The 57,671-nt window shown below is 35.7% G+C and carries 54 protein-coding genes (1 of these 54 running past the window's edge); 37 read left to right on the forward strand and 17 right to left on the reverse strand.

Annotated features, from left to right (window positions below):
• The 3 genes from dacB to VIG73_RS13810 all read left to right on the forward strand — a co-directional run.
• Window positions 1-1,421 (forward strand): D-alanyl-D-alanine carboxypeptidase/D-alanyl-D-alanine endopeptidase (dacB, locus tag VIG73_RS13800; RefSeq protein WP_331643003.1); only part of this gene is annotated, 1,421 nt, incomplete at its 5' end.
• Between the two features lie 123 nt (window positions 1,422-1,544).
• Window positions 1,545-2,117 (forward strand): TetR/AcrR family transcriptional regulator, encoded by a 573-nt coding sequence (locus tag VIG73_RS13805; protein ID WP_331643005.1) that lies wholly within the window; start codon window positions 1,545-1,547, stop codon window positions 2,115-2,117.
• A gap of 146 nt (window positions 2,118-2,263) precedes the next feature.
• Window positions 2,264-4,855 (forward strand): YhgE/Pip domain-containing protein, encoded by a 2,592-nt coding sequence (locus tag VIG73_RS13810; RefSeq protein ID WP_331643007.1) that lies wholly within the window; start codon window positions 2,264-2,266, stop codon window positions 4,853-4,855.
• 45 nt (window positions 4,856-4,900) lie between these two features.
• Here the strand turns inward: VIG73_RS13810 and uraA are convergent, their stop codons facing one another.
• Window positions 4,901-6,196 (reverse strand): uracil permease, encoded by a 1,296-nt coding sequence (uraA, locus tag VIG73_RS13815; protein ID WP_331643010.1) that lies wholly within the window; start codon window positions 6,194-6,196, stop codon window positions 4,901-4,903.
• A 438-nt stretch (window positions 6,197-6,634) separates the two neighbouring features.
• On the opposite strand from uraA, the gene VIG73_RS13820 reads away from it, so the two are divergent.
• From VIG73_RS13820 to VIG73_RS13830, 3 genes are all read left to right on the forward strand, one after another.
• Entirely contained in the window at window positions 6,635-7,276 is a 642-nt protein-coding gene (locus VIG73_RS13820) for a hypothetical protein (RefSeq protein ID WP_331643012.1), read from the forward strand.
• A 215-nt stretch (window positions 7,277-7,491) separates the two neighbouring features.
• Window positions 7,492-8,700, forward strand: a complete 1,209-nt coding sequence (locus VIG73_RS13825) for an NAD(P)/FAD-dependent oxidoreductase (RefSeq protein WP_331643014.1) — start codon at window positions 7,492-7,494, stop codon at window positions 8,698-8,700.
• A 248-nt stretch (window positions 8,701-8,948) separates the two neighbouring features.
• Window positions 8,949-9,794: a VanW family protein gene (locus tag VIG73_RS13830; RefSeq protein ID WP_331643016.1), complete on the forward strand. Its 846-nt coding sequence runs from the start codon at window positions 8,949-8,951 to the stop codon at window positions 9,792-9,794.
• Between the two features lie 58 nt (window positions 9,795-9,852).
• On the opposite strand, the gene VIG73_RS13835 is transcribed toward VIG73_RS13830, so the two are convergent.
• Window positions 9,853-10,389, reverse strand: coding sequence for a YceI family protein (locus tag VIG73_RS13835; protein WP_331643018.1), 537 nt, complete (start codon window positions 10,387-10,389; stop codon window positions 9,853-9,855).
• A 167-nt stretch (window positions 10,390-10,556) separates the two neighbouring features.
• Between VIG73_RS13835 and VIG73_RS13840 the strand changes: the two genes are divergently transcribed.
• Window positions 10,557-12,347: a M3 family oligoendopeptidase gene (locus tag VIG73_RS13840; protein WP_331643020.1), complete on the forward strand. Its 1,791-nt coding sequence runs from the start codon at window positions 10,557-10,559 to the stop codon at window positions 12,345-12,347.
• Window positions 12,348-12,373: 26 nt separating this feature from the next.
• Here the strand turns inward: VIG73_RS13840 and spoVAE are convergent, their stop codons facing one another.
• The 4 genes from spoVAE to VIG73_RS13860 are packed head-to-tail and all read right to left on the reverse strand — an operon-like array spanning window position 12,374 to window position 14,676.
• The gene (spoVAE, locus tag VIG73_RS13845; protein WP_331643022.1) at window positions 12,374-12,724 is read right to left on the reverse strand and encodes a stage V sporulation protein AE; all 351 of its coding nucleotides are present in this window, start codon (window positions 12,722-12,724) and stop codon (window positions 12,374-12,376) included.
• Window positions 12,721-13,737, reverse strand: coding sequence for a stage V sporulation protein AD (spoVAD, locus tag VIG73_RS13850; protein WP_331643024.1), 1,017 nt, complete (start codon window positions 13,735-13,737; stop codon window positions 12,721-12,723). Before spoVAD ends, spoVAE begins: the two co-directional genes overlap by 4 nt.
• A 3-nt stretch (window positions 13,738-13,740) precedes the next feature.
• Window positions 13,741-14,211, reverse strand: a complete 471-nt coding sequence (gene spoVAC / locus VIG73_RS13855; RefSeq protein WP_331643026.1) for a stage V sporulation protein AC — start codon at window positions 14,209-14,211, stop codon at window positions 13,741-13,743.
• An 18-nt stretch (window positions 14,212-14,229) separates the two neighbouring features.
• Window positions 14,230-14,676, reverse strand: a complete 447-nt coding sequence (locus VIG73_RS13860) for a YhcN/YlaJ family sporulation lipoprotein (RefSeq protein ID WP_331643028.1) — start codon at window positions 14,674-14,676, stop codon at window positions 14,230-14,232.
• A 158-nt stretch (window positions 14,677-14,834) separates the two neighbouring features.
• Between VIG73_RS13860 and VIG73_RS13865 the strand changes: the two genes are divergently transcribed.
• The 3 genes from VIG73_RS13865 to VIG73_RS13875 all read left to right on the forward strand — a co-directional run bounded on the left by VIG73_RS13865 (window position 14,835) and on the right by VIG73_RS13875 (window position 18,689).
• Window positions 14,835-15,251 (forward strand): YwpF family protein, encoded by a 417-nt coding sequence (locus VIG73_RS13865; protein ID WP_331643030.1) that lies wholly within the window; start codon window positions 14,835-14,837, stop codon window positions 15,249-15,251.
• 110 nt (window positions 15,252-15,361) lie between these two features.
• Window positions 15,362-16,726: a TrkH family potassium uptake protein gene (locus tag VIG73_RS13870; RefSeq protein ID WP_331643032.1), complete on the forward strand. Its 1,365-nt coding sequence runs from the start codon at window positions 15,362-15,364 to the stop codon at window positions 16,724-16,726.
• Between the two features lie 16 nt (window positions 16,727-16,742).
• Window positions 16,743-18,689 carry an EAL domain-containing protein gene (locus VIG73_RS13875; protein ID WP_331643034.1) on the forward strand — a complete coding sequence of 649 codons (1,947 nt, stop codon included), beginning with the start codon at window positions 16,743-16,745 and terminating at the stop codon, window positions 18,687-18,689.
• Between the two features lie 237 nt (window positions 18,690-18,926).
• On the opposite strand, the gene lepB is transcribed toward VIG73_RS13875, so the two are convergent.
• Window positions 18,927-19,451: a signal peptidase I gene (lepB, locus tag VIG73_RS13880; RefSeq protein WP_331643036.1), complete on the reverse strand. Its 525-nt coding sequence runs from the start codon at window positions 19,449-19,451 to the stop codon at window positions 18,927-18,929.
• Window positions 19,452-19,658: 207 nt separating this feature from the next.
• Between lepB and VIG73_RS13885 the strand changes: the two genes are divergently transcribed.
• Together VIG73_RS13885 and VIG73_RS13890 are read left to right on the forward strand one after the other, a co-directional pair.
• Window positions 19,659-19,868, forward strand: a complete 210-nt coding sequence (locus VIG73_RS13885; RefSeq protein ID WP_331643038.1) for an aspartyl-phosphate phosphatase Spo0E family protein — start codon at window positions 19,659-19,661, stop codon at window positions 19,866-19,868.
• A 69-nt stretch (window positions 19,869-19,937) separates the two neighbouring features.
• The gene (locus tag VIG73_RS13890) at window positions 19,938-20,075 is read left to right on the forward strand and encodes an FbpB family small basic protein (protein ID WP_331643040.1); all 138 of its coding nucleotides are present in this window, start codon (window positions 19,938-19,940) and stop codon (window positions 20,073-20,075) included.
• A 56-nt stretch (window positions 20,076-20,131) separates the two neighbouring features.
• Here VIG73_RS13890 and VIG73_RS13895 read toward each other — a convergent pair whose 3' ends face one another.
• Window positions 20,132-21,016 (reverse strand): EamA family transporter, encoded by an 885-nt coding sequence (locus VIG73_RS13895; RefSeq protein ID WP_331643042.1) that lies wholly within the window; start codon window positions 21,014-21,016, stop codon window positions 20,132-20,134.
• A gap of 130 nt (window positions 21,017-21,146) precedes the next feature.
• Here VIG73_RS13895 and VIG73_RS13900 point away from each other — a divergent pair, with 130 nt between their 5' ends.
• Window positions 21,147-21,461, forward strand: a complete 315-nt coding sequence (locus tag VIG73_RS13900) for a hypothetical protein (protein ID WP_331643044.1) — start codon at window positions 21,147-21,149, stop codon at window positions 21,459-21,461.
• Between the two features lie 114 nt (window positions 21,462-21,575).
• Here the strand turns inward: VIG73_RS13900 and VIG73_RS13905 are convergent, their stop codons facing one another.
• Together VIG73_RS13905 and VIG73_RS13910 are read right to left on the reverse strand one after the other, a co-directional pair.
• A complete protein-coding gene (locus tag VIG73_RS13905; protein WP_331643046.1) occupies window positions 21,576-22,046 on the reverse strand; it encodes a YkyB family protein in 471 nt (156 codons plus the stop codon).
• Window positions 22,047-22,146: 100 nt separating this feature from the next.
• Window positions 22,147-23,001: a metallophosphoesterase gene (locus VIG73_RS13910; protein ID WP_331643048.1), complete on the reverse strand. Its 855-nt coding sequence runs from the start codon at window positions 22,999-23,001 to the stop codon at window positions 22,147-22,149.
• Window positions 23,002-23,260: 259 nt separating this feature from the next.
• Here VIG73_RS13910 and cbpB point away from each other — a divergent pair, with 259 nt between their 5' ends.
• The 7 genes from cbpB to VIG73_RS13945 all read left to right on the forward strand — a co-directional run bounded on the left by cbpB (window position 23,261) and on the right by VIG73_RS13945 (window position 31,380).
• Window positions 23,261-23,719 carry a cyclic-di-AMP-binding protein CbpB gene (gene cbpB / locus VIG73_RS13915; protein ID WP_331643050.1) on the forward strand — a complete coding sequence of 153 codons (459 nt, stop codon included), beginning with the start codon at window positions 23,261-23,263 and terminating at the stop codon, window positions 23,717-23,719.
• Window positions 23,720-24,023: 304 nt separating this feature from the next.
• On the forward strand, window positions 24,024-25,496 hold the full coding sequence (locus VIG73_RS13920; RefSeq protein WP_331643052.1) for an MDR family MFS transporter: 1,473 nt from the start codon (window positions 24,024-24,026) through the stop codon (window positions 25,494-25,496).
• Window positions 25,497-25,628: 132 nt separating this feature from the next.
• A complete protein-coding gene (locus tag VIG73_RS13925; protein WP_331643054.1) occupies window positions 25,629-26,171 on the forward strand; it encodes a peroxiredoxin in 543 nt (180 codons plus the stop codon).
• A 77-nt stretch (window positions 26,172-26,248) separates the two neighbouring features.
• The gene (locus VIG73_RS13930; protein WP_331643056.1) at window positions 26,249-26,698 is read left to right on the forward strand and encodes a TlpA disulfide reductase family protein; all 450 of its coding nucleotides are present in this window, start codon (window positions 26,249-26,251) and stop codon (window positions 26,696-26,698) included.
• A 321-nt stretch (window positions 26,699-27,019) separates the two neighbouring features.
• Window positions 27,020-28,771, forward strand: a complete 1,752-nt coding sequence (locus tag VIG73_RS13935; protein WP_331643058.1) for an ABC transporter ATP-binding protein — start codon at window positions 27,020-27,022, stop codon at window positions 28,769-28,771.
• 15 nt (window positions 28,772-28,786) lie between these two features.
• Window positions 28,787-30,610, forward strand: a complete 1,824-nt coding sequence (locus VIG73_RS13940) for an ABC transporter ATP-binding protein (RefSeq protein WP_331643061.1) — start codon at window positions 28,787-28,789, stop codon at window positions 30,608-30,610.
• A gap of 101 nt (window positions 30,611-30,711) precedes the next feature.
• The gene (locus VIG73_RS13945; protein WP_331643063.1) at window positions 30,712-31,380 is read left to right on the forward strand and encodes a TrkA family potassium uptake protein; all 669 of its coding nucleotides are present in this window, start codon (window positions 30,712-30,714) and stop codon (window positions 31,378-31,380) included.
• A gap of 34 nt (window positions 31,381-31,414) precedes the next feature.
• Here VIG73_RS13945 and rnjA read toward each other — a convergent pair whose 3' ends face one another.
• From rnjA to def, 3 genes are all read right to left on the reverse strand, one after another.
• On the reverse strand, window positions 31,415-33,082 hold the full coding sequence (rnjA, locus tag VIG73_RS13950) for a ribonuclease J1 (protein ID WP_331643065.1): 1,668 nt from the start codon (window positions 33,080-33,082) through the stop codon (window positions 31,415-31,417).
• A gap of 4 nt (window positions 33,083-33,086) precedes the next feature.
• Window positions 33,087-33,296 (reverse strand): DNA-directed RNA polymerase subunit epsilon, encoded by a 210-nt coding sequence (locus tag VIG73_RS13955; RefSeq protein WP_331643066.1) that lies wholly within the window; start codon window positions 33,294-33,296, stop codon window positions 33,087-33,089.
• A 612-nt stretch (window positions 33,297-33,908) separates the two neighbouring features.
• A complete protein-coding gene (def, locus tag VIG73_RS13960; RefSeq protein WP_331643068.1) occupies window positions 33,909-34,460 on the reverse strand; it encodes a peptide deformylase in 552 nt (183 codons plus the stop codon).
• A gap of 183 nt (window positions 34,461-34,643) precedes the next feature.
• Between def and VIG73_RS13965 the strand changes: the two genes are divergently transcribed.
• From VIG73_RS13965 to VIG73_RS14010, 10 genes are all read left to right on the forward strand, one after another.
• The gene (locus tag VIG73_RS13965) at window positions 34,644-35,300 is read left to right on the forward strand and encodes a YkyA family protein (protein WP_331643070.1); all 657 of its coding nucleotides are present in this window, start codon (window positions 34,644-34,646) and stop codon (window positions 35,298-35,300) included.
• A 749-nt stretch (window positions 35,301-36,049) separates the two neighbouring features.
• Window positions 36,050-37,093 (forward strand): pyruvate dehydrogenase (acetyl-transferring) E1 component subunit alpha, encoded by a 1,044-nt coding sequence (gene pdhA, locus VIG73_RS13970; protein WP_331643147.1) that lies wholly within the window; start codon window positions 36,050-36,052, stop codon window positions 37,091-37,093.
• 3 nt (window positions 37,094-37,096) lie between these two features.
• Window positions 37,097-38,074: an alpha-ketoacid dehydrogenase subunit beta gene (locus tag VIG73_RS13975; protein ID WP_331643073.1), complete on the forward strand. Its 978-nt coding sequence runs from the start codon at window positions 37,097-37,099 to the stop codon at window positions 38,072-38,074.
• 25 nt (window positions 38,075-38,099) lie between these two features.
• Window positions 38,100-39,374 carry a dihydrolipoamide acetyltransferase family protein gene (locus tag VIG73_RS13980; protein ID WP_331643075.1) on the forward strand — a complete coding sequence of 425 codons (1,275 nt, stop codon included), beginning with the start codon at window positions 38,100-38,102 and terminating at the stop codon, window positions 39,372-39,374.
• 4 nt (window positions 39,375-39,378) lie between these two features.
• Window positions 39,379-40,785, forward strand: a complete 1,407-nt coding sequence (lpdA, locus tag VIG73_RS13985) for a dihydrolipoyl dehydrogenase (RefSeq protein ID WP_331643077.1) — start codon at window positions 39,379-39,381, stop codon at window positions 40,783-40,785.
• Between the two features lie 894 nt (window positions 40,786-41,679).
• Complete coding sequence (locus tag VIG73_RS13990) at window positions 41,680-42,429, forward strand: AAA family ATPase (RefSeq protein WP_331643079.1); 750 nt, start codon at window positions 41,680-41,682, stop codon at window positions 42,427-42,429.
• 97 nt (window positions 42,430-42,526) lie between these two features.
• Window positions 42,527-43,351 carry a polysaccharide deacetylase family protein gene (locus VIG73_RS13995; protein WP_331643081.1) on the forward strand — a complete coding sequence of 275 codons (825 nt, stop codon included), beginning with the start codon at window positions 42,527-42,529 and terminating at the stop codon, window positions 43,349-43,351.
• Window positions 43,352-43,434: 83 nt separating this feature from the next.
• Window positions 43,435-43,566 carry a GapA-binding peptide SR1P gene (locus VIG73_RS14000; protein WP_414648420.1) on the forward strand — a complete coding sequence of 44 codons (132 nt, stop codon included), beginning with the start codon at window positions 43,435-43,437 and terminating at the stop codon, window positions 43,564-43,566.
• A gap of 228 nt (window positions 43,567-43,794) precedes the next feature.
• Window positions 43,795-43,992, forward strand: a complete 198-nt coding sequence (locus VIG73_RS14005) for a hypothetical protein (RefSeq protein WP_331643085.1) — start codon at window positions 43,795-43,797, stop codon at window positions 43,990-43,992.
• Window positions 43,993-44,104: 112 nt separating this feature from the next.
• Window positions 44,105-44,917, forward strand: a complete 813-nt coding sequence (locus VIG73_RS14010) for an inositol monophosphatase family protein (RefSeq protein ID WP_331643087.1) — start codon at window positions 44,105-44,107, stop codon at window positions 44,915-44,917.
• 10 nt (window positions 44,918-44,927) lie between these two features.
• Here VIG73_RS14010 and VIG73_RS14015 read toward each other — a convergent pair whose 3' ends face one another.
• A complete protein-coding gene (locus VIG73_RS14015; protein ID WP_331643089.1) occupies window positions 44,928-45,101 on the reverse strand; it encodes a hypothetical protein in 174 nt (57 codons plus the stop codon).
• A gap of 171 nt (window positions 45,102-45,272) precedes the next feature.
• Between VIG73_RS14015 and VIG73_RS14020 the strand changes: the two genes are divergently transcribed.
• Window positions 45,273-45,584 carry a YlaH-like family protein gene (locus VIG73_RS14020; RefSeq protein WP_331643091.1) on the forward strand — a complete coding sequence of 104 codons (312 nt, stop codon included), beginning with the start codon at window positions 45,273-45,275 and terminating at the stop codon, window positions 45,582-45,584.
• 38 nt (window positions 45,585-45,622) lie between these two features.
• Here the strand turns inward: VIG73_RS14020 and VIG73_RS14025 are convergent, their stop codons facing one another.
• Together VIG73_RS14025 and VIG73_RS14030 are read right to left on the reverse strand one after the other, a co-directional pair.
• Window positions 45,623-46,210 carry a YhcN/YlaJ family sporulation lipoprotein gene (locus VIG73_RS14025; RefSeq protein ID WP_331643093.1) on the reverse strand — a complete coding sequence of 196 codons (588 nt, stop codon included), beginning with the start codon at window positions 46,208-46,210 and terminating at the stop codon, window positions 45,623-45,625.
• Window positions 46,211-46,295: 85 nt separating this feature from the next.
• Window positions 46,296-46,790 carry a hypothetical protein gene (locus tag VIG73_RS14030; RefSeq protein ID WP_331643095.1) on the reverse strand — a complete coding sequence of 165 codons (495 nt, stop codon included), beginning with the start codon at window positions 46,788-46,790 and terminating at the stop codon, window positions 46,296-46,298.
• Window positions 46,791-47,015: 225 nt separating this feature from the next.
• On the opposite strand from VIG73_RS14030, the gene VIG73_RS14035 reads away from it, so the two are divergent.
• The 3 genes from VIG73_RS14035 to pyc all read left to right on the forward strand — a co-directional run bounded on the left by VIG73_RS14035 (window position 47,016) and on the right by pyc (window position 52,259).
• Window positions 47,016-47,297 (forward strand): YlaN family protein, encoded by a 282-nt coding sequence (locus tag VIG73_RS14035; RefSeq protein WP_331643149.1) that lies wholly within the window; start codon window positions 47,016-47,018, stop codon window positions 47,295-47,297.
• A gap of 340 nt (window positions 47,298-47,637) precedes the next feature.
• Complete coding sequence (locus VIG73_RS14040; RefSeq protein ID WP_331643097.1) at window positions 47,638-48,828, forward strand: FtsW/RodA/SpoVE family cell cycle protein; 1,191 nt, start codon at window positions 47,638-47,640, stop codon at window positions 48,826-48,828.
• A complete protein-coding gene (gene pyc, locus VIG73_RS14045; protein WP_331643100.1) occupies window positions 48,816-52,259 on the forward strand; it encodes a pyruvate carboxylase in 3,444 nt (1,147 codons plus the stop codon). The genes VIG73_RS14040 and pyc overlap by 13 nt, the downstream gene beginning before the upstream one ends.
• Before the next feature lie 36 nt (window positions 52,260-52,295).
• Here pyc and VIG73_RS14050 read toward each other — a convergent pair whose 3' ends face one another.
• Window positions 52,296-53,216 (reverse strand): heme A synthase, encoded by a 921-nt coding sequence (locus VIG73_RS14050; protein WP_331643102.1) that lies wholly within the window; start codon window positions 53,214-53,216, stop codon window positions 52,296-52,298.
• Between the two features lie 528 nt (window positions 53,217-53,744).
• Here VIG73_RS14050 and cyoE point away from each other — a divergent pair.
• The 3 genes in view from cyoE to ctaD are tightly spaced (at most 58 nt apart) and all read left to right on the forward strand, a layout consistent with a single transcriptional unit that may run on beyond the window.
• A complete protein-coding gene (gene cyoE, locus VIG73_RS14055) occupies window positions 53,745-54,677 on the forward strand; it encodes a heme o synthase (protein WP_414648419.1) in 933 nt (310 codons plus the stop codon).
• A gap of 58 nt (window positions 54,678-54,735) precedes the next feature.
• Complete coding sequence (coxB, locus tag VIG73_RS14060; protein WP_331643104.1) at window positions 54,736-55,791, forward strand: cytochrome c oxidase subunit II; 1,056 nt, start codon at window positions 54,736-54,738, stop codon at window positions 55,789-55,791.
• A gap of 36 nt (window positions 55,792-55,827) precedes the next feature.
• Window positions 55,828-57,671: the 5' portion of a cytochrome c oxidase subunit I gene (gene ctaD / locus VIG73_RS14065; RefSeq protein WP_331643106.1), read on the forward strand. The gene runs 28 nt beyond the window's last position; only the first 1,844 of its 1,872 coding nucleotides appear in the window; the start codon lies at window positions 55,828-55,830; its stop codon lies off the right edge, out of view.

Raw genomic sequence — 57,671 nt, forward strand, 5'->3', positions numbered from 1 at the left:
TATGGGTGATGAATAAGATTATTCACGTCAGTAAAAAAAAGATGGAAGCGTTATCTGAGGAATTGGAGCACTATCTACAAATAGAGAAAAAATTAACTGGCGGATTAGCAGGTATTAGTGTTGCCACAGGACAAACGGGAGAAATTCTCTATGAACATATGGGGGATATACGAATGCGTCCAGCTTCAAACATGAAACTATTAACGGCATCCGCCGCCCTAGAAGTACTCGGTGAAGAATATGTGTTTAGAACAAAGATGTTAACTGATGGTAAGATTAATGAAGACACCCTGGATGGAAATCTATATTTGCAAGGACAAGGAGATCCGACGATATTACCAACTGATCTTGAAATCTTTGTTAAACATTTGAGAGCAAAAGGAATTAATAAAATTGTTGGTGATTTGATAGCAGATGATACATGGTATGATGATATTCGATTATCGGAAGATATGATTTGGAGCGATGAACAATGGTATTACGGAGCACAGGTTTCAGCTTTAACCGTATCACCAACGTCGGATTATGATACAGGTACCGTGAAATTGACCGTTAAACCTGGAGAACACCTGGGTGATCGACCACATCTAACTCTCTATCCACTTACAAAATATGTAGAAATTAATAACAAGGCTGAAACGGTTGACTATGAAGTAGAAGAAGATGATTTAATTATCGAGCGGGTGCACGGTGGTAATAAGATTGTTATTAAAGGTAAAATATTTATCAATAGTGAACCTCGTAAAGAATGGATTGCAGTTTGGGAGCCTAGTTACTATCCATTAACATTGTTTCAAGAGGCATTACTTAAGCACGGTATGTCATGGACAGGCATAATGAAGCGATTAAAAACACCTGAAACTGCTATGTTACTTTATGAAAAACAATCACCGCCTTTAAAGGAATTACTTATTCCTTTTATGAAATTAAGTAATAATGGTTTAGGCGAGATGTTTGTAAAAGAAATGGGGAAAATGATTTATAATGAAGGAACATGGGAAAAAGGATTAGATGTGCTTAAGAAAGAAATACATTCATTAGGTGTAAACACTAATACATGTCTTATAAAAGATGGCTCTGGGATATCACATATAACAAGTATCCCAGCAAATGAACTTATTCAATTATTATTTGCTGTTCAGTCGAAATCATGGTATCCGGTTTTTTTAAATTCACTTCCTGTATCCGGTGAAAAAGAAAGAATGCTTGTTGGTACATTAAAAGATCGCAAGTTTCCTCTGAAAATCAAAGCAAAAACAGGTACTCTTGTTTCTGTTAGTACATTGTCGGGTTATTTACCGATTAATCAACATGTCTATTTATTTTCTATTCTATTAAATAATTTATTAGATGAGGAAGATGGGTTAGAGATTGAAGAAAACATTATTGCTATTTTAATTAAGCATCTTCAACATTGGTGAAATAAGAGCTTATTTCTTTTAAAAAAGCCTTGCATAGTGAAAACTAGTGTGTTATTATAATTTTGTATCTAATGACCAAAAAACCATTTTAGTCATTTTGTCAAAAGGGGCGGAAGTGTATCGTTGGATATTGATAGAAAACAGCTCATTATCGATGCAGCAACAAAATCATTTTCAGCATTTGGATATAAAGCAACAACAATGGATCAAGTTGCTCGCTTAGCTAATGTTGGAAAGGGAACTATTTACACATTTTATAGAAATAAAGAAGAACTCTTTCATGAAATTATATCATCATTGATCCAAGAAATGAAAGCAGCAGCTGAGGAAGTCATTGATGATCATGAGCCGTTCTTTATAAATGCCGATCGTGTCCTTTATACATTGCTAGAGTTTCGAACTGAACACCAGTTAATGATTAAATTGCTTCAAGAAGAAAAAGAAATCGGAACACCTGCAGTAGCTGAGGTCGTACAGAAGCTCGAAGATGCAATTGTTAATTACATGAAGGGAATCATTAATAGCGGCATAGAATCAGGGGAAATCAAAGAATGTGACCCAGAGTTAACTGCTTTTGTCATATTAAAGCTATACGTGGCACTCATCTTTGATTGGGAAAAGACGCGAAAGCCTTTAGAAAAAGAAGAAATTTCGCAGTTTTTCCAGCATTATTTAATGAATGGATTGTCTAAATGATAATCCGTCTATTTTTACAGTGAAGTGACCAATTGAACAAAGTGGTCATGCTGAATTTGTTGGTTTTATTGGGGGAAGCATATATTTTTTTCGATTAAAATGACTAAATGGCTATTTTGGTCAACTGGTAAAAGGGGTTTGGATATATGAAGAGATCTTTGTTTATCTCGGAATGGAAAAATGTTTTTAAAAGTAAAAAACTGCTCATATCAATAACAGCCGTGCTATTTGTACCATTGATGTATGCTGGTATGTTTTTATGGGCTTTTTGGGATCCGTATGATCACACTGCTGATTTGCCCATTGCTTTAATTAATGAAGACGAGGGAGCAGATTTTGAAGGTGAACATTTAGAAATAGGAAATGAACTCGTCGATAATCTAAATGAGCTTGAGGAATTGAATTTTGATATCGTCTCAAAAGAGCAAGGTTATCGTGATCTTAAAGAACAAAAATATTACATGCTCGTTGAAATTCCAGCAGATTTCTCTAAAAATGCGACAACCTTATTAGATGATGATCCAAAGAAACTGGAATTAAAATATATTCCGAATGAAAGTTTCAACTTCCTATCATCACAAATTGGTGAGTCGGCTGTAAAGGAAATTAAGAGTGAAATTGCAAATGAAGTATCAAAAACATATGCAGAAACGATGTTTGATAAATTAGATGACATTGCAGATGGTTTTTATAAAGCGAGCGATGGTAGTGGTGAGTTAGACGACGGAGCAATTAAGCTAAAAGATGGTTCTAAGGAACTAAAAGATAATCTTGTAAAGCTTGCTGAGAAGTCAATTGAATTTGAAGAAGGTGTTTTCACCGCGACAAATGGCTCTAAAGAATTGGTAAACGGTTCGAATGATCTAGCCAATGGGGTAGGACAATTGACGGACGCAAGTGGTCAGTTATTAAATGCATCGAAAGACGTTCAAGATGGTTCCCAAGCTCTAGCAAACGGTATGAACAAGGCATATAGCGGGGTAAATCAATTAGATAAAAATATCCCAGAGCTCATCTCGGGAACGAATAAAGTCCAACAAGGCTTAACACAATTCCAACAGCAATTGCCAAAACAAATGGCGGGGGAAATTGATAACAAAATTGCTTCAAGCCTAACAGAGATGAATAAAGGCTTGAAGCAATTGGAAGATGGGATTGTAGCAGGACTTGAAGATGAGTTTGCACCAAAATTGTCAGAAGAGATAGCTGGTGGAATTGAAAAAGAGTTAGTTCCTATGCAAGAGGCACTGGGACAATTACCGCAAACGATGTCAAAAGGAATCGCTAAGGAGATGACTCCTGAATTGATCAAACAGCAAGAAGATCAGGTCAAACAAATCTTTGCTGTGATGCAACAAGTTGGAGTTTCTCCAGAACATATAGGGGCTGTGAAACAAGCGTTAGACAGTAATCCTGTAGATTCGGAATCCATCGAAAACGAATTGCAACAAAAGATTGAAGCGGGTATAAAACAACAAATGCCATCAACTGGGCCAGTAAATATTAAAGATAAAATTCAGCCAGGTATTACTGCTGGTGTTGATGAAGTAGTAAAAAACATAAATGGCGGGTTTGATCAATATAAAGCTGGTGTCAATGAAGCGTTAGGTGGTGCCACGGGTCAAATTGAAGATACCATTGCTAAAGCGGTAAATCCTGTCTTTAATCAACTAAACGGTGGTTTAACAGCGATTAATGATGGTCAGCAACTTTTATCTGGTGGAGTCAATCAATTAGTAAAAGGAACGAAAGAACTAAAAGATGGCTCACAACAATTAGCTAATGGTCAACAACAATATGTATCGGGTATGGAGCAATTTACTGGTAAAATGTCAGAAGCTAATACCGGATCAAGCAAGCTCGCATCAGGTGCAAATGAATTATCTAATGGTATGAATCAATTATTAGATGGTTCTAAACAATTTAATGATGCTTCTCATAAATTAGCTGATGGTTCTGATAAATTATCTGACGGTACAACCAAGTTACAAGATGGAACAAAAGAATTACATGATAAACTAAGTGAGGCGGCAGATGAGGTTGGATCTGTTAAATCAAATGAATCCACATATGATATGATGGGGAATCCAGTTGAAATGGATAAGCAAGAAGTAAACCGTGTACCAAACTATGGTACAGGATTTGCACCGTATTTCATTTCATTAGGATTATTCGTTGGAGCTCTCCTCATTTCGATTGTCTTAAATCTTAATGACCCAGTTATTAAGCCGAAAAATGCTCTCACATTATTCTTAAGTAAATTTGGTATGTTGGCTGTAGTAGGTATTATACAGGCGCTCATTTTGGATGCGATCTTACTTTATGGTCTAGGACTTGAGGTTAAAAATACAGCATTATTTGTATTTGTAACAATCATTACAAGCCTTGTCTTTATGACATTAGTGCAACTCTTATCAACAACACTAGGAGATCCAGGGCGTTTCATTGCGATTGTTCTACTCATTTTGCAATTGACCACAAGCGCAGGAACATTCCCATTGGAGTTAATTCCTAAAGTATTGCACCCGATTAACTCTTTACTACCGATGACGTATAGTGTTCAGGCATTTAAAGCAGTTATTTCAAGCGGGGATTATAGCTTTATGTGGCAAAATGTAGGCATTCTGTTCATCTACATTGTTGTTGCGATGGCGTTGACTTTTACGTATTTCCTAGTCAAAGAAAGAAAACAGGAATATGTTAAAGGGGAACAAGTTAAAGCCGTATATAATGATTAAAATAAAGCGTTGTGGTTCATAAACCACAACGCTTTATTTATATATTTATTCATTCGATAACTTCAGTATGTCGAGAATTTTAAAGAATAAGCTCAAAGCAATGGCGACAATTGTTGCCAACCCCATCCCCGTTAATTCAACACCAGTTGATCCTAAATGAATTGAAGCCCCACTGATTCCGATAACAAGTACAACACATGTTAGTATGAGATTTTGCGCTTTATTATAATCAACTTTTGCTTCAACTAACATTCTAATTCCACTAGCAGCAATGATTCCAAAAAGAAGAATTGAAATACCGCCCATGACAGGTTGTGGAATTGATGAAATAAGTGCCGCTAATTTCCCAAAGAAAGATAGGAAAATCGCTAACACTGCTGCACCACCAATAACCCATGTTGAATAAACTCGTGTAATAGCTAAGACGCCAATGTTTTCACCGTATGTTGTATTCGGTGTTGAACCGAAAAAGCTAGAAATGATTGTTGATATTCCATTTCCCATAAACGACCGATCTAATCCCGGATCTTGTACTAAATCTTTTTTTACAATATTGCTTGTGACGAGTAGATGTCCGATGTGTTCCGGGATTAAGACAAGAGCAGCAGGTAAGATGATTAAAATACTCGACCAATCGATTTTCATCGTATAAAACTCTGGTAATGAGAATATGCTAGCTTCTCTTACTGCTGAAAAGTCAACCATTCCATAACCAAAGTGGGCAATTAGATATCCAGATATTATACCGATTAGTATCGGGATGATTTTTAGAAAACCACGTAATGTAACCCAGCTAATAATAGTTATAAGCAAAGTAAGTAACGCAACCACGGCATGATCAGAATCCATTGTCCAAGTCTCTGGATTAGTACCTGGTGGAGCAATCCAACCTGCCATATTAGCAGCAACAGGGACAAGTTCTAATCCAATCACCGCGACAATTGCTCCCATGGCAGCAGGTGGGAATAAAATATCAATCCATTTTGTTCCGGCTATCTTGATGAGAAGCCCAACGATAGTCAAGACAATACCTACAACAAGAAATCCACCCAGTGCGTAGCCATAACCTTCAATACCTGAATAATGCGCGAGGACAACGAAAACAGGTGATAAAAAAGCAAAGCTTGATCCTAAATACGCCGGGATCTTTCCTTTTGTGATAGCGAGATAAATTAGTGTCCCAATCCCGTTCATTAGTAGTACAGTAGCAGGATTAATACCAAATAATACAGGGACGAGAACGGTTGAGCCGAACATTGCAAATAAATGTTGTAAACTAAGCGGTATACTCTGTAATAGTGGTAGTCGTTCATCTACTTGAATTTCTTTGTAGTTTGTCATTGTTATTGACTCCTTTTTGATGAATTTGGTTCTTATGGTTACCACTTTTTTTCATAAAAAAAACCTCACCAATATGGCAAGGGAAATGTGTAGATGAATAATCAGACTCATCATATAAAGTAGAACATAATCTACTTTTCACCTTGCCAGTCTCACAGGACTGAATTAAAGGTAACCGTTTGAACTTCTTATACTATATCATAAAAGGTTTGAAATAGAAATGATTTTTATTCCTTGTGTGATAAAGCATCATAGAAGTATAATGTCATGTCATCCTAAAGAATGAAATCATTTCATCTGGTAAAAATAATAACCATCATTCATTTTGGGGCATTTAATATATCTGGAAATTTCATATTCCATTGGTAATTATTTGAAAATAGGAGATGATTTTGTATACAATAAAAAGAGTATTATTTACAAGGGGTTTATGAATAGATGAATAAAAAATTATTACTTATAAATGGACTCATTTTATCCGCGATTTTTCTCGTTATCGGCTTAGGCGTTTATAAAGCAGAAAATAAGAAGCTTCATTTTAATTCAAGCGTTAGTGCTATGAAGGAAATTGAAAAGGAAGACGATAAACCCGAATCACTAAAAATGCTCGAACGAGTTGTGAGTGATTTTTGGGAACCGGAAATCTTAGAAGTGCCATTTTCTGTAGAAGAATCTTCTCCAGAAACAGAAGAAGTAACAGAAATAGAGGAAGATGTTGAAGATATAGATGAACAAGAGGTTGAAGTTGTAGAAGAAACAATCGAACAAGAACAACGTCCCACTTATCAACAAAGCGAAACGCGAACATGGAACAGCCCACATGTAACAACACCAAGCAAGGCACAATCTGATAAAGAGACGCAAAAACAAACGCCACATGAAGAACAGAATAAGAGTGAAGAATCTAACAAAAAAACCACAGAGAAAAAAAGTCAAGAGGATAAAGAAAGTCCAAGTATAGATAAGGACAGTAATAAGGATGAAACAGAAATACCTTCTGACGAAGAACCAAATGACCCTAAAGAGAAAGATCCAGAAGAAGCGGATGAGCCAACAGATCCAGTAGATCCTAATGAATAAAATTCGCAGTCATTTATTAATCAATTGATTTAAACTCATAGTGCTGAAAACGAGAATATATTGTTTGTGAAAAAGTAAACAATTTCATTAGCGATTTTGAAAAAACTTTGATATTATAAAAGATAGGTTTTTAATGTGAAAATGATATTAATTATGATGTAGCGAGCAAGAACAAAAAACATGCTTTGCTTCATCAAAGGAAGGTGGATTTTTTCATGAGTAAGCCGAAAATAGTCATTTTAGGTGCCGGTTATGCTGGCATGATGACAACAAAAAGATTAACTCAAAAATTAAGTCCTGAAGAAGCTGAGATTGTTTTAGTAAACAAACATAATTATCATTATCAAACGACATGGTTACATGAGGTAGCCGCAGGTACAATCAATCACAACCAAGCTCGCACAATCATTAGTGATGTGATTAATCCAAATCGTGTTCGTTTGATTTATGACACGGTCGTGAAAGTAGATAAAGATAATCAAAAAGTCATCCTTGAAAACAGTGATCTTTCATTTGACTATCTCGTTATTGCGTTAGGCTTCGTTACAAACACATTCGGTATTAAAGGAATGGACGAGCATGCTATGTTCATCCAAGATATCGATTCATCACAAATGATCCGTGAACATATTGAATATCAATTCGTTAAGTATAAAAACAGTGAAGAAAAAAACACAGATGATTTAACGATTCTTGTAGGCGGAGCTGGATTTACTGGAATTGAATTTGTTGGTGAATTAGCTGAAAAGGTTCCACAACTTTGTAAGAAATATGATATAGATCGTCGCCATGTTCGTGTAATTAACGTTGAAGCAGCACCATCAATTTTGCCAATGTTTGATAAAGACTTGGTTGACTATGCGATCCATTCATTAGAACAACGTGGCGTCGAGTTCCGTCTCGGCACGAAAATTAACGAATGTACTGAAGAAGGATTTATTGTCGGGGAAGATAATGAGTTAATTAAGGCAGGAACGATCGTATGGACTGGTGGTGTCACAGGTAGCCCAGTTTTAGCAGAGTCTGGATTTGAAATTACACGTGGAAAAGTAACTGTCGATAGTGATTTACGTGCACCAGGTGAAGAAAATATTTTTGTCATTGGAGACTGTGCTTGGGTAATGGATGAGAAAGCTGGTCGTCCGTTCCCGCCAACTGCTCAGGCGGCAATGCAGCATGCTGAAACATGTGCTAACAACATCGTTTCTCTTATAAATAATTATCCATTAGAAAACTTTGTCTTTGATGACAAAGGAACAGTTGCTTCTTTAGGTGTAACAGATGGAATCGCTACAATACTAGGTGGTACGAAATTATCAGGTAAACCTGCAGCAACAATGAAAAAGGTAGTCGATAATCGTGCTTTATTCTTAATCGGTGGATTAAACATGTTCTTGAAAAAAGGAAAAATTCGCCCATTCTAATTAAAATATGATAAAGAAAAGGCCCAAAAAGGGAGGAATAAACATGAAAAGAGGAACTTTCTATTTATTGCTAGGTGTTGCAACCGTCGCTGGTTATATGTTCGTAAGTAGAAAAATAGAAGATACAAGAGATTTCCGCTAATCTCTACTAAATAAAATCCGTCTTGTTTAGGCAAGACGGATTTTTGTATGAAATGTTATGAGAGACAAATACTAAGCATAATGACGATATTTAAAGGATGAATGGGATGAAAAAAATCTTGCTATTTTTAATGTTATATTTATCCCTGCCACAGTATATTCAGGCACAAACGTTAATTGTGTCCGATGACAAAGGCTTAGTACTTGAAACACTCGTTTTTGATCAATTTGCACTTGATACGACAAGCGGTTTTTTTATTGATACATTTTTACTTGAACAAGTGACAAAACGTATTCAGGAACAGGTATATGAAGAAGCAAAAAATGCTTATTTTAATGAACAAAATGAGATAATGCCTGGAACTGCTGGTCAAAGGTTAGACACTGATTTATTTTTATTGAAATTCAAGGAGCATTTTTATACTAAGAAAGAAAATCAGCTGAAAGTACCACTAAAAGTCGTATATCCGAAAGTTGATGTCGAATTTTTAGCGGAAATTAGTGAAAAACAACTTGCTAGCTACACAACCTATTACAATGAAAGCAATAAAGAGCGATCCCATAATATTGTATTGGCAACAATGGCGATTAATAATCATGTCTTGTTTCCTGGTGAAGAATTTTCTTTCAATAAGATTGTGGGCGAAAGAACTAAAGACCGTGGCTATAAACAAGCACCGGTTATCGTAAGAGGTGAGTTATCTGAAGGTATTGGTGGGGGGATTTGTCAAGTCTCCTCAACTTTATTTAATGCGGTGAATTTAAAAGGTATTCAAATTATTGAGCGTTATTCACATAGTCGTGAAGTCCCATATGTACCACCAGGAAAAGATGCAACGGTTAGCTGGTGGGGACCAGATTTTGTTTTTAAAAATAATTATAAACAACCGATTCTTATTCGTGCCCGGGCTGCTAATGGACAAATGAGTATTCAAATCTATTCTCCAGCATAATAATCATGTAAATGAAAAGCAGGGTGTCTTTTTAAGACTCCCTGCTGTATTTGTTTTTTTATTCAGCTTGTTTATGTGCTTCTATTTCGATGTGAATTTTTACATCTTCCCCGACCATCACGCCGCCTGTTTCAAGCGCACTATTCCAAGTAAGTCCAAATTCTTTTCTGTTAATTGTTGTTGATCCACTAAAACCGGCAACTTCATTACCCCATGGGTCTTTTGTTTGACCTTCAAAAGTGATATCAAATGTGACTGGATTTGTTTGATCACGAATGGTCATATCACCAGTTACATCGTATTGGTTTTCACCTGTTTTTTTAATTGATGTTGCTGAGAAAGTCATTTTAGGGAAAGTGTTTGCATCAAAGAAATCTGGTGAACGTAAATGATCATCACGATCTTTATTACGTGTATCAATACTATTAATATCAATGGAGAATTCAATTTTTGCATCCGTTAAATCTTCTGGATTTGCTTCGATTGTTGCATCAAACTCATTAAATACTCCTTTAACACGTGAAATCATCATATGTCGAATAGAAAACTCCAATAAACTATGTGCTGTATCTACTTTCCAGGTTGCATGACTCATATTCATACCCACTCCTTATATTTTGTATATCACTTACTTTTCATAACCTAGTATATAATCATAAATGAGTAATGTCAAGTAAATCATTTATAATAAAAAAGAACGGTACTATTATTAAGATGGAAGCGTTATAATATAGATTGATAATAGGATAAGAGGTGAAGAAATTGACAAATGAAAAATATCAACCTACATGGGACCTAGATGTGATCTTTTCAGGTGGAAGTGGGTCTGAAGCTTTTAAAACATATCTACAAGACATTGAGGAGGATATCAATTCTCTAAGTGAACAGGTAAATAAGTTTCATCCTAGTCAGGAACAAACTTTAGAAGCGGATATGATAAAACTTGTTATGATCATGGATCCATTGATGAAACGTATGCGTGATGCATTTGCTTATGTAAGTTGTTTAAGTGCTCAAGATGTCAATGATAAGGAAGCATCGTTACTTTTAACAAAACGTAGTGATATACGAGCAAAAATGGATGCTGTTCAAACAGTATGGAAACAGAAGCTGAGTGAGATTGATAATGAAAGATGGGTAGAGTTACTTGAGACGCCACCTTTAAATGACATATCTTTTTATTTAAATGAAAGCCGCTTAGAGGCAAAAGAACGCTTATCGGTCTCGCAAGAAGTATTGTTAAATGATTTAGCTGTAGATGGCTATCATGCATGGAATCATATGTATCAATCTATCGTTGGTAAAATGACGATTCCAATTGAAGTTGAGGGTAAAATATCTGATTTATCAGTTGGACAAGCTTCGAACTTATTATCCAATCCAAATCGGAGTATTCGTCATAAAGCTTTTCGTGCGTTACAACATGAGTGGGAGAAAAACTCTGATTTAATTGGTCATACGTTAAATCACTTGGCCGGATTCCGATTACAAGTTTATAAACACCGTCAATGGGATGACGTGTTAAAAGAACCGCTTATGATTAATCGAATGAAAAAGGCAACACTAGATGCCATGTGGACGGCGATTACAAACAAGAAGCAGTCATTTGTTTCATATTTTGAAAAGAAAGCATCCCTTCTTGGGTTAAAACGCTTAAGCTTTTATGATTTAGGTGCTCCGTTGGCTCAAACGAATCAAACGTATACTTACACTGAAGGTGCTGAATTTATTATTAACCATTTTAGAAGCTTTAGTCCTGAAATGGCTGAATTTGCTAAAAAAGCCTTTGAAAAACGTTGGATTGAAGCGGAAGACAGAGCAGGTAAGCGCCCTGGTGGTTTTTGTACAAGCTTTCCTGCTAGCAAACAAACACGTATTTTCATGACATATTCAGGGACACTGTCTAATGTTGCAACGTTAGCACATGAACTCGGACATGCCTATCATCAACATGTCATGAATGATTTACCTGCGATGAACCAACGTTATGCGATGAATGTAGCAGAAACAGCATCTACATTAGCTGAGATGATTGTAGCTGATGCGGCAGTTAAGAATGCAAAAACCAAAGAAGAAAAGCTTTTCTTATTAGAGGATAAATTACAACGCACTGTTGCCTTCTTTATGAATATTCATGCTCGTTTTATTTTCGAAGAACGTTTTTATGAAGAAAGAAAACAAGGAATGGTACCTGTATCACGCTTGAATGAATTAATGGTTGAAGCGCAAAAAGAAGCCTATTGTGAGGCATTGGAAGAATATGATCCAACATTCTGGGCATCAAAACTTCATTTCCATATAACAGGTACACCGTTCTATAATTTCCCGTATACATTTGGTTATCTCTTTAGTTTAGGGATTTATGCGCATGCAATAAAGCAAGGTAACAGTTTTGAAATGAATTACATCCAATTACTACGTGATACAGGCCGTATGGAAGTAGAGGATTTAGCTACGAAACATCTACAAGTCGATTTAACAAAACCCGAATTCTGGGAGAATGGTATCGATTTATGCTTGAATGATTTAGAACAATTTCTAGCGATTAATTAAGATGCAAAAGGATAACCATATTTAGGTTATCCTTTTGGTTTGAATAATATTGCTCCAATGACACCAAAGATGATCGCAGCTGATATACCTGAACTTGTTACTTCAAACATACCTGTTACGACACCGATGAGTCCATGTTTTTCTGCTTCTGCCATTGCACCGTGGACAAGTGAGTTTCCGAAACTCGTAATGGGAACGGTTGCACCGGCACCGGCAAAATCAATTAACGGCTCATATAAATTAAAGCCATCCATAATTGCCCCAAGTACGACTAAAGCAGTCAATGTATGGGCAGGGGTTAATTTGAATACATCCATTAAGATTTGACCAATGACACAAATGAGGCCACCAACAAGGAATGCCCAGAAGAATATCATGATTTGTCACTTCCTGCTTCGATGGCGACTGCATGGGCAATACAAGGAATTGAATTTTTTTGCTGAACAGTTAGTGGAGAATGAAGCGCACCAGTTGCAACCGCCAGGATTTTTTTAATATTCCCTTTTCTTATTTGGTCTATATAGTATCCATAAATCCCAATGGCAGAAGAAGCCGTTCCACTAGCTCCTGCTAATATAGGTTGTTCTCTTTTGTAAATAGATAGACCACAATCGACATATTGTTCTTTACGTATATGAATCCCTTTTTGGTTGAGTAATTCTAAGGAGCTTTCACGACCGACTTTACCAAGGTCTCCGGTAATAATGAGGTCATAGTAAGAAGGTGACAAATTTCGTTCTTTTAGGTGTGTCATAATCGTATCAACAGCAGCGGGGGCCATTGCACCACCCATATTAAATGGATCTGTTAAACCCATATCAACCACTTTACCTATTGTAGCCGAAGTAATCACAGGACCACTTCCTTGCTGTGCGATTATTGCGCAACCGGCACCTGTTACAGTCCATTGAGCTGTGGGAGGTTTCTGGCTACCATATTCTGTCGGATAACGATACTGTCTTTCAGTCGCTGCATTATGACTAGCTGTGCCTGTCATGACATAGTTTGCAGCTTGATTATTAATCATGAGTGCCGCTAATGCTAATCCTTCTGTAGATGTTGCGCAAGCATTAAATAATCCAAAGTAACCAATATCTTCGGATTTTAAAGCTAAAGTCGTCGGTGTAATCTGGTTAATTAAATCACCACCTAGGAAAAATTCAACCTGTTCTTTTTCAATCGGGCTTTTGTTAACCGTGATATCAATCGCCTGTTCTAAAAGAAGTTGTTGCGCTTTCTCAAAAGAATCTTGCTCCAACCATTGGTCATCATGTAATAAATCAAAAGCTTCCGGAATCTTGCCTTTAGCTTCCATTGGCCCCCCAACCGTTCCAGTAGAGATAATAACTGGTTTATTTGTAAACATCCACGTTCTTTTTCCTAAAAGCATACATCATCCCATCCATTTCATAAAAAGCGTTTTTATAATAGCGATAATAAAAGCAGAAAACACACCATATACGATAACCGATCCAGCAAGCTTGAACATATTACTGCCAACACCTAAAATAAATCCTTCTGTTCGATGTTCAATAGCGGTAGAAATAACAGCATTACCGAACCCTGTAACAGGAACAGCGGAACCAGCTCCTGCAAATTGACCAAGTTTATCATATAAGCCGAAGCCGGTAAGGAGCATCGTGAAGAAAATAATTGTAGCGACGGTCGGATTTCCTGCTGTTTGCTCTGTAAAATCAAAGAAATAGATATAGAAAGTTGTAATGACTTGTCCAATTAGACAAATAAAGCCACCAACAAAAAAGGCTTTAAAACAATTGAGAATTACCGGACGTTTGAGTTCTTTTTTTTGTTGTAATTTGTGATAATTTTGTTCCTCAGCTGTTTTACTTTTATCGTTATTCATTCATCATTCACTCCAAATCTAAGTTTCTTCTTTTGACAACTTCATGATGCGTCCAACTTCCTTCTTTATTTCATCTTCAGTAATTGCATCGCGTTCTATACGTTTTTCAAGTTTATCGAGTTCCATTATAATTTTTTGGTCTGTTGAAACCTCTACTTTATCTAAATTAAATTCTTTTTTAATGTCTTTCTCTAGTTTTTCACGAATTGTAGCTAGCCTAAAACGCTTCATATGTGGAATTTCTATCGTAACAATAACATCTTTTCCTGCATTAACCGCACTTATTGTTGTCACATCTTTATCAGATGCTAAATAATCTTTAATTTGATTTGACAGGTGTTGATTATGACTGGTTGTTGATAATTTCGTAAAAGAAGGGTCATTTGCTGCATTGTCATTTGCTTGGCAACCAATAAGGAAAAAAAGGATTAAAAAGAAATAGATACTGTTTTTTAATTTAATCATGCGTATCACCTTCTTTCTTATGAATTCATTCTTCTTTATGGTTATCTATTATTTTTGTTAATTTTTCTTGAAATATACGTCTCAATTCTTTTAACATTTGTATACGAATCAATGTATACTATAAACATCATGTTACAATATAATAAAACCCTTTCGAGGTGAGCGGATTGAAAACATTTAAATTAAAGAAATTGATTGTAATAGAGGGTGTCAATGATAAGCAAAAAAGACATAAAATAAATCTTATCGATGGTTTAATTATAAATCGAGAAGACGAACAAAATCGGTGGGTTATCGAGGCGTATACTACTGCGGACTACATTGATTTCTTTAAGCGATTCGAGGGTAGGGAGCCGATTCAATTACAAGTCAAAATAACGAAAGAAACGAATCCACCTGCTCTATTTACAACCAAAATGATTGGCATGAATCTGATGGATGATAAAATGAACGTCTTATTCATTGGAACGATCATTGATGAACGGATGAGCAACATAGAAAACACATTACAACGTTTAATTAAAGAAGGCTATGAAGGTGAGGATTTATTACAACAATTTAAAAACAGTCTTTAAATCATCCTTTAATCTACTTTTCAAAAAAAGAAGCGGAATTTTGTTTCTACACTTGCTATAATGATGTAAAGATTTATTAAACTTTGCCGATATTAAAAAGGAGAACTTTAATGTTTCATTCAGATAATATATTTGTCAGATGGCTTAATAAATTATCCCCATTTCAAATCATTTTGTTTTTTTATATGATAGCCATTATTTTTTCAACGCTATTGTTATCATTACCTTTCGCATATAGAGAAGGGATGAATCCAGCTTTTATTGATGTACTCTTTGTAGCAGTGAGTGCCATTAGTGTTACGGGGCTAACACCAATATCCATTGCAGATACTTTTAATGAAGTTGGATATATTTTGCTCGCCCTTGTTTTGCAACTGGGTGCGGTAGGAATCATGACGCTTGGGACGTTTATTTGGTTGATTTTAGGAAAGAAAATCGGTTTTCGTGAAAGACGTTTAATTATGGCTGATCAAAATCAAACACAGTTTTCTGGCATGGTCCGCCTTGTGAAACAAATTTTCCTTGTCCTTGTTGTTATTGAGTTCATTAGTTTTGTTGTTTTGGGAACATACTATCTTAAGTACTTTCCTGCAAAAGAGGCTTATTTACATGGTTTTTTCAGTACAATTAGTGCGATTTCTAATGGTGGGTTCGATATTACTGGTGATTCACTCATTTCATATCGCCATGACTATTTCTTTCAGTTTCATACCATAATATTAATTATTTTAGGTGCTATTGGCTTTCCAGTTCTAATTGAAGTGAAGGAGTATATTTTTGCTAAGAAGCAACACAGGCAGTTTTTTCGGTTTAGTTTGTTTACAAAATTAACAACCTTAACCTTTTTTATATTAATCATCGTTGGGACAGTATTTATCTATTTACTAGATGCAACTCAATTCTTTTCAGGAAAATCATGGCATGAAGCATTTTTTTATTCTTTCTTTCAGTCTGTAACAACAAGATCAGCAGGCTTAAGTACGATGGATGTTAGTCAGTTGACTGAAGCGAACCATTTATTTATGTCGTTTCTTATGTTTATCGGGGCATCGCCTAGCAGTGCTGGTGGTGGTATCCGGACAACCACTTTTGCATTAGTTGTTATTTTTATTGCGACATATGCGAGAGGGGAAAATGATATTCATCTTTTTCGAAGAGAAATCCATCGGCAGGACTTAGTGAAAGCTGTCGTTGTTACATTACTTGCTGTCATGATTGTGTATGCCGCTTTAATTGTTCTTGTAGTGATTGAACCATTTCATGTGACAGAGCTCTTTTTTGAAATTACCTCGGCTTTCGGTACGGTCGGTTTAAGTTTAGGAATAACAGGGGATTTAACAACGATTAGCAAAATCATTTTAATGATTCTTATGTTTATTGGGAGAGTTGGCATTGTCACCGCACTCTTTATGTTTAATTCGAATAAAAAGAATGGAAATTATCGCTATCCGAAAGAAAGAATTATAATTGGTTAATTGAGGGGGAATAGAGATGTCCACTAAAATAGAACCTATCCATCGTAATATACTTAACCATCTAACTGATTCCATTCTATTTGTAGATCGTCATGGACAAATTATTGGTGGAAATAAACAAGCTTACACCATTTTGAATATAGAACAAGAGAATCTTATAGTTGATTATTATCTCGATTTCAATAAGATGTTAAATCACCTAAATCGCCGGATTATTTTAGAACATAAAAGGGTATTTGGCTTTAATTTAGAAGTGATGCTAATTAAATTTAAACCTGATTTTTATTGCCTTATTATGACACAACCGTCTCTTGAAGAAACGGCGAGTGATGTAAAGCAACTGTTAAAAACATATATGCATCATTACCCTGAAGGAATTGTTATGTATAATAAACGGGAGATAATTGACTTCGATTATGTATTTTGTTCATTGTTTGGCTATTCCTATGGTGAAATGAAGGGTAAAAAATGGCAAGATTTATTATTCCCCCATAGTCTAGAAAAATGGTTACAACAAAAAATGATAAACGGAGATACTGGAATTGTTGTTTCAGCCAAGCGAAAAGATGGTACTATGTTTTACCTAGAATGTACTGTCTATTGCTATCAAAACAGTGATGAGGCAATTTATATCGCGATTGTAAGAGATGTTACTCAACGCATTGCAAATGAAAAGCGGATGGAATATATGGCTTATTATGATGAACTGACTGATTTGCCTAATCGCCATTTTTTTCATAAAACCTTAGAAGGGGCAATAAAAGAGGCTAAAGAAAACGATGAACAGATTGCAGTTTATGTCATGGACGTTAATTACTTTAAAGAAATTAATGATACACTTGGATATGCGTTTGGTGATCAGTTACTTAAGGCTTGTGCAAGACGATTAAAAAAACTATTAGAGCCAGATAAGTTTGTTGCTCGTCTGGGTGGAGATGAATTTTTATTTTTATTACGTGAAACAAATCAAACAAAAACAGTCTCACTAGCTGAACGGCTCATTAATGAGTTCAAACATCCTGTAGAAATTGAAAACTATGAGATTTATTTATCGGTTAGTATCGGGATTAGCATTTTTCCTGAAAATGGTAATCACGCATCCGAACTAATTAGAAATGCTGATTCTGCATTATATGTGATTAGAGCAAATCAAACGAACAGCTTCAATATATTTGACAACTCAATCACTGAAAACTTTCGAAAAATGCTAACGATGGAATATGAGTTACGAAAAGCCTTGCATGAGAATCAGTTTGAATTACATTATCAACCACAAAAATGTTTAAAAACTGAATGTGTCATTGGTTTGGAAGCCTTAATACGTTGGCGCCATCCAATTAGAGGCATGATTTCGCCGGGTGAGTTTATCCCATTAGCCGAAAAAACAGGATTAATTATTGAAATTGGTGATTGGGTCCTACGTGAGGCTTGCAGACAGAATAAGCAATGGCAAGAAGATGGTCACCCTCCTCTTGTGGTTAGCGTTAATTTATCACCAAAACAACTTTATCAAGATAAACTGCTTAATCGATTAGAGAAAATATTAGATGAAACGAAGTTAGATCCGCGTTTTTTAGAACTAGAAATTACAGAAAATATTGCGATGACAAATGAAACACATATTTTGAATATGTTAACAGATATTAGGAAATTGGGTGTCAATGTCTCAATTGATGATTTTGGTACCGGTTATTCATCATTTCGTTATTTAAGTATTTTTCCCATTAATAAAATCAAGATAGACCGGATGTTTATGGATGAAAATAAACAACGTAATCAAGCAATTGTTAAGTCGATTATTAATATGTCACACTCATTAGATATGAAGGTCATTGCAGAAGGTGTAGAGACAAAGGAGCAGATATGCTTTTTACAACGGGAAAATTGTGACGAAATTCAGGGCTTCTATTTTTCTAAACCTTTGCCGCCGTCGCAAGTGACACAATTTTTGCAGGGTAGATAAATGTCATTTTTAAAATACTTTATCGAAACCCAATTCCTTGATATGATATAGAAGAGACGAGTTCATGTCATAAGTTGGAAATTGATATGTCGATATTAGGAGGTGCACAGACATGTTAGAGATTTTAATGGGTGCTGTTTGTGTTGTTATTTTAGTTTTTAGTGCTGGGAGCTGCCTATTTGACCACGAATAGTAAAAAAAGTCAAGGTCCATACCGTTAAATGTATGGACCTTGATTTATCTGGTAAATGACCATTCGCTAAAGGGATAGATAATAAATTCTGAACGGCCAATAATTTCTTGTTTATTAATAAATCCTAACCCATTTCGACTATCTTTACTTCTTGCTCGATTATCACCTAAAACGAAGTAACTTTCTTCTGGAATTTCAATAGGTCCGAAATTACCTGTTCGTTTTTGCATATCTTCTGAAAGAAAACTTTGTTGATAAGCTTTCTCGTTAATATATAGAATATGGTCTTTTACCTCAATCGTTTCGCCAGGTAAACCGACAATTCGTTTGACATAATTTTTTAAGGGACGCTGAATGATGACAATATCTTCGCGAGCGGGTTCTCCAATAATGTAAACTGCTTTATTAAAGATGACTCTTTCTCCGTTTTCTAAAGCAGGAAACATGCTGTCACCGTCAACAATTGAAGTCGCAAAAACAAATGATCTAAGAAATAGGGCAATGAGTACAGCGATTAAAAATGCTTTAAACCATCCAATAAATTCTTCTTTAAATTTCTTCTTTGACAATCGTGACATCCCTTTCGCAGATAATAACGTCCATTATTCATTAAATAGTCAAAAACAACCTAAATTTAAAGGTTTTAAACCTTTAAAATAGGGGTAAGAGATAATTAGTAACATATCTTACCAATATATCATATCATAGCTTGTTCCTTGTTTCTATTTGTTAGGTTACTGCACCATTAAATCCACTGTTTAAGGAGGTATACTAACTTGTATAAGACATCCCTACTCCTTCAAAAGATTGAGCAACTCAGAGATGATATGCAGGTAATGGCAAGAAAACAAGGTTATACTAGTCCAGAATCATTAGCCCTTAGTAAAAAATTAGATCATCTATTAAATATATATTCGGGATGTGTTAAATTAAACGATAAGTATTCAGAAGATTCACCTACATCAGATTGGCAGGGCGTTTTTTGAGAAAGGTGTTTCAAAAACTAAAATATTGGGAATACTCCAAGTAGAAGACATGAAAGGGTGACTAAATATATGAGAAACAATAAATTAAGTTATGAAGAATTAGTTGAAAAGTATAAGCAAGAATTAATGGCCGATGCTGAGAAGATTGAGCAGATTGAGCGTCGCATGGAGGAAAGATTGGCAAGTAAACTTGATCAACATGAATAAGTTATTAGAAGTAGGGAGCACATTTCCCTACTTCAATAATTTGTTTTATGTGATGTTTAAGCAGTACTTCTAAATGTTGAGCGATGGATTAAAATGACAGCGCCCAGGATACAAATCATACCAATCATTTGCATGAAGGAAAAAGGCTCCCGGAAAACAAAAATACCAATTAATGTCGCCACGACCGGTTCAACAGTTGTTAATATGGAAGCTTTTGATGCTTCGGTGTACTGTAATCCAATTGTATAGATCATATAAGCTACTGCGGTTGGTAATAATCCGAGTCCAAAGCCGTAAAAGATGACCTCTCTTTGTAAAAGTAGTGGTAATTTCTCAGATGGAAAAAAGGGTAGTAATGTCAGACTCGCTATCAAAAATGTATATGTTGTAATGGTTAAACTTGAATATTTTTGTAAAGCGAATTTGCTAAAAATGCTATATAATGCATAACCAAATCCAGCACCTAAGCCAAATAGAATACCAATTGGTGTAATGGAACTCATTTCAAAAGGCGATAATCCAACAACAAAAAAAATACCAATGAGTGTAATGAAGAGAGCAATGAGCTTATGCTTCGTTAGTTGTTCTTGAAATAAGAATATAGACAATACTATCACAAAGGCTGGTGCAGTATAAAGCAATGCTGATGCAATTGGAATCGTAGACAGCTCAATAGCTTTGAATAAGGAATAATTAAAGAAGATGATACTAATGACACCAGTACCAATAAAATATTTTAAATCTGTCCATTTATGTAGTTTTAATTCATTCCGTGAAAAGAATAGCATCATGATGATAAGAATAATGCTTGATGTCAATGCTCTAATTAAAACGACTTCCATTGCTGTAAATCCGAGTGCATATAGATGCTTAACATACCAACTAATCGTTCCCCAAAATATGGCCCCTAAAATAATGAATATAAATGCCTTTCGATTCATTAAATCCCCCCATTTCTAAAAAACGAATTATCTATCTTAATCCTATCAAAAACCTAAATATTTACAAAATATTATGTATAAAAGTGGTTTATTCTGTTTAAACTGATGGATAGATTGGGGAGATTAAAAGATGTTCTATGTCACATTTTTTGGTATCAGTGATATTGATCTTGTTTATAGCTTTATTTTTTTGGGGATACTCGCAAGTTATTTTATTATGAAACCGTTAATAAATATCATTCTGACACTTCAATTAAGACGGTTACTCCATTATATTTTAAGTAGTTTATTATTTTTCACATGTTATTTTGGAGCGGGATTGTGGTTGAAAGATTGGCAGGATATTATTTTTGGCCAATTGAAATTTACTTTTCAACTCGTAGCTTTATTCGGAGGTATTTTGTTAATCCTATATATTTTTAGAGAGATTAGCAGACGCGTCTAGAGTAATTGTAGAGGAGCAATCATTACGTTTACGAGATACCTTGCAATCAATGAATAGCGAGAGAAGAAATAGGCATATTTGAACGGGAAGGTTTTTAATGTCTTCCCGTTTCCATTATCGTCTTTGTTTTCTTCTAGTTGGAGGCCATTCCATTTTCCCGAGAGAAGAAGGCGTATAATAAGAGGAATAACGTTTATTTTTTGGCTTTTTTTCTTGTTTCGGTTTCCAATTAATATATTGATAAACAATACGTTTCGCTTTTGATAATGACATTTTTGTCCGGGGGTTACGATAACTATGATCTAATTTCCCTAAATGCTTTAGGTCGTTAAAGTCTTCTTTTGATGGTGGAATGTGGAAATAGTAATTATCGATTTTTATTAATAAGGTAGAATGTTGATTACTATATTTTGGATTATCGGAAAAGTGTAGCCCAATCTTTTCTGCTTTGTTTTCCCTTAATAGTTTAAGAATGGATTCCTTCTTTATATAATATAAATGTTGTGGTTCAAGTGCTGTTTTAGCATGGCGATTAATCGTGTAGATAGCTTGTGCCAGTTCTTGTACTTGTTCCTTTTCCGGCATGGTATCACCCCCTCATATATTAAAGTGTTGAAAGTTTAAAATTATTTTACAAACTATATATATCGTATCGTAAAGATTGTTTCATAGCAAACGATTCTAATCAAATTGTTTTATGCTTTAATTGATAAACGTGTATTTCGGGTGTACATAAGAAACGAAAAGGAAGACGGGTTGTACCTATCCCACGATTAACAAACAATGTAAAATCATCAGTCACTTGATATCGGCCTTCAGTATATTTCTTTGCATAAATGGGTGTATAGAGATGACCAAAAAATGGCAAGCGAACTTGCCCCCCATGGCTATGTCCTGACAGTTGTACGTCAACTGAATAATGTTTAGCATATTTAGCTAGATCGGGCTCATGGGCTAGTAGAATCGTAAAAAGATTAGAATCATTGTTTTTAAGTGCACCATCTATGTCTGGTTTACCTAATATGGCGTCATCAATCCCAGCCAAAATAATCTCTTCTTGATTATGGTTAATGCGTGTATGTGTATTTTGTAATAAATGAAAGTCCGCATCTTTCATAAACTTTTTAAGAATGTCCGTTCCGTATCCCCCGTGGTCATGATTACCATAAATCCAATATTTTCCATAGGGTGCTACAAGTGATTTTAATAATCCGTTCAGTTCGTTATTCCAATGAAACTGATGTGGACGATCAACGAAATCGCCAGTAAATACAATTAAATCTGGTTGTAATTGATTAATTTTATCGATTAACTTACTAAATTGTTCTGTTGTATAGTGGAAGCCGATGTGTGTATCGGAAAACTGAACGATCTTAAATTGATTAAATGCTGGTGGTATTTTGTGAGATGTGATTGTCTCGTGTTGGATATGTAGACGATTCGGTTCAATATGTCTAGCATAATAGTAAGAACCACTACCTAAACCAATTAATAACAGCCCACTACCAATCATCCGCTTAATAAATGTTCGTCTATTCATAGATTTAACCTCATTTAATTTATATTCTTGAAAAAGCCATTAAATAAACTAAATATCCCTTTTTAAAATTATACATGATAATAAACAATAATTATAGATGAAGTTTCAATGAAGCGACGTCATTGTTTTTTGTTTTTTAAAAGTTTTTAGAAAAGACAGGTGGATAAAATTTGGTTAATACCATTATTATGATAAACTATAAGGGGTGATAACCTCTTTCTTTCGACATGTTCATTTTTAGTAAAGGGGGAATTTACAAATGAATACAATGGAAGACAAAGCTTCAATGTCACAAATTACAGTTAAAGATTTAATGATTCCATCTGAGAAGGTGGCACATGTGCAGACAAATAATCCATTGGAACACGCTTTACTAGTCCTCGTAAAAACTGGCTATTCAGCCGTACCTGTCTTAAATGCTTCATATCAATTAGAAGGAGTTATTGGTAAATCAATTATTTTGAATGAGACCCTTGGGCTTGAACGCTTTGAATTTGAAAGGCTTTCCGAAATAACAGTTGAAGAGGTCATGGATACAGATATACCCGTATTACATGAACACCATTCCTACATAGAAGGATTGAAGGCGGTTATAAATTATCCATTTATTTGCATTGTTGATAATGATCGACATTTTGATGGTATATTAACACGAAGGGGAATATTAAAACAAGCAAGAAATAATTATTATTTAACTAATCAAACGACATATCAATAGAAGGTGGGGCAATGGAGGTTTTATCAAAGAAAAATCTGAACGAATGCACATTCACCGCTTTGGAAATACACTTCGCTTTTTAGCGGGCGACCGGTGAGCCTCCTCGTGCTAACGCACTCCGGGGGTCTCACCGATACCTTTTATCCTGCGACGGACAGAGCGTGGCCGTACCTAGCCGACCGGGGTCCTCGTTTATTTCCAACGCTATAATAGTACAATGTTCGACCTTAGAGTTGGGCATATTATTTTTGTCCCGATTTCTAATCGCCTTTTTGTAAAATATGTTGTTAGAGCAGGGATGTTTATGAATCAAATGATGAAACGTCAGAAAATACACCGTCCACTCGTTCTTGCTTCTGTCATGCTTGGTATGTTTTTAGCAGCTATTGAAGGGACAATTGTGGCAACTGCTATGCCTAGCATTGTTGCTGATTTAGGGGGTTTTTCATTATATAGTTGGGTGTTTTCAGCATATTTACTAACGAATGCTTCAACGGTTTTAATCTTTGGGAAGCTAGCTGATACATATGGGAGAAAGCCAATTTTCATTGGAGGCGTTATCGTATTTCTAATCGGATCAACATTATCCGGCTTTGCTGTTTCAATGGAAATGCTAATCGGTGCCCGTTTTATCCAAGGGGTTGGTGCGGGTGCATTAATGCCTATGGCAACAACGATTGTTGGGGACATTTATACAAAAGAAGAACGGGCTAAAGTTCAAGGTTATTTATCTAGTGTATGGGGGATTTCAGCTGTGTCTGGGCCATTATTAGGTGGTTTGTTTGTTGACGTTCTCCATTGGCGCTATGTTTTTTGGATGAATATTCCGTTAGGTATTTTAGCTATGATTGGTATTTTATTTTTCTTACACGAGCATATCGAAAAGAAAAAACGCGAGATTAATTACCTTGGCACATTCTTATTGTTCATTACAGTTAGTTCGCTTATGGTGTTATTAACTGAAATGAGTCATATATCTAGGCCTAATCAATTTTTATTACTCATTGGAATAACCATTGTGAGCCTGATTCTTTTTTGCGTTTATGAAAGACGTTCTAAAATGCCTGTTATGCCTTTAAAACTATGGAGAAATGGCCCAATTAGAATAGCTAATTTAACCGCCTTGACTACAGGTATGATTGTTATCGGTGTATCGAGTTATTTACCGACATATGTTCAAGGCATCATGGGTAAGTCGGCGACGATCGCAGGATTTACATTAACGATGATGTCAATTGGCTGGCCAATTGCATCTACAGTTGCTGGACGACTCTTGCTTCGTATTGGTTATCGTTCCACCGCTGTATTAGGTGGTGTTTCATTATTGCTTGGTAGCGTGTTTTTCTATTTTCTAACGCCGTTAAAAAGTCCAATCTGGGCAGGGACAGGCTCGTTTTTTATAGGGGTCGGAATGGGACTTACGAGTACGACGTTTATCGTCTTGATCCAAAGCAGTGTACGTTGGGATATTCGTGGTATTGCTACTGCAAGTCATATATTTATGCGTTCACTCGGTAGTACTATTGGAGTGGCTATTCTTGGTGCTGTTTTAAATTATAAGATTAATAGTCACATCCAACAAAATGAGTGGGAAGGGGCTGTCTCACTCGATACCTTTAATAAACTATTAGATCCGATTCAAAAGGGAGATTTATCAGAATCAATTATCATAATGTTACGTGAGGGTCTATCACAAGGCTTGCACACAGTTTATATTGGCTTGTTTGTACTTGCAATCATTAGTTTTCTCCTAATCTTCTTTATGAAGAAAGAATAATCATAGACATAAGTTAAGCAAGTTTGATATATTCTTTATTAAAATTATTATCATGTAACATTGACTGAAAAATAACTTTCTTATATAATAGTAAATGTAAGTTAATAATAGAAAATTTTGGAGGGATTACATATGGCAGAAAGAATGGTAGGTAAACAAGCACCACGTTATGAAATGGAAGCTGTCATGCCAAATAAAGAATTCGGTAAAGTTTCTTTAGAGGAAAACATCAAGAACGATAAGTGGACTGTACTATTTTTCTACCCAATGGACTTTACATTTGTGTGCCCAACAGAAATTACAGCAATGTCTGACCGCTATGAGGAATTCCAAGATTTAGATGCGGAAATCATCGGTGTTTCTACAGATACAATTCATACACACTTAGCATGGATTAATACACCACGTGAAGACAACGGTCTAGGTGATTTAAACTATCCTTTAGCAGCAGATACAAACCATGCTGTTTCAAAAGAATATGGTGTACTAATTGAAGAAGAAGGGGTAGCACTTCGTGGATTATTTATTATTGATCCAGAGGGTGAACTAAAATACCAAGTTGTAAACCATAATGATATTGGTCGTGATGTTGATGAAACATTACGTGTGTTACAAGCATTACAAACTGGTGGACTATGCCCTGCAAACTGGAAACCAGGTCAAAAAACTCTATAATTTTAATATATTAGGAGCTGGCTCATTTAGGGCTAGTTCCTTTTCTATCCTAAATTCTCATTTAGAGGAGGAATATGATGCGTTTAAGAGATCCATTACCAGAATTAAAAGGAGCGACGACTTGGCTTCATTCAGAGCCGATTACGAAGGAGGAGTTAGTAGGAAAGAAACCAACACTCATTCATTTTTGGTCTGTAAGTTGTGGTCTTTGTAAAGAAGCCATGCCAAATGTCAATGAATTCCGTGATGAATATAAGAATGATCTTAACGTTATCGCTGTCCACATGCCACGTTCTGAGAAAGACTTAGATATCGATCAAGTAAAGGCGGTGGCGGAAGAGTATGATATAACGCAACCGATCTTCGTTGATAATGATCATGCGTTAACCGACGCATTTGAGAATCAGTATGTGCCTGCTTACTATGTGTTTGATAAAGACGGTCAACTACGTCATTTTCAAGCAGGTGGCGGTGGTATGAAAATGTTAAGAAAACGTGTAAACCGTGTGTTAGGAATAAAAGAATAATAGGAATAAATTCTTATTGAGCCTGGGACATAACTAGCAAAGAAGTTAGATGATTCCATCATTCAAGATGGACTACCTAACTTCTTTTTACTTCACTGGTGATTTGTCTCAGTCTGTTTATTTTTCATAAAAAATTTATCAAAAGACTTTATTTAAAACAAAAAGTATTATAATATTGAAAGACGCGTTATTATTTAAAAGAGAAAGAATGGTGAAACGATTTCAATACATAGTATGGTGTTATAATTCAGAAACTTGTAATAATGAAGAGTTTATAATAAAAAAGTTTAGGGCATCGTTTTCAATAGGGGAGGGACTATATTGGTTACATTTAAAAAGCTAAAGTCATTCTATTGGCCTTACAAGAAATATTTCTTTTGGTCTTTATTTTTTTTGTTTTTTGTTACATCTATTACGCTCGTATATCCAATCATTTTACAGTTAACAATTGACGAAGTCGTGGCAAAAAATAAATATCATGTTATTCCATATATCGCTCTAGTTTTCTTTGTATTACAGTTAATTAAAGGAATTGCAACATATTATCAACAATATTTAGGAGACTTATTTGGAATAACGGCTGTGTATGATATGAGAAACGCCTTATATATTAAATTACAAGTATTGTCATTTAAATATTATGATAATGCAAAAACTGGTGATCTCATGTCGCGTTTAACAGCAGATGTAGAAGGTTTTCGTTTCTTCCTTTCATTTGGTATGGCCGAATTAATTCGTACAATTTTGCTAATGATAATGAGTCTCGCTCTTATGTTTTACTATTCAATCCCTTTAACACTTGTTACGATGGCAGCTATGCCTTTTCTTGTTTTTGTCGTTTATCGTTTTGATAAAAGGGTTCATCCAGCATTTCGAGGATTGCGACGATCTTTTGGAAAATTAAATACGCGTGTACAAGAAAATATAACAGGGATGAATACGGTAAAGTCACTTTCTAAAGAAGGATATGAAATCGATCGATTCTCTACGAGTAACGCAAATTATAAAGACAATTATCTCAAAACCTCTAATATTTGGGCACGATTTTTCCCCTTAATGGAGTTCATCGGGAATGTTAGTGCTGTTTTATTGTTAGCTTTCGGTGGTTATTTAGTTATTGATAACCGTCTAGAGTTAGGGGCTTTAGTCGCGTTTTTTAGCTTGGTTTGGTATATTATGGGGCCAATTATGAACCTTGGCTTTGTTGTTAACTTATTCTCTCAGGCAAAAGCCTCTGGTGAACGGTTGAGTGAAATATTAGATGCGGCAGAAGATATCGTTGAAAAAAAGAATGCAGTTGATATACCAATAAAAGGTGATGTCACATTTAAAAATGTGTCATTAGACTATACAAATGAAGATAGTTATGCTATAAAAGATATTAATTTTGATGCACCTGCTGGTAAAGTGATTGGTTTAATTGGTGCAACAGGTTCGGGAAAGTCAACCATTACACAACTTATTGCACGGTTTTATGAACAAGATCAGGGAGACGTCCTTATTGATGGTCGTCCTATTTTTGACTATAGACTAAAAACATTGCGGCGACATATCGGTTTTGTGTTGCAAGAAACATTTTTATTCTCTACATCGATTCGTGACAATATTGCATATGGTCGTCCCGATGTATCCGAGCAACAGATTGTTCAAGCAGCAAAATATGCTGAAGCTCATGATTTCATTATGAAGCTACCTCAAGGGTATGATACGTTACTTGGAGAACGAGGCATGGGGCTATCTGGCGGTCAAAAACAACGCATTGCTATAGCGAGAGCACTATGTGTTAATCCAAGTATTCTTGTTCTTGATGACGCGACATCTGCCGTTGATATGGAAACTGAATTTAGAATTCAAAAAGCATTAAAACATGTTATGAAAGACCGGACGACATTTATTATCGCCCATCGTATTTCTTCTTTAAAACATGCGGATGAAATACTAGTCCTGGAAGAGGGGCGTATTGTTGAGCGGGGAACCCATGAAGAATTGTTAAATAATGAAGGACCTTATAGACGAATTTACGATATTCAATATCAAGATCAACACGCTATTCAGGAAATTATGAATCAGTAGATAGGAGGGGAAATAATGACGCAAGTTAAACAAAATAAAAACCGACATTTGACAAGGTTTCATTATTCAACTGAGCAAATCATTGAAAAGCCGTTTAATTGGAAACAGGTTTGGCGACTCTTGACTTATGTTAAACCATATACGAAAACGTATTTACCCGGAGCATTTATAATGATGCTCCTATCTACAGCCATTCGGTTAGCGGTACCAATTCTAATAGGTAAAGTAGCCATTGATATTGTTATTGTTGAAAAGAAGGATACAACTCTTTTAATGTATTTAGTGCTAACAATTGCGATTTTGTATCTAATTAATTTTGTAGCAAATATATACCGAATTAAATGGGTTAACTTATTAGGGCAAAATGTTATTTATGATTTGAGAAAGCACCTGTTTACACATGTGCAACGGTTATCACATCGATTCTTTGATTCTAGATCAGCAGGTTCGATTTTAGTCCGAATTATGAACGATACGAACTCATTGCAAGATGTGTTTACAAACGGGATCATTAATTTGTTGATGGATATCATTACATTAGCTGGGATCATTATTATATTGTTTTCGTTAAGCCCTAAACTTGCTCTCGCAATTATGATTGTTTTACCGCTTATGTTTTATATTTCAACAAGATTAAGGCGAGACATTCGTAGATCATGGCAACATGTAAGAATCCAACAATCTAGGATGAACTCCCATTTGAATGAAAGTATTCAAGGGATTCGAATAACGCAAGCTTTTGCTCAAGAAAATGAAAACACGGCGTATTTCGAAAAAGTCAATACGGATAATTTTAATAGTTGGCGAACGGCGACAAAGAAAAGTGCTAAATTTAGACCACTTGTTGAATTAAGTAATGCGATTGGAACGGTTATATTAATTACTTATGGGGCACATTTAATCTTGCAGCAGGAGATTTTTATTGGAACGTTTGTCTCATTCGCATTTTTCTTAGGGATGTTTTGGGAGCCAATTTCACGTCTCGGTCAAATGTACAATCAGCTATTAATGGCTATGGCATCATCGGAACGTATTTTTGAATACTTAGATGAGCAACCAATCATTCGAAATAAGAAAAATGCTTATAAATTTGATAAAATGGCTGGTCATATTACATTTGATCATGTGCAGTTTTCCTATGATGACGAACGGGTTGCGTTACATGATATATCATTAGACATTAAAGCAGGAGAAACCGTTGCTTTGGTAGGTCATACAGGGAGTGGAAAGTCTACGATTGCTAACCTTATTAGTCGGTTTTATGATCCGACGAAAGGTTCAGTTAAAATTGATGGTCATGATTTACGTGATACCGATTTAAGATTAATGCGTTCTCATATAAGTGTTGTTTTACAGGAAACATTTATTTTCTCAGGTTCAATCATGGAGAATATCCGTTTCGGCAGACCTACTGCTACTGATGATGAAGTTATTGAGGCGGCCAAAGTTGTTGGAGCAGATGAATTTATACAACGGTTACCGCACGGATATGATACTGAAGTGGAAGAAAGAGGAAGTATATTATCAGCAGGAGAGCGGCAGTTATTATCATTCGCACGTGCTTTATTAGCTAATCCGACGATTCTTATTTTAGACGAAGCAACTGCCAGCATTGATACGGAAACAGAAGTTAAGATTCAAAATGCTCTAAGACGATTGTTAAAAGGGAGAACAGCGATTATTATTGCTCACCGTTTGTCAACGATTCGTGAAGCAGATCATATTTTTGTGTTAGAAAATGGTCATATTTTAGAAAGTGGTAATCATCAAGAATTAATGGATCAACGCGGGGAATACTTTCGATTGGTAAAATCACAATTTGATATGTTGGAAGCATGATCGTTGAATATCCCTGTGATATTAGTGAAATGAATGACGCATTTTCGTACAGTATGTTACACTAACAAAGTAGATAGTACGTTCAATGTGGAGGAACTTGTATGAAAAGAGAGTTTGCCGTTATCGGCTTAGGAAGATTCGGTGGAAGTATCTGCTATGAATTAAGCAAAGAAGGTATGAATGTATTGGCAATTGATATTAGTGAGGATAAGGTGAATGAATTTAAAAATATCGCCTCACATGCGGTTATAGCAGATTCAACCGATGAAGCGACATTAAAGGAACTAGGTATTACGAATTTTGATCACGTTATTGTTGCAATCGGCGATAATATTCAAGCGAGTATTTTAACAACAGTGATTTTATCTGAACTCGGTGTTAACAAAATTACTGTTAAGGCGAATAATGATTATCATGCGAAAATAGTCAATAAAATTGGTGCCCACCATGTCGTTCATCCAGAACGTGATATGGGAAAACGGATTGCCCATAGCATCATATCGAATAATATTCTAGATTACCTGGAACTGTCAGAAGACCATAGTATTGTAGAAGTAAAAGCGAGTGATAAAATGATTGGGAAATCATTAGTTGACTTAGATATTCGCGCTAATTATGGTTGTAACGTTGTCGCCATCCGGCAGGGGAGTGACATTAATGTTTCACCCCGGGCAGATGAAATTTTACAAGAACACGATGTATTAATTGTTATTGGTTCGGATAGGGATATTTCCCGATTTGAAAAAGAACTTGTCATTGAAGACGATTAAAAAAAGGAGAGCTTAGACAAGCTCTCCTTTTTAATTAGACTTCCATGATAATTGGTAAGATCATTGGTTTTCTTTTTGTTTTCTTAAATAAAAATGGTGCAATGGTATCGGTAATTTCATTTTTAATTTCTGACCATTTCGTTGTGCGTCGTTTCATGATCTTTTGTAAATGTTCTTCAACAAGTTGTTGGGCCTGGTTAATTAAATCCTCAGATTCACGCATATAAACAAATCCACGCGAAATAATATCTGGACCAGAGGCTATTTTAAAGTCCTTCATATTGATGCTCACAACGACAATAACCAATCCTTCTTCAGAGAGGATTCTACGATCTCGAAGTACGATATTACCAATATCCCCAACTCCTTTACCGTCGACGTAAATAGAGTCGGCCGGGATTTTTCCAACAACTTTTGCAGTGTCTTTACCAATTCCTAATACTTCTCCATTATCCATTATAAATGTGTTTTCCGGATTAACACCACAGCTTTCTGCTAATTTAGTATGTTCTTTCAACATACGGTATTCGCCGTGGATGGGCATGAAGAATTTTGGTCTCATGAGACGAAGCATTAATTTCAATTCTTCTTGGCTACCATGTCCAGATGTATGAATATCACTCACTTTATGATGGATGACATCTGCTCCCGCACGATATAGATTGTCAATAATACGGTTAATACTAATCGTATTTCCTGGAATAGGTGATGATGAGAAAATAACCGTATCACCTGGAATAATTTTAATTTGTTTATGTGTACCATTAGCAATACGTGATAAAGCTGCCATCGGTTCACCTTGAGAACCAGTACATAAGATGGTTACTTTATGTGCTGGGAGTTTATTAATTTGGTTTCCTTCAATAAATGTGTTTTTTGGCGCTTGGATATAACCTAGTTCTTGTCCTAGATTTATCGCCGCTTCCATACTTCTACCAAAGACAGCAATTTTTCGTTTGTTCTTTACTGCTGCTGAAACGACTTGCTGTAATCGATAGGTGTTTGACGCAAAGGTAGCAAAGATGATTCGGTCTTCTACACGACTAAAAATATCATGGATCGTTTCGCCAACCACTCTTTCAGACATCGTAAACCCAGGTACCTCACTGTTTGTACTATCTGAAAGTAGACAAAGTACACCTTCACTTCCAATTTGTGCCATTTTCGCTAAATTAGCCGGTTCTCCAACAGGTGTAAAGTCGAATTTAAAATCCCCAGTGTGAACAATATTTCCAGGTGGTGTTTTAACTACAATCCCATAGGAATCTGGAATACTGTGTGTTGTACGGAAAAATGTAACAGATGTTTTACGGAATTTAATCATATCGTGTTCGTGAATCGTTGTCAGTTTGGCCTGACGTAATAAACCATGTTCCTCTAGTTTGTTTTTTATGAGCCCCATTGCAAGATGACCTGCATAAATCGGGATATTTACTTCGCGTAGTAAATAAGGAATCCCACCGATATGGTCCTCATGTCCGTGCGTGATGAATAAACCCTTAATTTTATCTTGGTTTTGAATAATATACGTATAGTCGGGGATAACATAATCGATTCCAAGAAGTTCATCTTCAGGGAACTTAATTCCTGCATCGACTAAAATAATTTCATCTTGAAATTGTATCCCGTATGTGTTTTTTCCTATTTCTCCTAGCCCGCCCAGTGCAAAAACTGCTGTTTGATCATTTTTTACGAATTTCATTTATTTAAACATTCTCCAATTGATAGTCTTCAGATTGCTGGTCATAGGCTAAGTGTGCTTCGGTTAAGGGCTGGATATATTCAATATTGATACGCTTATCTTGTAATTTCTGACGTACGTCTCGAATAGAATCTGCTTCTAAATAAACACTTTTAGTTCGTTCGCGAGTCGGTACTTCGTCAGGATGTTCTTGAAATAATACTTTAAAAATCATTTTACTTATCGCTCCTAGTCATTTATTCCATTATTTTCCATGATTAAATTGAAATCCAAAAAAGATTCGAGTGAAATGATAGTCATCAAACGCTCGATAACTATTTTAAATTCTGTTTTCCGTATGATATCCGTATTGTTTCCGTATATTAGTAATTAGGATTTTATTGAATTCATGTTGGTTCGCTTAATATAGTCCGATGAATGGCAAGTACGTTACGATGATTGGCCATTGTTATTTTTATATGTTGTTGGTACACGTCCTCTGCCCAGTAAGTCTTTTAAACGTTTTTTTAGCTTTTCTCTTAGACGTTTCAACATAATCGGGCATCTCCTTTCCATTGTTTAAGAAAAGCACTTGACGTTCAACCGATCCTTTCCTACTTAATTTTATTATAGTATCCTTTTTGAAATAAGAAAAGGGTTATACTCGAACTAATTTAAAACGCTTTACTCTATAGTATGCAAAAAGATTATGTAGATTGACTTTTGCTTGTTAAAATTATATCCAAAAAGCTTCGTTTTATTATATGCTTTGCCTACATAATAAACTTATACATGATTGAAAACTAAAAAATCGCCTCACCGGTTGAGTGAAGCGATTTTTATAAAACTACTCAATTGCCCTTGCGTTAGAAGGAGCATGGAAAGGATTATCCTCATTAATATGGTCATAGAACATAACTCCATTTAAATGATCAATTTCATGTTGCATCACAATCGCTGCATAATCTTTTAATCGGAGTTTAATTTCATTTCCTTCGATATCAGTCGCTTTTACGGTAATGCGTGCATACCTCGGGACATAACCTTCAATCGGGCGATCTACTGATAAGCAGCCTTCACCAGCCGCTAAATAAGCTTGTTCAACTGAATGACTAATAATCTTTGGATTAAATAAACCATAGCTGTACTTTTTACCATTAAAATCTTCAAAATGAACAGCTATCATTCGTTTTGTGATACCAAGTTGCGGGGCCGCTAAGCCAACACCTGGTCTTAATTTATATTTCTCGCATAGTTCATCATCTTGGCTATTCTTTAAGAACTCAAGCATTTTCTTTAATGTTTTAACTTCTTCTTCTGAAGGTGGCATGACTACTTCTTTAGATTTTTTTCTTAAAGCAGGATGACCTTCTCGTACAATATCTTTCATCGTAATCATAAATCGTCACTCCACTATATGTTTAGCAATCTTTTTCTACAAAAATAAATACTAGTTAATAGTTTAACATAAATGATATGATTAAACACGGTTCATGTCATAATAACTAATATTACATCATATGTTTCTTATGATATACTTGGAACAAATAATGTTGAAACTATTTGTGAAAGGGGAGAGCAAATGACTAGAAATATGTATTATCTTATTCTCCTAGTTGGTTTAATTTTCATGCTTTCTGCATGTGGTGAATCAGTACAAGAGAAAATATATGGCCATTTGGAAGAAACCGTTTCTTTAGAGCAAGAGTTTTCAAAGAACCAAAAAGAATTAATAAAACTAGAAAAAAAAGAGCAAGATATATACGACAAGATTATCGATCTATCTTCGGAACAATTAGATGAAATAAAAAAGCTTTCTAATGAGGCCAATGAACTAATTGAAAAGCGTTTAGAGCTAATCAAATTAGAAAACGAGAGTCTTCAAACAGCAAAAGAGGAATTTATAAAAGTAAAGGCACTTAAAGATGACGTAACTGATGAAGAAATAGAGCATTCTCTCAATCAGCTATACGATAAAATGATTGAACGTTACGATGCATATGACGACATTTTTCAAACATATAAAGATACTTTGGACTTGGAAAAAGAACTATATAACATGTTAGCTGACGAAGATTCAACACAAGAACAGTTATCTAAACATATCGAGTTGTTAAATGAACATTATGAAACGATTATTGAGATAAATAATACATTCAATAAAAAAACTGAGGAATATAATGACTTGAAACGTAAATTTTATGAGAAAGCAGATTTGGATGTGGCATACGACGAATAGGATTAAGCGAAGTGGCTAGGACAAAACAACCAGTGAATGTAAAAAGAAAATGAATCAATTTCACGATGAATAGCATTCTCGGACTGCGAACGATAGATCGAGCTAACAACTTTGTTACGTGTACTACAGGTGGCCGTTTTCCACGGGTATGGCTTAATCCTCTTCGAAAAACCACTTCCTGTAGGTTCTCCGGGTTCTTAAAGGCTATTTTGCGTTTCGCTCGAATGACAGTAAGAGTCAAATAGAAAGTAGGAAAATAAATTAGGTTTTGCGTTCATAGTGGTAAACTTGAGAATGTTCATCACCATAAACAAACTCCAACAACATATAACGAAAATCGACCAACAAAAAAGGTTCCAATTATCAAAGTCCGATGATTGGAACCTTATTATTGTATTCTTGGCTCGTTTTTTGGCATTGTTAGTTTAAGAATAATTGATAGTACAGTTTACATAGAGACTATAACAGGATGAGTGTATACGTATAATACAAGTATAATATGTACTAAAGTCGTTGGTTATATTATGAAGCAGGTTACAAAGTAGTTGACCAGAATCCGATTCATAAGGTAGAATTAGAATTAGAAAGTTGTACTATTAAATGTAAGTTTGTATATGTAACAGTTCATTTATTACCCAAACTGTAGAAGTACAGATTGAATTTTAGGGTAAACTAAATAAAAACCCTTAGGAAAGGAAGAGGTGAAGGTAGTGAAACATGTACTAAACAAAGTAGAAAAAAAGTTTGAAATGTTTCAAATTCTGAATGAAGAAGGAAAAGTAGTTGAAAAGGATGATATGCCTGATCTATCGGATGAGGAGTTAAGAGAATTGATGCGTCGAATGGTTTACACACGTATACTAGATCAACGCTCAATCGCCTTAAACCGCCAAGGACGTTTAGGGTTTTATGCTCCGACAGCTGGACAAGAAGCATCGCAAATTGCCAGTCACTTTGCAATGGAAAAAGGAGACTTTCTATTACCAGCATATCGGGATGTACCACAATTAATTTGGCATGGTCTTCCTTTATACCAAGCATTTCTATTTTCTAGAGGTCATTATCATGGTAATCAAATGCCTGAAGGGGTCCGTGCATTAAGCCCGCAAATTATTATCGGTGCCCAATATATTCAAGCGGCAGGAGTCGGGCTTGGAATGAGACTACGTGGAAAAGACGCTGTTGCTGTCACATACACGGGTGATGGTGGAACTTCCCAAGGTGATTTCTATGAAGGGATTAACTTTGCAGGGGTATATGATGCAAATTGTATTTTTATCGTTCAAAATAACGGCTTTGCTATATCAGTTCCGAGAGAAATGCAAACCAAAGCTAAAACACTTGCACAAAAAGCAGTCGCTGCCGGTATTGAAGGAATCCAAGTAGATGGAATGGACCCATTGGCTGTATATGCCGTTACAAAGCATGCTCGTGAACGGGCTATAAAAGGTGAAGGACCAACGCTAATTGAGACAATTACTTACCGTTACGGTCCACACACAATGGCTGGTGACGACCCAACGCGATATCGTACATCCGATTTAGATACCGAATGGGAAAAGAAGGACCCGCTTGTTCGTTTTAGAATCTTTTTAGAAGAAAAGGGACTTTGGTCTCAAGAGGAAGAAGATCAAGTCATTGAACAAGCAAAAGAAGATATTCGTGAAGCTATTAAAAAGGCAGACCAATATCCAAAGCAGAAAGTTACTGATTTTATTGGGAATATGTTTGAAGAACTTCCACTAAATTTACAAGAGCAAATGGAAGAATATAAGGCAAAGGAGTCGAAATAAACGATGGCACAAATGACTATGATACAAGCAATCACTGATGCATTACGAATCGAATTAAAAAATGATGAAAATGTATTAGTGTTTGGGGAAGATGTCGGTAAAAACGGTGGTGTATTCCGGGCAACAGACGGATTACAAGCTGAGTTTGGCGAAAAACGTGTATTTGATACACCTTTAGCGGAGTCTGCAATTAATGGGTTGGCAATTGGTTTAGCCTTAGAAGGATTCCGCCCTGTGCCAGAAATTCAGTTCTTCGGTTTCGTTTATGAGACTATGGATTCAATTAACGGGCAAATGGCTCGTATGAGATTCCGTTCTGGTAATACGGAACATGCGCCGATTACGATTCGCTCACCATTTGGTGGAGGGGTTAATACACCAGAGTTACATGCTGATTCATTAGAAGGATTAATTGCTCAACAGCCTGGCGTAAAAGTCGTCATTCCTTCAACTCCATATGATGCAAAAGGATTATTGATTTCGTCTATTCGTGATAACGATCCAGTCGTTTTCTTAGAGCATATGAAGTTATATCGCTCATTCCGTGAAGAAGTTCCAGAAGGTGAGTATACAATCGAATTAGGTAAGGCGGATGTTAAGCGAAAAGGAAAAGATGTAACTATTATTGCATATGGTGCAATGGTTCACTCTGCATTAAAAGCGGCGGAACAACTAGAAAAAGAAAAAATTAATGCTGAAGTCATTGATTTGCGCACTGTTTCACCAATTGATTATGAAACAATTGTTGAATCAGTTAAAAAGACAAATCGTGTCATTGTTGTTCAAGAAGCTCAGCGCCAAGCGGGTATTGCGGCTAATGTCGTAGCAGAAATTCAAGAAAGAGCAATCTTACATCTTGAAGCACCTGTCATGCGTGTAGCAGCACCAGACACGGTTTATCCTTTTGCAGAAGCAGAGCACTTATGGTTGCCGGACGATAAAGATATTATTGAAAAAGTTAAATATGTACTAAACTATTAAAAATCGGAGTAGGAGGTCGAGTCTATTGGCATTTGAATTTAAGCTTCCAGATATTGGCGAAGGTATTCATGAAGGTGAAATTGTAAAATGGTTTGTTAAAGAAGGCGAAGAAATTAAAGAAGACGATGTCTTATGTGAAGTGCAAAATGATAAGGCGGTCGTTGAGATTCCTTCTCCTGTTGAAGGAACGGTTTTAAAAATTCACGTTGATGAAGGCAGTGTCGCAATCGTTGGTGACACACTTATTTCCATTGATGCAGAAGGATATGAAGATATAGCGGAACCTACAGAGGATGTAGTAGAACCTGAACCAGAAGCACCTACTATTGAGAAAGAAACGAAGGTGACTAATAACAAAGAAGTCGAAGATGAAACAGAAGAAACGAAACTGGTCATAGCGATGCCATCAGTCCGTAAATATGCCCGAGATCGAGATGTAGATATTCGCCAAGTTACTGGAACAGGGAAAAACGGACGTATATTAAAAGAAGATATTGATCGTTTTATGAGTGGTGAACAACCGACAGAAGTTGAATCAACTGAACAAACAGAGACAACTAAAGTGACGGAAGAGTCACCGATTGTAGCAGCGGGACAATATGAAGAAACACGTGAAAAAATGAGCGGTATTCGTCGTGCGATTGCACAAGCAATGGTAGAATCGAAAACAAAGGCACCACATGTTACTTTAATGGATGATATCGATGTGACAGAATTAGTTGCTCATCGTCGTAAGTTTAAAGAAGTTGCTAGTGAACAAGGGATTAAACTAACATACTTACCGTATGTCGTGAAAGCACTCGTTTCCGCACTTAAGAAGTTCCCAGTCTTAAATGCAGCTATTGATGATGAAACGGAAGAAATTGTTTATAAACATTACTATAATGTCGGTATAGCAGCTGATACTGATCGTGGTTTACTCGTTCCTGTTGTAAAAGATGCTGACCGTAAATCAATCTTTGATATATCAAAAGAGATAAATGAATTGGCAGAAAAGGCACGAAGTGGTAAAATGACATCTGAGGAGATGAAGGGAGCCTCAAGTACAATTACGAATATCGGATCTGCAGGTGGCCAATGGTTTACACCTGTCTTAAATTATCCTGAAGCAGCCATTTTAGGTATTGGGCGTATTCAAGAAAAGCCGATTGTACGTAATGGAGAGATAGTCATTGCTCCAGTACTTGCATTATCATTGAGCTTTGATCATCGTATTGTGGATGGTGCGACAGCTCAATTGGCTCTAAATCAAATCAAACGTTTATTAAACGATCCACAACTAATAATGATGGAGGCGTAGATTTATGGTAGTAGGGGATTTTCCAATTGAAGTAGACACATTGGTCGTTGGGGCGGGTCCTGGTGGTTATGTAGCGGCTATCCGTGCAGCGCAAATGGGACAAAAAGTGACGATTGTAGAGAAGGGTGCCCTAGGTGGAGCATGCTTAAATGTAGGATGCATTCCATCTAAAGCATTGATTCAAGCTGGTCATACGGCCCAACAAGCTCAAGGAAATAGTGAGTTAGGGATAACAACTGAAAAAGTTTCTGTAGATTTCTCTAAAGTACAAGAATGGAAGGGTAATATTGTTAACCGATTGACTTCCGGTGTACAAGGTCTTTTAAAAGGAAATAAAGTGGATATTGTTAAAGGTGAAGTCTACTTTGTCGATGACAAAACGGTTAAAGTCATGGATGATAAGAACTCACAAACATACAAATTTAACAACTGTATTATTGCAACTGGTTCTAGACCAATTGAAATTCCAGGCTTTAAATTTTCTGAACGTGTTCTTGATTCTACAGGAGCATTAGCACTGAAGGAATTACCTAAGAAAATGGTCGTTATTGGTGGAGGATATATTGGTACTGAATTAGGATCTGCCTATGCTAACTTTGGTACAGAAGTTATCATCTTAGAAGGTACAAAGAATATCCTTGGTGGTTTCGAGAAACAAATGAGCCAACTTGTGAAGAAAAACCTGATGAAAAAAGGTGCTTCAATTATTACTGAAGCAATGGCAAAAGGCGTTGAAGAAACAAAAGATGGCGTTAAAGTAACATATGAAGTAAAAGGTAACGAAGAAACTGTCGAAGCTGATTACGTTCTTGTCACAGTTGGTCGTCGTCCTAACACAGATGAACTTGGTCTTGAACAAGTTGGTATTGAATTAGATGAACGTGGACTCATTAAAATCGATAAACAATGTCGTACAAATGTAAGTAATATTTTTGCGATTGGAGACATTGTTGCAGGCCCACCACTTGCACATAAAGCTTCTTATGAAGGTAAAGTTGCTGCTGAAGCGATTAGTGGTGAAAAATCTGCTATTGATTATTTAGCAATGCCAGCAGTTGTATTCTCAGAACCTGAGTTAGCTAGCGTAGGTTACACTGAAAAAGAAGCAAAAGAAGCTGGAATTGATGCAAAAGCATCTAAGTTCCCGTTTGCAGCTAATGGTCGAGCGTTATCGATGAATAGTACAGATGGCTTCTTAAAACTTGTTACAAGAAAAGAAGACGGTCTCGTTATTGGTGCACAAATCGCAGGTCCTAACGCAAGTGATATGATTGCTGAACTCGGATTAGCTGTTGAAGCAGGAATGACAGCAGAAGATATTGCACTTACGATCCATGCGCATCCAACATTAGGTGAAATGGCAATGGAAGCTGCAGATATCGCAATCGGCAAACCAACACATATGTTATAATCAATCATAAACAGAGGGTCATAACGGCTCTCTGTTTTTTTATATCCATTTATATTATCGTGATATTTCTGAATTTTATTGCCTGTTATGAATATATTTGATACGATATCACCATATGTACAAAACTTAGTAGAATGATAAGGTGATTTAATGAGGCAGCTCATGCAGTACGTATACATATTTAACAAACAAAACTTATACAACAAAATAGGTTTTTTTTGGTTTTTAACACTCCCCATCTTGTTTTTCTTAATTCGTTTCAATGCATTCACAAATAATAAAATGGGTATAGAGGTACAAAATTTTATTCATATTTATTGGGGTTTCATGCTGTTAACAACCGTGCTAAGCGGTGTCTTGTTAGCTATCATTCAATATCGGGATTCAGGATTTCTAAAAAGCTTTACATTTCTAAGCGGTAATAAGCATGTCATTATATTTGGTAAAGTGCTATCTCAACTATTATATATTGTTGTACTTACGACAGTGTTTAATTTAATCGTATCCGTTGTATATAAAATTGATTTCTCTCAGCTATTTCTAAAAGGCTTATTGACTATGCTAATTGCATTCATACCAATATGCTTTTCAATGTTATGGATGGTAATCATCCCTGTAAACGCAAATAATATAGCACCTATAGGTACGATATTACTAATTTTATTTTTGTATTTGGCAAATTTCGGACTAGAAACATATTCATATTTTTTATATTTTATGTACAGCTTAAATCCCGTTGTGTACTTATCGAATATTTTAAACATGTTAAGTGATTTCAGTTTTGAAATCGTAATCATTAATGTTTTAACAACTTTAATCTATTTAATCATAGGTTTTTTCTCCTTAAAAAATATGTCAATCATTCCTAGAAAAAACTAAAAGGAGCGTAGCTGTATGATCAAATTAGATAATTTATATTTTAAATACAATGAGACAAGGGGGGATGTTCTCGAAAATATATCCACTACATTTAAACCTGGAGTAGTAAACGTTTTACTGGGGGTGAATGGATCAGGAAAGACAACGTTATTTGATATTATATCGGGAATATTATTAAAAAAAGTAGATAAAGGCGTTGTTCAGGGGGTAAATACTAAAGATACCATGTATATGACTCAAGGAATGCTTTTTCCTCTTGGTCTAAAAGGAAAGGATTTAATAAGATTATTTCTAAAAGGTGATTATCGATATCAACCAAAAACGAATGACAATAATTACGATTTATTTGATGGAAAGTTTAAGAAAAAAATAGAATACTTGTCTAATACATATTATGGTGATATGTCTGTTGGTGAAAGAAGATGGCTAACGTTTACATTAGCGATGAAATTGGAGAGAAAAATTTATTTATTTGATGAGCCAACGTCAGGTGTTGACCCGCATTCTAAAGCTGATATATTGGACGGCATTATTGATCTAAGTAAAAATAAAGATAAAGTAGTTATCATGTCGACACATGTTTTGCATGATTTAAGTGAAATGAATTGTAAGATTCATCTACTTCATAAAGGAAAGATAAATTTTGTTGGTACATATGATGAGTTCCTGAAGAAATTTAATCATTCAAATCCGGATAAAGCTTTCCGTAATTTTATAGATAATTATCCAGATGAGAGGAAGCATTGTGATGACTGTTTTTCGTAGATGAAGATTTAATATCTGTCCATATTAATCAATACTAACCTTATACATAAGCTTTTCGAAACAATTGATTTTAATGGAAAAATAAAAGGATGATTTTTTGAAAAAACTAATTTCTTATATTTATTTATGTCTATTATTAATCGGTTGTCAATCAGAAACGAATTTAAATGAAAAACATGAATCTGTTAAACATAGTGATTTATCAACTGAACAGCAACCTAAACAAACTAAACAGAATCAAGAAGAGAAAAATAAATACGTTGAACGAGATAATGAGGATGACGTTCAAGCCACACACCGTGTTGATGAACATAATTGGTATATCCGACCTTTAAATGAAAAGGCAAACGAACGAGTCGTGTTGTTAACGATTGATGATGCACCAGACCAATATGCTTTAGAAATGGCCTATATGTTAAAAGAACAAAATGCAGGTGCGATATTTTTTGTTAATGGACATTTTTTAGAGACTAAAGAACAGAAGGAAATTTTGAAACAAATTCATCAAATGGGATTTGTTATAGGAAATCATACGTATAGTCATGCTCGCTTACCCGATATAAGTGAGGAGAAGCAAAGAGAAGAAATAATACGTGTTAATGATATTGTAGAAGAGATTACAGGAGAAAGACCAACATTTTTCCGTGCACCATTTGGGGCGAATACTGATTTTTCTAAGCAAGTTGTTGCAGAGGAAAATATGATTATAATGAACTGGTCCTACGGATATGATTTTTTACCGGAATATATGGAAAAAGCTAAACTGACCCATATCATGTTAGAAACGGAATTTCTAAATAACGGTGCTAATTTACTCATGCATGATCGCAAGTGGACAAAAGAGGCATTAGAAGATATTGTCATCGGATTACGCGAAAAAGGTTATGAAATCTTAGCCCCACATTATCTGCAAGTGAAATGACAGAGTGATAAATAAATCTTAATGTGACACACTAAATAGAATTTAATCATATAATATGTTATACTAATGGAAGATTAATGTTGATGATTAAAGGAGAGGTAAAAGTGGGGACAATCATCTGCAAAGAATGCCAAAAAATTGTTGAGCACTACGAGACAAATAAAGTCACGACACTTTACGGTCAATGTAGCAAATGTCAAACCAAAAATAAATGAGATAACTCTTTGCACATCAGTTTTATTAATGATGTGCTTTTTTAATAAAATTTAATGTTTTGTGTCATGATCGAGCGGGTATTATATAATAAACTAAACGCATATCGAACAAAATGATTGGCATATGTATTAGTAAGAAAACAACATTCGGAATATTGATTGAATGAAGGCGCATATAGAGTTATAACTCCCTTCGTAATAAATAAAAATGAAAGGATGTGGATCATAATGAAATTTGTTTTAGATACATTGCGTCAGGAAGAAGGAAAAGAAAGGGTGCTACGAATGGAAATTGATTATGAATTATTAACTCTATATGATGCCTTACAAACAAACGATATAACGATGATTGTTAAAGCTAAAGAACGTTTAACAAAACTAACTCGAGAGCTTATTGATATTGAACAAAGATTGCAATCAGGGTGAAAAACGGACTCCGCTTCATTTTTTGAAGCGGAGTCTTTTTGTTTACGTGCAAATAGTTGCATACGGTTGTTCGGCATAAGATAATGTTATTAAGTAGAAAAGAGGGATAGGAATGGAGACAATCGGTCGAAACGAGATATTTTCACAAGCGAAAGAGTGGATATTTGAAGCTGGACAATATATCCGATCGAAAATGTATAAAGAACATCAAATATCTACAAAATCGAATCCAAATGACTTAGTAACTGAACTTGACCGTGACACTGAAATAATGTTGACAAATAATATTCGAAAAACATATCCTAATCACTTGATAATAAGTGAAGAAGGTTATGGTGATAAACTTTCTCGCCTAGATGGAACGGTATGGATTATAGACCCAATAGATGGAACGATGAATTTTGTTCATCAAAAGCAAAACTTTGCTATATCCATTGGTATTTACCATAATCAAATTGGTGAGATTGGCCTCATTTACGATGTTATAGGTAATGTATTATATTCCGCCAAACGAGGAGAAGGAGCATTTAAAAATGACCAGCCATTAAAGCAATTAGACAAGGACGTATCTTTAGATAAGGCTATAATAGCTATGAATCATTTTTGGTTATGTGAAAATCATTTAGTATGCGAACAGACAATGCAGAAATTTGTCCGAAACATTCGTGGTACGAGAACATATGGTTCAGCAGCGTTAGAGTTTGCTTATGTTGCAGAGGGGATATTGGATGGTTATCTTGCCCTTAGACTATCACCATGGGATATTGCCGCAGGTATTGTTATTGTCAATGAGGTAGGCGGGGTGACAACAACGATTGATGGTGAACCATTAAATATGTTAACTAAGAATCCAATTTTAACGTGTAACCCGGCGATTCAAAAAGAAATAATTGACTATATTAAAAAAGGAAGAAAAGTGACTTAAAAAAATCAAGTCACTTGCTTCTTTTTTGTTTGATAGAGATTCCAACTCCCATAAACATAAAACCTAATAATATTAATCCTATGACCATCCAAATATTTTGTAAAGAAATACCGATGGCAGCACCGATAAACATGAAGATAACAAGCATAGCTAACAATAGCATTGGAAAATCAATCTTCTTCACCACTCAACACCTCTATTATGTTAAAAGAAACTCTATATCTTGGTTTAGTATATATGAAAAATTAATTAGAAGCAAAAGCGCAGATTGAAATAATAGATTTTAGTTAAAATACTGAAGAAAAAATGCTATGATGAGGGAAGTTAAATGAGTATTTTGTAGAGGAGAACATGTATGTATATGAATAGTATTATTTTCGATTATATCCTGAATTCATACGGAGATCAGCATATGTATTGGACATTATATGTATTAAATTTAATATTTGGTGCGATTTCCTATAAACTCGGTTTTGCTCGTAAATTATCACTAGGGAAAAATATCATTGTTTATATCTTGCTAGCTATTGGTATGATGGTCGTAACCGTGTTTAGTATTTTTCAATTACCGATTACCGAGAGCTTAATTATTACAACCATTGTCCTAGCCATTTATCGCTTCCGCTTACATTACCAACGAGATAAAAAACAAGAAAATCCTAATTGAAATGAAAACGAGCTAGTGGTCTAGCTCGTTTTTTATCTTTATTGATTTTTTTCACGGTTTGATTGCTCATCTTGTATGTCATCTAATTCTTTCTGTTCGTTTTCCGGTAAGATGTTTTTGTTTTGATCTGGTTCGGACGGTTCTTGTTGTGGTGTCGGTGCGTCTGGCATATAACGTCCAATGATAGCGGCGAGTTCTTCAATAATTCCTTGAACCGGATATCCTTCGTCTATTTTCTCTCTCATATTCACTAAACGCTGATTGATATCTGCATCAGCAATCACGACTGCGGTCTTACCATAAGGATCATTTCTTAACGCTTCTGACACCGTATATTTTACTGAACCAACTCGTGAACGATCAAGATTTTTATCAACATCAATACCGACAACGGCATACGGTCCTACAACAAGAGCTGTAGCATTCTCCACTTGTGGTGATTGGATAGCAACATCCCTAAGATGGTTAGCAATCTCCGTATTTGTTTTACTTTGTTCGTTCGGTTTACTTGACTGTTCGACTTGTAAAAAGCGTTGGTTTTCATCGCTTAACGTATTTGGATTTCCTTCATTAAGGCACCCCGAAAGAAATATGAGACAGAGCAGTAAAATGAAGCGAATTTTCATTTCGCACCCTCCTATTTAGACAATGAAATGACTGTTCTTAGTCTAAGTGAAAGGTGCTAAATTATACGAAAAATATTTCAGTCTCTTATTTAATAATGATTTTTTTAATTCCTTGTATTGGATTGTCTTTGTTTGACCCATCCTTATAATATAGATGAACAGGGCCTTTTTCTGGTACAGGTTTTCCGTCAACAGCAAATAGCAGATAAGATTTTTGTAACTTACTTAATGGAATGTCAACGCTTCCGTCATCAGTAACAAGCTCAGCCTCTGTGGCATCTCTTTTAACTTCAGCATATTCAATGAAATGATGGAGTGGCATCACCCAGGAATGTCTTAATGCTTCTTCACGTTCCTTTTTTGAAAGACTTTTATTTACGGGTGGTTTGATATGTTCATGATGATACCAGTCATTATCATAACCTCTAACAGTTCTTTTTAGTTTTTCTTCTTCTGATTCCCCCATTTGTTCTACGCCACGAAGGGCTTCGTCTAATAAAATTTTACGATCGTCAAAAATCCATACAGATGAATCTAATGTAATCGGATATGTAACACTTCCAGTAATTGGAATAATCAATTATAATTCCACCTTTCTATTTCACTCGTATTTAGAATAACAAACATCTCCCTAAATATCACGAAACAACTATTCCGTTCATTACAATTAACGGATTTTCATTTGCATTTTAACAATGCAAGCGATAAGATAAAGATATGATTTATGTTTCGTTATTAACGAATGGGATAATTTTACTTTTATACAAGTTTGTAACGCTAAGTTATAATGGAGGGGATTTATGTGATGCCTGAGTTAACGATAAATTATCGTGAGAAAGCTCGTGCCCTTCTTGAGGCGGATGCTGAGAAGATTTTGCGGCTTATAAAGGTTCAAATAGATAATTTAACGATGCCACAGTGTCCATTATATGAAGAAGTATTGGATACCCAAATGTTCGGACTATCAAGAGAAATTGACTTTGCTGTTCGCCTGAATCTAATAGAGGAAAGCGAAGGGAAAGCGTTGTTAGATAATTTAGAAATGGAATTAAACATTTTACATGAGAAAGCACAGAAATCTGACTAAAGTGCTTAGATAATTAATTAAACTTTGCCTATTTCGGAATTGGGCAAGGTTTTTTTTAATCAATATGGCTGAATCACTTGCAAACATTTTACTAAAGACTAGCAAAATAATAAATAAAGTATATGCTTTTTTCTTACATAGAATTGTGAAAAAAGAAGTCGTTAGTTTTAATTTTTTTCATTGATAATCATGGTATAATAGCGTATAAGTTCAACCTAAATGAAATTGAAATTTTAATTGATGTATCTGCAATTTAATATGTTATACTAATATTAAATGTGCTATACTAATTAAAATTTCTCTTTCACGATGATAGTTTTAATGGGTCGGAGAGATGCACATGTTTAAAAAACTAAAGAATTATGATTATATCTTAATGTTTTCACCGATTGTATTGGCTAGCTTTGGGATTATTATGATTTATAGTGCTAGTATGGTAACAGCGGTAGTAGAAGGTCATGAAAGCACTTACTATTTAGTGAAGCAAGCTCAATGGTTTGTTATAAGTTTGGTAGGATTTATCCTGTTTTCAGTGATTCCTTATAAGAAATATGAAAAGTATATGGTATGGAATGTCGTCATTGCTTTAGCTATGTTGTTAGGCGTGTTGCTTTTTGGAACATCACGAGGCAATGCAACAAGATGGATATCGGTTGGTCCAGTTTTGATCCAGCCTGCTGAATTTGTAAAATTAGGTATCATTTTGTATTTAGCTTCTGTATATTCGAAAAAACAACATTATATTGATGATTTTAGGAAAGGGGTACTTCCGCCCTTAATTCTAACCGCGTTTATTTTGGCATTAATTGTGCTACAGCCAGATATCGGTTCGGCAGTGACGACGTTTCTCGTTGCCTGCGCCATTATATTTAGTTCGGGGATGCGTTATAAACATATTATTTTACTTGGGTTTGTAAGCATTTTAGTTGTTGCCGCTGCTATCCCATCCATGGTTACAGAAGAAAGAATTTCCAGATTTACAGGTGCATATCAACCATTTGCCGATCCGGAAAATGCTGGACACCATTTGATACAATCTTATCTAGCAATTGGTGGAGGAGGAATAACTGGGGAGGGATTAGGTCAAAGTGTCCAGAAATTAGGGTTTTTATTTGGAGCTCATACAGACTTTATTATGGCTGTTATTGCTGAGGAACTCGGAACAATAGGTGTATTACTTGTTCTCGGGTTACTCGCACTTATTGTGTTGCGTGGACTCTATGTGTCACTAAAATGTCGTGATAGTTTTGGCGCCCTAATAGCTGTAGGCATATCTTCTATGATTGGTATACAAACGTTTATTAATCTCGGTTCAATCAGTGGGATCTTACCTATTACAGGGATAACTTTACCTTTTGTTAGTTATGGAGGATCTTCTTTGTTAATTTTAATGGTTTCTATGGGAATATTGAATAATATTGCGTCTACATTAAAGAAAGATGAACAAGATTCCGCCGATAGTAAACCAGTTCAACATGTACAGAATAATAAATTTGTCACTTATAGAGGGGGAAGAAAATGGTCAAGTTAAATCGATTAAAGAAAATTATGGTCGCTAACCGTGGGGAAATTGCTATTCGTATTTTTAGAGCATGTGCAGAGTTAAATATTCGTACGGTCGCTATTTATTCAAAAGAAGATACAGGATCCTATCATCGATATAAGGCAGATGAAGCCTATCTCATTGGTGAGGGGAAAAAACCAATCGATGCCTATCTCGATATTGAAGGTATTATAGAAATTGCCAAACAAGTAGATGTCGATGCAATCCATCCAGGATATGGCTTCTTATCAGAAAATATTGAGTTTGCGAAACGCTGTGAAGAAGAAGGAATCGTCTTTATCGGGCCAAAAAGTGAACATTTACATATGTTCGGTGATAAAGTGCGTGCCAGAACACAAGCAATTCATGCAGGCATACCCGTTATTCCAGGAAGTGATGGCCCTGTTCATTCCGTTGAAGAAGTTGAAGCGTTTGGAAAAGAACATGGCTATCCAATTATTATAAAGGCAACTTTAGGTGGCGGCGGCCGCGGTATGCGGATTGTACGAAATGAGAATAATTTAAAAGCAGCCTATGAACGAGCGAAATCAGAAGCTAAAGCGGCATTTGGTAACGATGAAGTTTATGTCGAAAAGCTTATTGAAAACCCGAAACATATCGAGGTGCAAATCATAGGTGACGAGGAAGGTAATATCGTTCATTTATATGAGCGAGATTGTTCGATTCAGCGTCGCCACCAAAAACTTGTCGAGGTCGCACCTAGTATATCGATTACCGAAACATTACGGCATAAGATTTGTGATGCGTCGGTCCAACTTATGAAACATGTTGGCTATGTAAATGCAGGAACTGTCGAGTTTTTAGTGACAGGATCTGAATTTTACTTTATAGAGGTTAATCCACGTGTTCAAGTTGAACATACGATAACAGAAATGATAACTGGGATTGATATCGTTCAAACACAGATTAAAGTTGCCGATGGACATCCATTACATAGTTCTGTTGTCGATATTCCACATCAAAAAGATATAAAAACATGGGGTTATGCCGTTCAATCACGGGTAACAACAGAGGATCCACTTAATAATTTTATGCCAGATACAGGAAAAATTAATGTCTATCGTTCAGGTGGTGGATTTGGAGTACGATTGGATGCAGGAAATGGTTTTCAAGGGGCCGAAATTTCTCCTTATTATGATTCACTTTTGGTTAAAGTATCGACTTGGGCGCTTAGTTTTGAACAAGCTGTTCAAAAAATGGTCCGTAATTTACGTGAATTCCGAATTCGTGGCATAAAAACGAATATCCCATTTTTAGAGAACGTTATGCTTCATGAGAAGTTTTTATCTGGAGAGTATAACACAACATTTGTAGATGAAAGCCCAGAACTATTTGTATTTCCTAAACGGAAAAACCGTGGAACAAAGATGTTAACATATATTGCCGATACAACGGTTAATGGATTTGAAGGATTGACTAAGGAAGAAAAACCACATTTTGATCCGCTGCCAATACCAAAGCAAACTAATTCACTTCCATTTCAAAATGGAACGAAGCAGATATTGGATGAACATGGTCCAGAAGGTGTTGCCAGATGGATGAAAGAGCAGTCGGAAGTATTGTTTACAGATACAACTTTCCGCGATGCACATCAATCGTTACTAGCAACACGTATCCGTACGAAGGATTTAGTTAATATAGCTGAACCTACTGCAAAGTTATTACCGAATCTATTTTCAGTTGAGATGTGGGGTGGAGCAACTTTCGATGTAGCTTACCGTTTCTTGAAAGAAGACCCTTGGGAAAGGTTGCTGAAATTACGTAAAAAAATGCCAAACATACTTTTCCAAATGCTATTACGAGCAAGTAATGCCGTCGGATATAAGAACTATCCAGATAATTTAATTGAACAATTTGTATCAAAAAGTGCACATGCAGGTATTGATGTCTTCCGTATTTTCGATAGCTTAAACTGGGTTGATAATATGGTTCCTGCTATTAAAGCAGTTCGGGAAAGTGGAAAAATAGCTGAGGCATCAATCTGTTACACAGGGGATATACTTGATTCATCGAGAAGTAAATATGATCTATCTTATTATAAGGATTTAGCTAAACAATTAGAAGCTAATGGTGCCCATATTCTCGGAATTAAAGATATGGCAGGTTTATTAAAACCAGAAGCGGCATACCAGCTTATTACAGCTCTCAAAGAAACGGTTGATTTGCCAATCCATTTACACACGCATGATACTAGCGGAAATGGGATATTAACATACAAACGCGCAATAGATGCCGGTGTTGATGCAGTAGATGTCGCATGTAGTTCAATGGCTGGCTTAACGTCACAACCAAGTGCGCAATCATTAGTTTACGCACTTGGTGGCTCAAAGCGACAGCCAAATATGAATATTGAAGCATATGAAGTATTGTCACAATACTGGCATCATGTAAGAGATTATTATAAGCCGTTTGAAAGTGGGATGAACTCTCCACATACTGAAATATACATGCATGAAATGCCAGGTGGTCAATATAGTAATTTGCAACAACAAGCAAAAGCAGTCGGACTAGGTGACCGATGGAATGAAGTAAAAACGATGTATCGCCGTGTAAATGATATGTTTGGAGACCTTGTTAAGGTCACACCGTCATCGAAGGTTGTCGGTGATATGGCACTATTCATGGTGCAAAATAATTTAACAGAAGATGACGTCTATGAGAAAGGTGAAACAATAGACTTTCCAGATTCGGTCATCGAGTTTTTCCAAGGTTATCTTGGTCAGCCGTACCAAGGTTTCCCTCAAGAACTACAGCGAATTATATTAAAAGGGAAAGAGCCGATTACAAAGCGGCCTGGGGAATTGTTAGAACCGGTTGACTTCAAACAGATGAGGGACACGCTCTTTAAGCAATTGGACCGTCAAGTGACGAGTTTCGACTTAATTGCACATGCACTTTACCCGAAAGTATTTATGGACTATCATAAATTCCAACAACAATATGGTGATGTGTCTACGCTTGATACGCCAACATTTTTCTATGGAATGCGTCTAGGTGAAGAAATAGAAGTCGAAATTGAAAAAGGAAAGACCTTGTTTGTTAAGCTTATTTCTATATCAGAACCACGTTCGAATGGGACACGAGTTGTATACTTCGAATTAAATGGACAGCCAAGGGAAGTTATTATAGAAGATAAAAGTATAGAATCGACTGTGGCAACAACGCCTAAAGCAGATCCAGGAAACGAGCATCATATCGGTGCAACGATGCCAGGTACTGTAATCAAAGTGATGTGTGAACAAGGGCAAAAGGTAGAAAAAGGTGACTATTTAATGATCACGGAAGCGATGAAAATGGAGACAACTGTTCAAGCCCCATTCTCAGGTGTCATTAAGGAAATACATGTTAAAGCACAAGATGCTATATCTGTAGGAGATTTATTAATTGAATTAAAATAAAAAAATCAGGAGCGGATGAACTGCTCCTGATTTTTTTTATTTGTTTTTTTCTAAGGACATACTTCGTGATGCAAGTAAAATAAAATAGCACAATAATGCAAAATAACATGAAATGACTAATGCATGTAATAGGGCAATGCCTAGGTTCAATAGGGTGAAAATAATCAAAGCTCCAAAAATGACTTGTAGAACGATGAGAATAATCATCGTTATGGAACCCCAATACATGAACTGATTATCACGATAAGACTTTATGAGTCTTAAAAATAATGAAATGGTCCATACTAAAAGAATACCAGCTGTTAATCGATGTCCCATCTGTACAAATTGTTCAAAGCTGAAACTAGCTATATTCAGTGGAGCATTATTAAAACAAAATGGCCAATCTCGGCAAACCAAGTTCGCTTCAGTATGACGAACCAGCGCTCCAGTATAGACGGTGATCAGTGTGTATATTGATAACAAGTATATTTCTATTCGGTGTTTTTTACGAATGATTAAGCTAGATGTATCTAACTTTTTATCAACTTCAAATATAAGTAACATTAATAAAAAAACAGAGGCGAATGAAATAAGTGAAATACCAAAATGAAGTGCTAAAACAAAATCAGATTGCCCCCATACAACAGCTGCTGCTCCGATTAATCCTTGTAAAACGAGAAAAACAACCGATAATATAGAAAGAAATTTTACTTCACGAATATGTCTGAGATGTTTCCAGGCTAGATAGGCAAGTGCTAGAATCACTATTCCACCGATGCCGGAAACGAGTCGATGACTTAATTCAATTAGAAGTTCTGGGGTGATTTCTGATGGGATAAGTTCGCCATGACATAGTGGCCAACTTTTACCGCATCCATCACCAGACTCAGTCTTGGTAACAAGAGCACCGCCGAGTAATATAAATACCATAATTGAGCTGGCTAAAACAGATAGCCATTTTAAAGTTCTTACCATATAAATGCCTCTCTTCAACTATACAAAATAACTCATACAAATTTTAATCTGTTTTCAATGATAATATTAGTGATTAGGATAAAGCAAACAAATCGCCCTAAAAAGTGATTAATATCACGAAATTGTTACACATTCATGACATTCCACCATTTACATAGTGAAAAAAGGCAAAAACACTTGCAAAAAGGCGTTGAGTTTGCTAGAAATAATGTAGGGGAACTTTGCTATTCTAAATTTGACAACATGAAAAAGGGGTAATACATAAAGAAACACTATGAAATTAAGACTTTAGCGTCAATTCTTGTGTCTTAACTCTGGCTTCACAATGTTGACACAATCGCTGCAATAATGAACAAAATGTGAATCGAAATCATGTATTAGTAGTATAACGGCGTACTAGCTATTAGAAAAAGTTCTGTTATCCTATTTGGTGAAATGATGATTGAGATTAGTATGTCTTACATCACACTGGAACTTTTTATAAAATGTTTGGTTATACTAGCGATTTGAAGGGGGGATTAGAGCAAATTGATTCAGACAGAAACGACTCCCAAAGAAGGGGCCAAGTCCACTTCGATTGGTAAACAACCAACATGGATAGCTGAACTTAATGCATTGATCAAAATAGGCATCGTTAATTCCAATTTAATCACGACTTTTGTCGGGTTTTGGCTAGCACTTCATTACACCAATCAATCGATTACAACCAATATGAGTCATTTCATTTTAACAATGATTGGAGCCGCATTTGTCATAGCAGGAGGTGCTGTCTTAAACAATTGGTATGATGTTGATATTGATCCCGTTATGACTCGTACCCAAACAAGACCAACTGTTACAGGAAGAATCTCATTGAAATCAGCATTACTCATTGGTGTTTCTTTATCTGTTATTGGTCATGTTTTGTTGCTATTTGTTAGTTTAGAAGCAACATTATGGGCGTTTGCTGGATGGTTTACGTATGTTGTTCTTTATACGATGTGGTCTAAGAGAAGGTACACACTCAACACAATTGTGGGTAGTTTTTCAGGAGCTGTACCACCTTTAATTGGGTGGACGGCAATCAATCAGGAACTTCATATTGTACCAATAACGCTGTTTCTCATTATGTTTATTTGGCAAATACCACATTTTCTGGCACTTGCCATGAAAAAGAGCGAAGAATATAAAAAAGCGCAAGTTCCTATGCTTCCTGCAGTTTATGGTTTCGATATGACGAAACGCCAAATTGTCATATATATAGCCTGTTTATTACCGTTACCATTTCTTCTTTTTTCCCTTGGTAAGGCATTCTTGATTATCGCAACAGTTCTAAATATTGGATGGCTAATCATGGGGATAGGTGGATTTTTCTCGAAAAACGATTTAAAATGGGCAAATATGATTTTTGTTTATTCACTAAACTATTTGACAATCCTATTCATTACAATGGCAGTCGTAACTATAGATTTCCCCTTTTAATTGTCATTCTAAATGAGTAGATCATTCACTTGGAAATTAAGAAAGAGAGGTATAGTAAATGAAAGCTTGGATGGGTAAAATCAAAGCCCTCATATTAATGGGCCTCATGGCGGTCATTTTAACAGGCTGTGGAAAAGAAAACCTAACCGCCCTAGTACCTAAAGGATATGGGGCAGATGAATCAATGAAGCTGATTATCCTAACGACGGTTATTATGGGTGGGGTATTCTTAGTTGTTGTTATTGTTTTAGCTTATGTTTTAATTCGCTTCCGCAGAAAAAAAGGCCAGGAGAATTATATTCCGAAACAAGTTGAAGGAAATAAAACACTAGAAACAGTTTGGACTATTATTCCGGTTATTCTCGTAATAATCATGGCGGTCCCAACAACACTTGTTTCATTCGACTTAGCTGATGCAAGTGATAGTAAGGATCATATAAATATTGATATTACAGGAAATCAGTACTGGTGGCATTTTAACTATCAAGATGAAGATATTCAAACGAGCCAGGACTTATATGTTCCAGTAGGTGAAAAAGTTTATTTGAATATGATTTCTTCTGACGTGATCCACTCTTTCTGGGTTCCATCTATTAGCGGTAAAATGGACGTCAACCCTGAAAACACCAACACAATGTATATTGAAGCTTATGAAGAAGGTGTATATTGGGGGAAATGTGCTGAATTATGTGGACCAAGTCACTCTTTAATGGACTTTAAAGTGGTCGTTGTAAGTAAAGAAGAATATGAGCAATGGGTAGCAGATATGAAAAATTACGATCCAGAGAAAGATGAACCAGAAAGTGCCGTTGCTAAAGAAGGTAAAGATTTATTTGAAGAAAATAATTGTATGGCATGTCATGCCATTGGTTCATCACCAGTACAAGTAGGACCGAACTTAACAAACTTTGGTAACCGTTCAAGAATTGCTGGTTACAAAGAAACTACAAAAGAAAATCTGGTGAACTGGTTAAAAGATCCTGAAGAAATGAAACCAGGAAACTTAATGACTGGAAAGTATCCAGAACTTAATGATGATGAAGCAGACAAGATTGCAGAGTACCTCTTGCAATTAAAAGTAACAGATGTTACGCCTGATAGTGCAGGCAAATAAAATTAACAATAAGAATGATTTAGGGAGGTTTAATCTGTGAGTATAGCAGTTAGTGAAAGCAGTGCGAAGGCACAGAAAAGAAGTATTGGTGCTGTACTGTGGGATTATTTAACAACTGTCGATCATATGAAGATTGCTCATTTATATATTTTCGGTGGGGCGTTTTTCTTCATCCTCGGTGGTATTGAAGCGATTATTATTCGGATTCAATTATTAGTACCGGAAAATGATTTCGTTTCTGCAGGATTTTACAACGAAGTCATTACAATGCATGGTACAACAATGATATTCTTAGCGGCCATGCCATTATTGCTTGGTTTAATGAATGCGATAATGCCACTACAGATTGGTGCGCGTGATGTTGCATTTCCATTTTTAAACGCATTAGGTGTATGGTTATTTATCCTTGGAGGATTATTATTAAATTTAAGTTGGGTCTTTGGTGGAGCACCAGATGCTGGTTGGACTGCATATGCACCATTATCAAGTACATCACCCGGCCATGGTGTTGATTTCTATGTTATGGGTCTACAACTTGCAGGTGCTGGTACTTTAATGAGTGGAATTAACTTCTTAGTTACAATCATTAACATGCGTGCACCTGGAATGACATATATGCGGATGCCGTTGTTCACATGGACAACATTTATTACAAGTATCCTAATTTTATTTGCATTCCCGGCATTAACAGTAGGACTTTTCTTATTACAGTTTGACCGTATGTTTGGTGCAGCATTCTTTGATGTTGCTCTTGGTGGTAATACGATTATTTGGCAGCATTTATTCTGGATTTTCGGACACCCTGAGGTTTATATTTTAATCTTGCCTGTATTCGGGGCATTTAGTGAGATATTCTCTACATTCTCTAAAAAACGTATTTTTGGTTATACTTCCATGATCTTTGCAACAATGTTAATTGCGTTCTTAGGATTCATGGTTTGGGCTCACCATATGTTTACAGTAGGTATGGGGCCAATTGCTAACACTATTTTCTCTGTTGCAACAATGGCGATTGCTGTTCCAACAGGTATTAAAATCTTTAACTGGCTCGCAACAATGTGGGGCGGTAGTGTTAAATTAAACTCCGCTATGTTATGGAGTATCGGATTCATTCCATCATTTACAATTGGTGGTATGACAGGTATCATGGTTGCAACAGTAGCAGCTGACTATCAGTATCATGATACGTATTTCGTTATTGCTCACTTCCACTATACAATTGTTGGTGGAACGGTAATGGGTATTTTCGCAGGTTTAACTTATTGGTGGCCAAAAATTTTCGGCCGTGTGTTAAACGAAACGCTTGGACAAATTACGTTCTGGACATTCTTTGTCGGTTTCCATATGACATTCTTTATTCAACACTTCCTCGGCCTAATGGGAATGCCACGCCGTTACTGGGTATTCTTGGAAGACCAAGGATTAGATACTGGTAACTTAATTAGTTCAATCGGTGCATTCTTAATGGCAGTCGGTGTTATCGTGTTTATCATTAATGCTATTTATGTGTGGTTAAAAGGTGAAAAAGCAGCAAATGACCCATGGGATGGTCGTACATTAGAGTGGACAACGGCTTCACCTCCAGAACATTATAACTGGAAACAAACACCACTAATTCGTGGTCTTGACTGCCTATGGTTAGAAAAAACTGAAGGTAATGGAAAGATGATTCCTGCGCATCCATTGAAAGATATTCATATGCCGAACGGATCGATTTTACCATTTATTATGTCTTTAGGATTCTTTATTGCTGGTATCGGATTTATTTACCAAACAGACAATAAATTATGGTATATCGCTCTCTTTGGTGGAATGGCTATAGCGTTATTGACTATGCTTGTTAGATCTGTTCAAGATGATGTAGGACATTATATAACGAA

It is taken from the genome of Cerasibacillus sp. (assembly GCF_036516575.1).
Classification (GTDB): domain Bacteria; phylum Bacillota; class Bacilli; order Bacillales; family Amphibacillaceae; genus Cerasibacillus.

Bases quoted from the DNA above. Each gene is read 5' to 3' on its own strand.
- VIG73_RS13810 (WP_331643007.1), top strand. From the start codon at position 2,264: ATGAAGAGATCTTTGTTTATCTCGGAATGGAAAAATGTTTTTAAAAGT.
- uraA (WP_331643010.1), bottom strand. From the start codon at position 6,196: ATGACAAACTACAAAGAAATTCAAGTAGATGAACGACTACCACTATTA.
- VIG73_RS13820 (WP_331643012.1), top strand. From the start codon at position 6,635: ATGAATAAAAAATTATTACTTATAAATGGACTCATTTTATCCGCGATT.
- VIG73_RS13825 (WP_331643014.1), top strand. From the start codon at position 7,492: ATGAGTAAGCCGAAAATAGTCATTTTAGGTGCCGGTTATGCTGGCATG.
- VIG73_RS13830 (WP_331643016.1), top strand. From the start codon at position 8,949: ATGAAAAAAATCTTGCTATTTTTAATGTTATATTTATCCCTGCCACAG.
- VIG73_RS13835 (WP_331643018.1), bottom strand. From the start codon at position 10,389: ATGAGTCATGCAACCTGGAAAGTAGATACAGCACATAGTTTATTGGAG.
- spoVAE (WP_331643022.1), bottom strand. From the start codon at position 12,724: ATGATATTCTTCTGGGCATTCCTTGTTGGTGGCCTCATTTGTGTCATT.
- spoVAD (WP_331643024.1), bottom strand. From the start codon at position 13,737: ATGCTTTTAGGAAAAAGAACGTGGATGTTTACAAATAAACCAGTTATT.
- spoVAC (WP_331643026.1), bottom strand. From the start codon at position 14,211: ATGAATAACGATAAAAGTAAAACAGCTGAGGAACAAAATTATCACAAA.
- VIG73_RS13860 (WP_331643028.1), bottom strand. From the start codon at position 14,676: ATGATTAAATTAAAAAACAGTATCTATTTCTTTTTAATCCTTTTTTTC.
- VIG73_RS13870 (WP_331643032.1), top strand. From the start codon at position 15,362: ATGTTTCATTCAGATAATATATTTGTCAGATGGCTTAATAAATTATCC.
- VIG73_RS13875 (WP_331643034.1), top strand. From the start codon at position 16,743: ATGTCCACTAAAATAGAACCTATCCATCGTAATATACTTAACCATCTA.
- VIG73_RS13890 (WP_331643040.1), top strand. From the start codon at position 19,938: ATGAGAAACAATAAATTAAGTTATGAAGAATTAGTTGAAAAGTATAAG.
- VIG73_RS13895 (WP_331643042.1), bottom strand. From the start codon at position 21,016: ATGAATCGAAAGGCATTTATATTCATTATTTTAGGGGCCATATTTTGG.
- VIG73_RS13900 (WP_331643044.1), top strand. From the start codon at position 21,147: ATGTTCTATGTCACATTTTTTGGTATCAGTGATATTGATCTTGTTTAT.
- VIG73_RS13905 (WP_331643046.1), bottom strand. From the start codon at position 22,046: ATGCCGGAAAAGGAACAAGTACAAGAACTGGCACAAGCTATCTACACG.
- VIG73_RS13910 (WP_331643048.1), bottom strand. From the start codon at position 23,001: ATGAATAGACGAACATTTATTAAGCGGATGATTGGTAGTGGGCTGTTA.
- cbpB (WP_331643050.1), top strand. From the start codon at position 23,261: ATGAATACAATGGAAGACAAAGCTTCAATGTCACAAATTACAGTTAAA.
- VIG73_RS13920 (WP_331643052.1), top strand. From the start codon at position 24,024: ATGAATCAAATGATGAAACGTCAGAAAATACACCGTCCACTCGTTCTT.
- VIG73_RS13925 (WP_331643054.1), top strand. From the start codon at position 25,629: ATGGCAGAAAGAATGGTAGGTAAACAAGCACCACGTTATGAAATGGAA.
- VIG73_RS13930 (WP_331643056.1), top strand. From the start codon at position 26,249: ATGCGTTTAAGAGATCCATTACCAGAATTAAAAGGAGCGACGACTTGG.
- VIG73_RS13940 (WP_331643061.1), top strand. From the start codon at position 28,787: ATGACGCAAGTTAAACAAAATAAAAACCGACATTTGACAAGGTTTCAT.
- VIG73_RS13945 (WP_331643063.1), top strand. From the start codon at position 30,712: ATGAAAAGAGAGTTTGCCGTTATCGGCTTAGGAAGATTCGGTGGAAGT.
- rnjA (WP_331643065.1), bottom strand. From the start codon at position 33,082: ATGAAATTCGTAAAAAATGATCAAACAGCAGTTTTTGCACTGGGCGGG.
- VIG73_RS13955 (WP_331643066.1), bottom strand. From the start codon at position 33,296: ATGATTTTTAAAGTATTATTTCAAGAACATCCTGACGAAGTACCGACT.
- def (WP_331643068.1), bottom strand. From the start codon at position 34,460: ATGATTACGATGAAAGATATTGTACGAGAAGGTCATCCTGCTTTAAGA.
- VIG73_RS13965 (WP_331643070.1), top strand. From the start codon at position 34,644: ATGACTAGAAATATGTATTATCTTATTCTCCTAGTTGGTTTAATTTTC.
- pdhA (WP_331643147.1), top strand. From the start codon at position 36,050: ATGTTTCAAATTCTGAATGAAGAAGGAAAAGTAGTTGAAAAGGATGAT.
- VIG73_RS13975 (WP_331643073.1), top strand. From the start codon at position 37,097: ATGGCACAAATGACTATGATACAAGCAATCACTGATGCATTACGAATC.
- lpdA (WP_331643077.1), top strand. From the start codon at position 39,379: ATGGTAGTAGGGGATTTTCCAATTGAAGTAGACACATTGGTCGTTGGG.
- VIG73_RS13990 (WP_331643079.1), top strand. From the start codon at position 41,680: ATGATCAAATTAGATAATTTATATTTTAAATACAATGAGACAAGGGGG.
- VIG73_RS14000 (WP_414648420.1), top strand. From the start codon at position 43,435: ATGATTAAAGGAGAGGTAAAAGTGGGGACAATCATCTGCAAAGAATGC.
- VIG73_RS14005 (WP_331643085.1), top strand. From the start codon at position 43,795: ATGAAATTTGTTTTAGATACATTGCGTCAGGAAGAAGGAAAAGAAAGG.
- VIG73_RS14010 (WP_331643087.1), top strand. From the start codon at position 44,105: ATGGAGACAATCGGTCGAAACGAGATATTTTCACAAGCGAAAGAGTGG.
- VIG73_RS14020 (WP_331643091.1), top strand. From the start codon at position 45,273: ATGTATATGAATAGTATTATTTTCGATTATATCCTGAATTCATACGGA.
- VIG73_RS14025 (WP_331643093.1), bottom strand. From the start codon at position 46,210: ATGAAAATTCGCTTCATTTTACTGCTCTGTCTCATATTTCTTTCGGGG.
- VIG73_RS14035 (WP_331643149.1), top strand. From the start codon at position 47,016: ATGCCTGAGTTAACGATAAATTATCGTGAGAAAGCTCGTGCCCTTCTT.
- VIG73_RS14040 (WP_331643097.1), top strand. From the start codon at position 47,638: ATGTTTAAAAAACTAAAGAATTATGATTATATCTTAATGTTTTCACCG.
- pyc (WP_331643100.1), top strand. From the start codon at position 48,816: ATGGTCAAGTTAAATCGATTAAAGAAAATTATGGTCGCTAACCGTGGG.
- VIG73_RS14050 (WP_331643102.1), bottom strand. From the start codon at position 53,216: ATGGTAAGAACTTTAAAATGGCTATCTGTTTTAGCCAGCTCAATTATG.
- coxB (WP_331643104.1), top strand. From the start codon at position 54,736: ATGAAAGCTTGGATGGGTAAAATCAAAGCCCTCATATTAATGGGCCTC.